Source organism: Nostoc sp. C96 (assembly GCF_059384975.1).
Genome location: NZ_CM182020.1, coordinates 2,883,428 through 2,941,098, shown reverse-complemented (window position 1 = coordinate 2,941,098; position 57,671 = coordinate 2,883,428). Strand labels below are relative to the sequence as shown.

Annotated in this window: 55 protein-coding genes and 1 tRNA gene (2 of these 56 running past the window's edge); 32 read left to right on the top strand and 24 right to left on the bottom strand. The window is 39.0% G+C overall.

The genetic code is table 11. The annotated features are described in order from the left end of the window. Window positions 1-137: the 3' portion of a hypothetical protein gene (locus AC504W_RS12675; RefSeq protein ID WP_494878047.1), read on the top strand. Its footprint begins 19 nt before the window's first position; only the last 137 of its 156 coding nucleotides appear in the window; its start codon lies off the left edge, out of view; it ends in the stop codon at window positions 135-137. A 7-nt stretch (window positions 138-144) separates the two neighbouring features. Here the strand turns inward: AC504W_RS12675 and AC504W_RS12670 are convergent, their stop codons facing one another. After that, window positions 145-5,556, bottom strand: coding sequence for a trifunctional serine/threonine-protein kinase/ATP-binding protein/sensor histidine kinase (locus tag AC504W_RS12670; protein WP_494878045.1), 5,412 nt, complete (start codon window positions 5,554-5,556; stop codon window positions 145-147). A 151-nt stretch (window positions 5,557-5,707) separates the two neighbouring features. On the opposite strand from AC504W_RS12670, the gene AC504W_RS12665 reads away from it, so the two are divergent. Continuing rightward, window positions 5,708-6,367, top strand: a complete 660-nt coding sequence (locus tag AC504W_RS12665) for a DUF938 domain-containing protein (RefSeq protein ID WP_494878044.1) — start codon at window positions 5,708-5,710, stop codon at window positions 6,365-6,367. Between the two features lie 37 nt (window positions 6,368-6,404). On the opposite strand, the gene AC504W_RS12660 is transcribed toward AC504W_RS12665, so the two are convergent. Together AC504W_RS12660 and AC504W_RS12655 are read right to left on the bottom strand one after the other, a co-directional pair. After that, the gene (locus AC504W_RS12660; protein WP_494878043.1) at window positions 6,405-7,592 is read right to left on the bottom strand and encodes an anion transporter; all 1,188 of its coding nucleotides are present in this window, start codon (window positions 7,590-7,592) and stop codon (window positions 6,405-6,407) included. A 340-nt stretch (window positions 7,593-7,932) separates the two neighbouring features. Then, window positions 7,933-8,913: an aldo/keto reductase family protein gene (locus tag AC504W_RS12655; protein ID WP_494878042.1), complete on the bottom strand. Its 981-nt coding sequence runs from the start codon at window positions 8,911-8,913 to the stop codon at window positions 7,933-7,935. Window positions 8,914-9,116: 203 nt separating this feature from the next. On the opposite strand from AC504W_RS12655, the gene AC504W_RS12650 reads away from it, so the two are divergent. Further along, window positions 9,117-9,296, top strand: a complete 180-nt coding sequence (locus tag AC504W_RS12650) for a hypothetical protein (protein WP_494878041.1) — start codon at window positions 9,117-9,119, stop codon at window positions 9,294-9,296. A 52-nt stretch (window positions 9,297-9,348) separates the two neighbouring features. On the opposite strand, the gene AC504W_RS12645 is transcribed toward AC504W_RS12650, so the two are convergent. The 4 genes from AC504W_RS12645 to AC504W_RS12630 form a co-directional block, all read right to left on the bottom strand. Beyond that, complete coding sequence (locus AC504W_RS12645; protein ID WP_494878039.1) at window positions 9,349-9,981, bottom strand: hypothetical protein; 633 nt, start codon at window positions 9,979-9,981, stop codon at window positions 9,349-9,351. Window positions 9,982-10,172: 191 nt separating this feature from the next. Then, entirely contained in the window at window positions 10,173-10,652 is a 480-nt protein-coding gene (gene sugE, locus AC504W_RS12640) for a quaternary ammonium compound efflux SMR transporter SugE (RefSeq protein ID WP_494878037.1), read from the bottom strand. A gap of 44 nt (window positions 10,653-10,696) precedes the next feature. Then, window positions 10,697-10,948 (bottom strand): hypothetical protein, encoded by a 252-nt coding sequence (locus tag AC504W_RS12635; RefSeq protein ID WP_494878035.1) that lies wholly within the window; start codon window positions 10,946-10,948, stop codon window positions 10,697-10,699. A 4-nt stretch (window positions 10,949-10,952) separates the two neighbouring features. Continuing rightward, on the bottom strand, window positions 10,953-11,180 hold the full coding sequence (locus tag AC504W_RS12630; RefSeq protein WP_494879637.1) for a DNA-binding protein: 228 nt from the start codon (window positions 11,178-11,180) through the stop codon (window positions 10,953-10,955). A gap of 461 nt (window positions 11,181-11,641) precedes the next feature. Between AC504W_RS12630 and AC504W_RS12625 the strand changes: the two genes are divergently transcribed. The 9 genes from AC504W_RS12625 (at window position 11,642) to AC504W_RS12585 (ending at window position 21,792) form a co-directional block, all read left to right on the top strand. Continuing rightward, entirely contained in the window at window positions 11,642-12,430 is a 789-nt protein-coding gene (locus tag AC504W_RS12625; RefSeq protein WP_494878031.1) for a carbonic anhydrase, read from the top strand. A gap of 60 nt (window positions 12,431-12,490) precedes the next feature. Next, the gene (locus tag AC504W_RS12620; protein ID WP_494878029.1) at window positions 12,491-12,688 is read left to right on the top strand and encodes a hypothetical protein; all 198 of its coding nucleotides are present in this window, start codon (window positions 12,491-12,493) and stop codon (window positions 12,686-12,688) included. 347 nt (window positions 12,689-13,035) lie between these two features. Then, window positions 13,036-14,307: a glycosyltransferase family 4 protein gene (locus AC504W_RS12615; protein ID WP_494879635.1), complete on the top strand. Its 1,272-nt coding sequence runs from the start codon at window positions 13,036-13,038 to the stop codon at window positions 14,305-14,307. 479 nt (window positions 14,308-14,786) lie between these two features. After that, window positions 14,787-15,248, top strand: a complete 462-nt coding sequence (gene rsfS, locus AC504W_RS12610; protein ID WP_494878025.1) for a ribosome silencing factor — start codon at window positions 14,787-14,789, stop codon at window positions 15,246-15,248. Further along, the gene (locus AC504W_RS12605) at window positions 15,245-15,745 is read left to right on the top strand and encodes a CGLD27 family protein (protein ID WP_494878023.1); all 501 of its coding nucleotides are present in this window, start codon (window positions 15,245-15,247) and stop codon (window positions 15,743-15,745) included. The genes rsfS and AC504W_RS12605 overlap by 4 nt, the downstream gene beginning before the upstream one ends. Window positions 15,746-15,829: 84 nt before the next feature. After that, a complete protein-coding gene (locus tag AC504W_RS12600; protein ID WP_494878021.1) occupies window positions 15,830-16,783 on the top strand; it encodes an asparaginase in 954 nt (317 codons plus the stop codon). Window positions 16,784-16,829: 46 nt separating this feature from the next. Then, window positions 16,830-16,906, top strand: a tRNA-Met gene (locus tag AC504W_RS12595). Window positions 16,907-17,782: 876 nt separating this feature from the next. Continuing rightward, on the top strand, window positions 17,783-19,108 hold the full coding sequence (locus AC504W_RS12590; protein WP_494878019.1) for a P-loop NTPase family protein: 1,326 nt from the start codon (window positions 17,783-17,785) through the stop codon (window positions 19,106-19,108). Next, window positions 19,105-21,792, top strand: a complete 2,688-nt coding sequence (locus AC504W_RS12585) for a tetratricopeptide repeat protein (protein WP_494879633.1) — start codon at window positions 19,105-19,107, stop codon at window positions 21,790-21,792. The genes AC504W_RS12590 and AC504W_RS12585 overlap by 4 nt, the downstream gene beginning before the upstream one ends. Before the next feature lie 164 nt (window positions 21,793-21,956). Here the strand turns inward: AC504W_RS12585 and AC504W_RS12580 are convergent, their stop codons facing one another. The 7 genes from AC504W_RS12580 to AC504W_RS12550 all read right to left on the bottom strand — a co-directional run bounded on the left by AC504W_RS12580 (window position 21,957) and on the right by AC504W_RS12550 (window position 26,860). Next, window positions 21,957-22,151 (bottom strand): hypothetical protein, encoded by a 195-nt coding sequence (locus AC504W_RS12580; protein ID WP_494878015.1) that lies wholly within the window; start codon window positions 22,149-22,151, stop codon window positions 21,957-21,959. Window positions 22,152-22,395: 244 nt separating this feature from the next. Beyond that, entirely contained in the window at window positions 22,396-22,773 is a 378-nt protein-coding gene (locus AC504W_RS12575; protein WP_494878013.1) for a hypothetical protein, read from the bottom strand. A gap of 38 nt (window positions 22,774-22,811) precedes the next feature. Continuing rightward, window positions 22,812-23,141 carry a hypothetical protein gene (locus tag AC504W_RS12570; protein ID WP_494878012.1) on the bottom strand — a complete coding sequence of 110 codons (330 nt, stop codon included), beginning with the start codon at window positions 23,139-23,141 and terminating at the stop codon, window positions 22,812-22,814. Between the two features lie 81 nt (window positions 23,142-23,222). Then, window positions 23,223-25,235: a hypothetical protein gene (locus tag AC504W_RS12565; RefSeq protein WP_494879631.1), complete on the bottom strand. Its 2,013-nt coding sequence runs from the start codon at window positions 25,233-25,235 to the stop codon at window positions 23,223-23,225. A 1-nt stretch (window position 25,236) separates the two neighbouring features. Next, window positions 25,237-25,857: a hypothetical protein gene (locus AC504W_RS12560; RefSeq protein ID WP_494878009.1), complete on the bottom strand. Its 621-nt coding sequence runs from the start codon at window positions 25,855-25,857 to the stop codon at window positions 25,237-25,239. A 1-nt stretch (window position 25,858) separates the two neighbouring features. After that, window positions 25,859-26,509 (bottom strand): hypothetical protein, encoded by a 651-nt coding sequence (locus AC504W_RS12555; protein WP_494878007.1) that lies wholly within the window; start codon window positions 26,507-26,509, stop codon window positions 25,859-25,861. Next, window positions 26,510-26,860 (bottom strand): hypothetical protein, encoded by a 351-nt coding sequence (locus AC504W_RS12550; protein WP_494878005.1) that lies wholly within the window; start codon window positions 26,858-26,860, stop codon window positions 26,510-26,512. Between the two features lie 216 nt (window positions 26,861-27,076). Here AC504W_RS12550 and AC504W_RS12545 point away from each other — a divergent pair, with 216 nt between their 5' ends. After that, window positions 27,077-27,658, top strand: a complete 582-nt coding sequence (locus AC504W_RS12545) for a tyrosine-type recombinase/integrase (RefSeq protein ID WP_494878003.1) — start codon at window positions 27,077-27,079, stop codon at window positions 27,656-27,658. Continuing rightward, window positions 27,655-27,816, top strand: coding sequence for a hypothetical protein (locus AC504W_RS12540; protein WP_494878002.1), 162 nt, complete (start codon window positions 27,655-27,657; stop codon window positions 27,814-27,816). The genes AC504W_RS12545 and AC504W_RS12540 overlap by 4 nt, the downstream gene beginning before the upstream one ends. Window positions 27,817-28,132: 316 nt before the next feature. On the opposite strand, the gene AC504W_RS12535 is transcribed toward AC504W_RS12540, so the two are convergent. The 5 genes from AC504W_RS12535 to AC504W_RS12515 form a co-directional block, all read right to left on the bottom strand. Further along, on the bottom strand, window positions 28,133-28,549 hold the full coding sequence (locus AC504W_RS12535; protein WP_494878000.1) for a hypothetical protein: 417 nt from the start codon (window positions 28,547-28,549) through the stop codon (window positions 28,133-28,135). Further along, window positions 28,546-29,181, bottom strand: a complete 636-nt coding sequence (locus AC504W_RS12530) for a hypothetical protein (RefSeq protein WP_494877998.1) — start codon at window positions 29,179-29,181, stop codon at window positions 28,546-28,548. Before AC504W_RS12530 ends, AC504W_RS12535 begins: the two co-directional genes overlap by 4 nt. A gap of 71 nt (window positions 29,182-29,252) precedes the next feature. After that, window positions 29,253-29,462: a hypothetical protein gene (locus AC504W_RS12525; RefSeq protein ID WP_494877996.1), complete on the bottom strand. Its 210-nt coding sequence runs from the start codon at window positions 29,460-29,462 to the stop codon at window positions 29,253-29,255. Between the two features lie 13 nt (window positions 29,463-29,475). Further along, a complete protein-coding gene (locus tag AC504W_RS12520; RefSeq protein WP_494877994.1) occupies window positions 29,476-30,048 on the bottom strand; it encodes a hypothetical protein in 573 nt (190 codons plus the stop codon). 103 nt (window positions 30,049-30,151) lie between these two features. After that, window positions 30,152-30,571 (bottom strand): hypothetical protein, encoded by a 420-nt coding sequence (locus AC504W_RS12515; protein ID WP_494877992.1) that lies wholly within the window; start codon window positions 30,569-30,571, stop codon window positions 30,152-30,154. 478 nt (window positions 30,572-31,049) lie between these two features. Here AC504W_RS12515 and AC504W_RS12510 point away from each other — a divergent pair, with 478 nt between their 5' ends. From AC504W_RS12510 to AC504W_RS12475, 8 genes are all read left to right on the top strand, one after another. Next, window positions 31,050-31,229 carry a hypothetical protein gene (locus tag AC504W_RS12510; protein WP_494876152.1) on the top strand — a complete coding sequence of 60 codons (180 nt, stop codon included), beginning with the start codon at window positions 31,050-31,052 and terminating at the stop codon, window positions 31,227-31,229. A 117-nt stretch (window positions 31,230-31,346) separates the two neighbouring features. Continuing rightward, entirely contained in the window at window positions 31,347-31,697 is a 351-nt protein-coding gene (locus AC504W_RS12505) for a hypothetical protein (protein WP_494877990.1), read from the top strand. A gap of 78 nt (window positions 31,698-31,775) precedes the next feature. Continuing rightward, window positions 31,776-32,024 carry a hypothetical protein gene (locus AC504W_RS12500; RefSeq protein ID WP_494877989.1) on the top strand — a complete coding sequence of 83 codons (249 nt, stop codon included), beginning with the start codon at window positions 31,776-31,778 and terminating at the stop codon, window positions 32,022-32,024. Further along, window positions 32,021-32,695: a hypothetical protein gene (locus tag AC504W_RS12495; protein ID WP_494877987.1), complete on the top strand. Its 675-nt coding sequence runs from the start codon at window positions 32,021-32,023 to the stop codon at window positions 32,693-32,695. The genes AC504W_RS12500 and AC504W_RS12495 overlap by 4 nt, the downstream gene beginning before the upstream one ends. Further along, entirely contained in the window at window positions 32,688-32,945 is a 258-nt protein-coding gene (locus tag AC504W_RS12490; RefSeq protein WP_494877985.1) for a hypothetical protein, read from the top strand. Before AC504W_RS12495 ends, AC504W_RS12490 begins: the two co-directional genes overlap by 8 nt. An 11-nt stretch (window positions 32,946-32,956) precedes the next feature. Then, window positions 32,957-33,109, top strand: coding sequence for a hypothetical protein (locus AC504W_RS12485; RefSeq protein ID WP_494877983.1), 153 nt, complete (start codon window positions 32,957-32,959; stop codon window positions 33,107-33,109). 154 nt (window positions 33,110-33,263) lie between these two features. Continuing rightward, the gene (locus AC504W_RS12480; RefSeq protein WP_494879629.1) at window positions 33,264-34,646 is read left to right on the top strand and encodes an IS110 family transposase; all 1,383 of its coding nucleotides are present in this window, start codon (window positions 33,264-33,266) and stop codon (window positions 34,644-34,646) included. 86 nt (window positions 34,647-34,732) lie between these two features. Next, the gene (locus AC504W_RS12475; RefSeq protein ID WP_494877980.1) at window positions 34,733-36,196 is read left to right on the top strand and encodes a YcjF family protein; all 1,464 of its coding nucleotides are present in this window, start codon (window positions 34,733-34,735) and stop codon (window positions 36,194-36,196) included. Between the two features lie 117 nt (window positions 36,197-36,313). Here AC504W_RS12475 and AC504W_RS12470 read toward each other — a convergent pair whose 3' ends face one another. Further along, on the bottom strand, window positions 36,314-37,042 hold the full coding sequence (locus tag AC504W_RS12470; RefSeq protein ID WP_494877979.1) for a hypothetical protein: 729 nt from the start codon (window positions 37,040-37,042) through the stop codon (window positions 36,314-36,316). Window positions 37,043-37,683: 641 nt separating this feature from the next. On the opposite strand from AC504W_RS12470, the gene AC504W_RS12465 reads away from it, so the two are divergent. From AC504W_RS12465 to surE, 4 genes are all read left to right on the top strand, one after another. Next, a complete protein-coding gene (locus AC504W_RS12465) occupies window positions 37,684-40,440 on the top strand; it encodes an ATP-binding protein (protein WP_494877978.1) in 2,757 nt (918 codons plus the stop codon). Window positions 40,441-40,473: 33 nt separating this feature from the next. After that, complete coding sequence (locus AC504W_RS12460) at window positions 40,474-41,691, top strand: hybrid sensor histidine kinase/response regulator (protein ID WP_494877976.1); 1,218 nt, start codon at window positions 40,474-40,476, stop codon at window positions 41,689-41,691. A gap of 390 nt (window positions 41,692-42,081) precedes the next feature. Beyond that, on the top strand, window positions 42,082-43,380 hold the full coding sequence (locus AC504W_RS12455) for a hybrid sensor histidine kinase/response regulator (RefSeq protein ID WP_494877975.1): 1,299 nt from the start codon (window positions 42,082-42,084) through the stop codon (window positions 43,378-43,380). 8 nt (window positions 43,381-43,388) lie between these two features. Further along, window positions 43,389-44,069 (top strand): 5'/3'-nucleotidase SurE, encoded by a 681-nt coding sequence (gene surE / locus AC504W_RS12450; RefSeq protein ID WP_494877974.1) that lies wholly within the window; start codon window positions 43,389-43,391, stop codon window positions 44,067-44,069. 80 nt (window positions 44,070-44,149) lie between these two features. Here surE and AC504W_RS12445 read toward each other — a convergent pair whose 3' ends face one another. After that, window positions 44,150-44,467: a hypothetical protein gene (locus AC504W_RS12445; protein WP_494877973.1), complete on the bottom strand. Its 318-nt coding sequence runs from the start codon at window positions 44,465-44,467 to the stop codon at window positions 44,150-44,152. A 456-nt stretch (window positions 44,468-44,923) separates the two neighbouring features. Here AC504W_RS12445 and AC504W_RS12440 point away from each other — a divergent pair, with 456 nt between their 5' ends. Continuing rightward, a complete protein-coding gene (locus tag AC504W_RS12440) occupies window positions 44,924-45,598 on the top strand; it encodes a sugar transferase (protein ID WP_494877971.1) in 675 nt (224 codons plus the stop codon). A gap of 5 nt (window positions 45,599-45,603) precedes the next feature. Here the strand turns inward: AC504W_RS12440 and AC504W_RS12435 are convergent, their stop codons facing one another. Together AC504W_RS12435 and AC504W_RS12430 are read right to left on the bottom strand one after the other, a co-directional pair. Then, entirely contained in the window at window positions 45,604-46,236 is a 633-nt protein-coding gene (locus AC504W_RS12435; RefSeq protein ID WP_494877969.1) for a HupE/UreJ family protein, read from the bottom strand. 172 nt (window positions 46,237-46,408) lie between these two features. Then, on the bottom strand, window positions 46,409-47,560 hold the full coding sequence (locus tag AC504W_RS12430) for a Card1-like endonuclease domain-containing protein (protein ID WP_494877967.1): 1,152 nt from the start codon (window positions 47,558-47,560) through the stop codon (window positions 46,409-46,411). Window positions 47,561-47,894: 334 nt separating this feature from the next. Here AC504W_RS12430 and AC504W_RS12425 point away from each other — a divergent pair, with 334 nt between their 5' ends. After that, entirely contained in the window at window positions 47,895-49,841 is a 1,947-nt protein-coding gene (locus AC504W_RS12425; protein WP_494877966.1) for a M48 family metallopeptidase, read from the top strand. A 63-nt stretch (window positions 49,842-49,904) separates the two neighbouring features. On the opposite strand, the gene AC504W_RS12420 is transcribed toward AC504W_RS12425, so the two are convergent. Next, window positions 49,905-51,293 carry a hypothetical protein gene (locus AC504W_RS12420; protein ID WP_494879627.1) on the bottom strand — a complete coding sequence of 463 codons (1,389 nt, stop codon included), beginning with the start codon at window positions 51,291-51,293 and terminating at the stop codon, window positions 49,905-49,907. 240 nt (window positions 51,294-51,533) lie between these two features. Between AC504W_RS12420 and AC504W_RS12415 the strand changes: the two genes are divergently transcribed. From AC504W_RS12415 to AC504W_RS12400, 4 genes are all read left to right on the top strand, one after another. Further along, window positions 51,534-52,619, top strand: a complete 1,086-nt coding sequence (locus tag AC504W_RS12415) for a sigma-70 family RNA polymerase sigma factor (protein ID WP_494877963.1) — start codon at window positions 51,534-51,536, stop codon at window positions 52,617-52,619. 91 nt (window positions 52,620-52,710) lie between these two features. After that, window positions 52,711-52,875, top strand: a complete 165-nt coding sequence (locus tag AC504W_RS12410; protein WP_222838805.1) for a hypothetical protein — start codon at window positions 52,711-52,713, stop codon at window positions 52,873-52,875. A gap of 3 nt (window positions 52,876-52,878) precedes the next feature. Next, entirely contained in the window at window positions 52,879-54,048 is a 1,170-nt protein-coding gene (locus AC504W_RS12405) for a DUF1822 family protein (RefSeq protein ID WP_494877962.1), read from the top strand. Between the two features lie 81 nt (window positions 54,049-54,129). Next, window positions 54,130-57,671: the 5' portion of an nSTAND1 domain-containing NTPase gene (locus tag AC504W_RS12400; RefSeq protein WP_494877961.1), read on the top strand. The gene runs 139 nt beyond the window's last position; 3,542 of the gene's 3,681 nt are visible here — the first part of the coding sequence; it begins with the start codon at window positions 54,130-54,132; its stop codon lies off the right edge, out of view.

The window sequence follows — 57,671 nt, the reverse complement described above, 5'->3', positions numbered from 1 at the left end:
TTGTTTGGATTAGTTATAGTCCTGCATTACAGCGTTTCGATAAACCCTTACTACAATACATCTGGCAATATGCAAATGTGGCTGAGTGGAAATATCGCTTTGGTAAGGATGAAGGTAGTTCGATTGATGAGGATTGACAAGATATTAAACAGGTATTTCGATAATAAACTCTGTACCTTCACCCAAAATAGAATTACAACTCAATTTGCCACCGTGGGTTTTTTCGACTATTTGTCTGGCTATAGCTAACCCTAAACCCGTACCTTTTCCCACAGGTTTAGTAGTATATAAATGGTCAAATATTTTTTGTTTAACTTCTTCATTCATCCCCTTACCATTATCAGTAATTGATATTTTCACTTGGTTATCATTAACTGATGTAGTAATGTTAATGAGGTTAGGATTAGCTCGAATTTCCTCAAAACTGTATCCTTGATTTGATTCATCTAAAGCATCAATAGCATTTGCTAAGATATTCATAAATACCTGATTTAACTGACCAGGAAAACATTTTATTGAAGGTAACTCACTGTAGTTAGTGATAACTTCAACAGCGGGACGTTGCTCATTAGCTTTGAGACGATGTTTCAAAATTAAAATTGTGCTATCAATGCCTTCATGGATATTAAATGGTACTTTGTAATCTTTATCAGCACGGGAGAAGGTGCGGAGACTAGTGCTGATATTTTTCAGCCTGTCACAGGCTATATTCATAGAATCAATCATTTTTGGTAAATCTTCCAAGGTATATTCCAAATCAATATTTTCGGCGTGGGTGAGAATTTTATTGCTCTTGTCTGGGAAAGTTTCTTGATAGATTTTTAAATGTTCAACAATATCAGCAATAGTAGGTTGAGCTTGTTGCAAACTGGCAGCAATAAATCCTAAAGGATTATTCATTTCATGGGCTACTCCAGCAACTAAATTACCTAATGCAGACATCTTTTCACTTTGCACGATTTGTAATTGGGCGTTTTGCAAATTGTGCAATGCTTGTTCTAACTCTTGGGCATATTGCTGCGATCGCTCATATAATCGCGCATTTTCCAGAGAAATTGCAGCTTGAGCGCAGAGTAAATTGAGTAGTTCTATGCGATCGCTCGTAAACGCCCCTGTAACTAATCTATTTTCTAGATATAAAATGCCCAGCAACTTCCCTTGATGCAAAATCGGATTACATAAAATACTCTTGGGCTGCTCACGGATGATATAAGGGTCACTAGCTAAGATCGGATTAAGCGCCGCATCTATTAGCACCGCAGTTCGCTTCTCATTTTTGACTTTGTAAATCAGCTTCAGGGGAATGTCTTGGCTGTCCTCAATAGGAAGACACTGCAACACAACTGGCTCAGAACCTACGACAATTAATCCTTTGATCAGTAGGTGATTGTCTTGGGTGTCTTGTAGAGAATCATCTTGCAACAGCATCAACACACATTTATCAGCCCCCGCATTTTCAATAACAATATGCAACAAAGATGCAAGTAGTTTTTTGAGTTCGATTTCCCTAGAAAGGCTTTGAGAGGCTTTAAGAATGGTAGCTAAATCTAGAGAATCGGAGATGCTAGTAGAAGAATTTGTGGAAGTATGAGTTCCCAAGGGAAAAACAGTTTCTTGAATTGAGAGGCAAGTACGAGTTTGTTGGAAGATAGAAGTCAGTAGTTGCGGGTAGCGTTGTTCTAAATCAACAACCTTGGCTTTTGCACCCCAACGGGCATAGCCGTAATAAGCTTCAATCATATAGCCTTGGGCGATGCGCTCTCTGCCCCCATCAAGGTAAAATTTAGCAGCTAGTTCGTTAGCTAAAGCTTCTTCTTGAATATATGCGTTAGCTTTAGCCCCAGCAATGGCGCGATCGTACCAATCTGCTGCTTCATAATTTTTGCCTAATACTCGACATTTTTCCGCTTCCACCAAATCAACTTTATGTTGATAATTCATCGGAGCATAATGCGCCCAGTGTTGTTTTAGCTGAGTTTGGTTCTGTTCTATCCGTTGAAGGACTTCGGCTGTTTCTTCCGATTCACCACTCAAAACTGCTAAAGCAGTCAAAGAATCATAAAAATAAAACGTAGGTTCATATACTAGTCCTTGAGCAGCGATTAAGTAGCGACTGCACTCAACCACATGATTTTGAGCTTGTTCAATTTCTCCAAACAAAAAGCAGAGCATGAGTTTGTATGAATAGAAGACAAACAACTCACTTACGTCATTATCAGATATGATTTGCGGCAGAAGTTCCGTCTCTTGTACAGCTTCCCCAGACAAAATACAAGGATTTTCCCCAAAACCCAGCAAATTTAATGCAGATTGCCAAGAAAGCCGACAATGATTAGCTAGTCCCACTTGATTCAGCTGCATCAACCCATTGTAGTAAGCACGAGCATTCTCCTCCAAGGTAGCCAGCGGTTGATTACACCAAAAAGCAGCATTACAAAAGGTACGTGCATGATATCCCGCAAACTTTGTACTACCAACTTCTAAACCAGTCACGTAACCTTCTTGCAACAGTGGGAGGATATCTTTGATGTGAGATTTGCGGTGCAGGATAAAACCTCCTAACACTAAAAGCACCTCTGGCTTAATAGCTTTAGCGTCAAATTTTGAGATGATTTGTAGGGATAATTGAGCAAATTCTGTGGCTGCCTCTACATCTTTTAAAAGATTGCAGAGAATGAAGCCATAGTTAGCATAAGCAAATGCAGAAATGATTGTATTTCCATGTTGAATGGATAATTTGACTGACAATGCAATCAGTAATGGACACAAAATAGAACCGGAGTTGTAAGCTGGTGGGATGAGAGCATAGGCAATCTGGATAATTGCCAAGATTTGCCGATCTGTCATGACAGGCAAATCAAATAAATCGGCAATTTTTCTATCTTTTATTAGTTCACTAATCTCTTGAATTGAGTGTTGAATATCTACCGGTGTTGGTGATTCGGCAAATATTACCCCAAGCTGTTGCAGGAGTTTTTGTCCAATATCTAGGGATTCAATTGGCTTATTTTGAAAAACATAAGATTGGATTTTAATACAGTAGACATTGACTTTTTCTAGCAAAGATTTTGCCTGGATAATCACGCTATCAATCAACTGTTCCATTACCTCAAATTCGCCGCATAAAGAAGCAATCTCTGCTGCTAAGTCATGGAAGGCAAGTGTTATTTCATATTGTTGCTGCCAGGCTTTTTCCCCTAACAGAGATAATCCAACTGCGGCATATTCACCCGCAGCTTGATAGGCGGTGGAACTTTTAGCTTTGCGACAAGCAATTAAATTAAGTTCTGCTAATTCATCCCGTTGGATTTGTTGGGTAATTAAAGCAATTCCATGATTTAATTGATAGACTATTTCAAAAATTCGTTCTTCTCTTGCTGCTAGGTCAATTTTTTGCAACAGCAGTCGTCCAATTTGATAGTGTGTTGTCTGTTTTTGCTCATGGGGAATCAGTAAATAGGCAGCTTGTTGGACGCGATCGTGTAAAAATTTATATTTAGCTAATTGTTTGTTGATATTTGACAACCCTAATGGCTGATTATCTTCTCCTTGATAAAATTTATAAACATCACTAATTGGTAAAATCAATCCTTCTTGCAACGCTCCCCATAAATTCGTCGCTGTTTCAACTTCTGATTGTTCTAGAACAATTGCCAAAGTTGCTAAATCAAACTGATTGCCAATACAAGCTGCTAACTGCAATATATATTGAGTCGCTGGCAGTAGTTTTCGCAATTGAAAAACCATAAAAGTTACAATATCATCTGTAACTGCTTGAGTTTTTACTTGTGCAATATCACATTGCCAACAGCCTAAATCCAAATTAAATTTAATGATATTTTCTTGATGTAATGCCTTAAGAAACTGGGTGGCAAAAAATGGATTACCTTGAGTCTTTTGATAAATTAATGCAGAAATATCCCAGGCTAAATTTTTTGGGCATTTAATTGTATCCGCAACTAAATAGTTTATTTGTAATTGGCTTAAGGGTGTTAAATTAATGGTTTGGATTGTTGCTGATGTTTTTTGAATTTCACTCAAAGTTAATAGTAGTATATGACCAGAACGAACTTCGTTATCACGATAAGCACCAATGATCAACAGACGACCTGTATCAGCCATTAATATCTGAATTAATTTCAGCGATGCGGAATCTACCCATTGCAAATCATCTAAGAATATTACTAAGGGCTGTTCAGCGCTGGTAAAGACTTGAGTGAATTTTTGGAACAATAAATTAAAGCGATTTTGGGCGGCTATTCCTGATAAATCTATGGCTGGTGGTTGTTGACCAATAATGATTTCTAGTTCAGGAATAACATCTATAATTACTTGCCCATTTTCGCCAACAGCTTCTAATATTTTGTGTTTCCATTGCTGAATTTTTATGTCACTTTCTGTTAACAATTGCCCAATTAAATCGCGGAATGCTTGGACAAAAGCACTGAAGGGAATATTGCGATTAAATTGGTCATATTTACCTTTAATAAAATAACCCTGTTGGCGCACAATTGGTTTATGCACTTCGTTGACAATTGCAGTTTTCCCAATCCCTGAAAAACCAGCTACCAGTATCATTTCTGTTGCGCCAGTGCTAACTCGCTCAAATGCTTGAAGTAAAGTTTCTACCTCAGCTTCTCTACCATATAGTTTATCAGGGATGATAAAGCGATCGCACACATCCCTACTAGCAATCTCAAAACTTTGAATTTCACCAGTTTCTCTTAATTGAATTAAACATTTTTCTAAATCAAATTTCAATCCTAATGCACTCTGATACCTATCTTCAGCATTCTTCGCCATCAATTTCATCACAATCTCAGAAATAACCTGGGGAATCTCTTCTCTGTTCCCCAATAGCGCAGGCATTTTTGCAATGTGACAATGTACTAACTCCATTGCATCATTAGATGAAAATGGTAACTCATCTGTGAGTAACTCAAAAAAAGTTACACCCAGGGAATAAAAATCAGTACGATAGTCAATTCCCCGATTCATTCTCCCGGTTTGTTCAGGAGAAATATAAGCCAGTGTTCCTTCTAATACATTGGGATTAACTAAGATTTGAGTTTCTCGTGGTAGAAGTGATGCAATACTAAAATCAATTAATTTAATTTCTTTGGTTACGGGATTAATTAAAATATTGCTAGGTTTAATATCTTTATGAATAATGCGATTTTGATAGAGAATATCTAAGGTATTGCAGAGTGCGATCGCAATTTCTAAAAATTCCTTGAGAAATAGTGAGTTTTTCTCTACTCCCCACTTTTTGAGAGAAATTCCCCCAAAGTCTTCCATGACCAATATATAACCATTTTGGCAAGATTCTAGACTATAAGTTTGAATAATTCCAGGATAATTGAGATTTTTGGCAATAGTATACTGATTGCGGAATTGGACAAGTTCGCTAAAGCTGGGATAAGAATTTTTCAGGAGTTTGATAACAACAGGTAGGTTATCAATTTTTCTAACTGCTCGGTAAACTACAGTTCTCAACCCATCATAAATTTGCTCATTAACTATATATCCGGGAATATTTACTTGAGTGTTAATCATAACTATTTTCAGACTGAAAGCGGTTTTGTTTAGTATTCCCAGATATCAGCAAAAAAATAGTTTAAAATTAAAAATGTTTACATAGGGATTTTAAGAAAATTATTAAACATGATGTAATTAACTTAAGCAATAAACTAGTAAAATTACCCCAATGACAACACAAGACGCACGACAATATGCCCCAGCCACAGAGCGCAATCGTGAACCAATTCTCGAAGTACTTTTAAAAGTATTGCCTAGGAGTGGTACAGTCTTGGAAATTGCCAGCGGGACAGGCGAACACGCAGTCTATTTTGCATCCAAATTCAAAAATTGTATGTGGCTGCCAACAGATGTTAGCCCCCAAGCCAGAGCCAGTATAGCTGCCTGGACTGAACATTATCAATGTCAAAATGTTTATCCACCCCTAGAGCTTGATGTCAAAGAACCAGTTTGGGTAGTAGAGAAAGAAACAGCAAGCAACTGGCTAAATACTTCACCAATTACGGCGATCGTCAATATTAATATGATTCACATTTCACCGTGGTCAGCTTGTTTAGGACTAGTGGCAGGTGCAGGTCGCATCTTACCTGTAGGTGGTATTTTCTACTTGTATGGGCCTTTTAAACAAGGCGGAGAACATACAGCCCCAAGTAATGCAGCTTTTGATGAATATTTACGCGCCCAAAATCCAGAATGGGGTGTGCGTAACTTAGAGGATGTCATAGCCACCGCTAGAACAGAAAATCTCGTCGTGAAGCAAATTGACAAAATGCCAGCAAATAATCTCTCGGTAGTTTTTGAACGAACTGAGAATGTAACTGTTGGGTGATGTCTGCAAACCGCCTTGAGTAGTAACGTCACTCAGTTTAAAAAAGCCAAAAATAGGTAAGCACCAGAGTCACCACAGTTAACGGTAGTCCAAATCGCAAATGCTCACCAAATGTCAGCTGATATCCTTTCTTCGCAACTGCCTCCGCTACAATCAAATTGGCTACAGAACCCAACAGCGTCAAATTGCCTGCCAATGTGGAAGCCGCCGCCAGTAGTAGCCAAGTTTGGGTGTTGGGATGGGGAATGAGGTGATGTAGCAGCAGTACCGCCGGCACATTAGATACCAAATTTGACAACAATACTGTTACTCCCAGAATACTCAAGGGATCGTTAACAAAACGGGTAAACGATTCTAGAAAACCCAGTTTCTGTACACCCTCGGTAAGGATAAATAGCCCACAAAACATCAGTAGCAAATCCCAGTCTACTTTTTGCAAAGTTCGCTCTGGCTTGATACGGCGTGTTACTAGTAATAGTCCGGCAGCAATTAGAGTAGCCTCCGCAGTGGGAATTCCCAACAAAAACGCTACTAACAATCCAGTAGTAATTAGCAGACTCTTGGCTAACAAAGGTTTAAAGATGCGGTAGCGTGGTGGTTCTACTTTCAAATAAGGACGTAGCGATCGCACCTCTGGATACAACCACCATAACCAACCTACTTGGATTACCAAACTTATGAAAGCTAGTGGTGTCAAAGCTTTGGCAAATTCTAAATAACTAATCCCAGAAAAGGAACCAATTAAAATATTCTGCGGATTGCCGCTGAGGGTAGCGACAGAACCAAGATTTGTTGCGCCAGCCAATGCTAACAGGTAGGGAATAGGGTTGAGATTGAGTAATTGAGTGATGCCGACTACCAGGGGTGTGAGGATCAGGGCGATCGTATCATTGAGAAACAGCGCTGAAAGCAAGCCGCTACCAAAAGTTAGGCCGATTAATAACCCGAATGGACTGTGGATATAACGGATAGTGTAATCAACAGCTAACTGGAAAAAACCCGAAGCTGCGAGATTAGCGCTAATGATCATCATGCCGAACAAGAAGACGAGGGTTTTATAGTCAATAGCACTCCACGCCGCAGATAGATCAAGTAATCCCAATGCCATCAACAACGCTGCACCCACAAGGGCGATGGTGGCACGATTCATCCGCAGTCCGGGTAAATAGCCCATTCCTAAACCAATGTAAGTCAGCAAAATTACCAAGTACCGCAGAACTACCATCGCCTACTCTCCAACTTTAGCTAACTTAAGATATAGATTAAGTTTCTGGCATAAAGAACCAGAATAAAGCTAAAGCAGGGGTGGCGATCGCCATCATATTCAAAAAGTCAGCCAATTTCATTTGATTGTGCTGTCTACCAATAAAATTAAAACTGCCCTGGCGGATAACCAGAGCAGAATTGAGAGAAGGAAAGATAGATTTAAGAAGGGGAATTTTAGAGCTTTATTCCCTGTTTACACATAGTAAATTTGCTATGTAATTAGATACATCTTCAGTTCTATGCTTTCCGGTAAGACAGCAAAAAATTTTTGGGTTCGTTCTAAGCAGCAGCTATTTGTCTCACTTTTGTGCAACTGGTGCAAGTATTTGGTCGATCGCAGCCAGTATATCTGCATCTAACTTCACTCCTGATGCAGCAGCGTTATCAACAACTTGTTCTGGACGACTAGCACCAATAATTGCTGAAGACACACGCTCATCTCGCAATATCCAAGCCAGTGCCAATTGTGGCATACTCAAACCCAAGTCTTGAGCAATTGATTTGAGTTTTTGTACTGCGGTGAGAGTGCGATCGTTAAATAACTCCTCCCGCAAAAACGAATTCATCTTGTCGTTTGCAGCGCGAGAATCTTGCGGTGGCGCTTGTTCTGGCTGATATTTACCTGTAAGTACACCTTGAGCTAACGGCGACCAAACAATCTGACTAATACCATTAGCAGCACACAAGGAAAATACTTGTGCTTCCGGTTTGCGCCACAGCATAGAATATTGCGGCTGGCTGGAAACAAAGCGTTCAACATCAGTTAAATTGAGTGCTGCTTGGATTTGTTCTGGACTCCACTCGCTAAAGCCAATGTAACGCGCTTTTCCCTGACGCACTACCTCAGTCAGGGCTGTCATTGTTTCTTCTAACGGTGTATTTGTATCGTAACGATGGCATTGGTACAGGTCAACGTAATCGGTACGCAGTCGCTGTAAGGAAGCATCAATTTGTTTGCGGATTTGGGCTGCTGAAAGTCCTCTATCAGTAGCTGACATTGGAAAAAAGACTTTGGTTGCTAAGATATATGATGAACGCTCAATTCCTTGCAATACTTCTCCCAAAAAGGATTCCGCTCCACCATTTGCGTAAACATTGGCAGTATCAATAAAGTTAATTCCAACGTCAAAAGCTTTGTGAATACAAGCCTCGGCATTTTGCTGTTCTACACCACCCCCATAAGTTAACCAGGAACCGAGACTAATTTCGGAAACGCGCAACTCACTGTTTCCTAATTGTCTGTATTTCATTTGGATGTCTTGTTTTACGGAAGTTTGCATCTTGTTTAATCCCCGAAAAGGGATTTTTAGCGTATTTACAAACTTTGTCTTAAGCCGCCAGAGCTTTCCTCATTCAAATTGCAGATATTTTGTCTATCTAAATATGCCTATGAGCAGTGAGAATATTACAAGGTTTGTTGATGAGGTCTAAACTACACCTTACTTCTTGGCTATATCGGCTATGATGGCGAAAAAATCCAGCTATGCAGCACCGCAATTTACAGTTCCTATTTGTGTTAATAGCTCCATTTGTAGCGATCGCAGTTATTAACACACCCTTCATCCCCAGTTGGCAAACTGCTCAAGGGTCGATTTTTTTGAGAATTTGGTTACTAGCTATGGGAATAGGTATTATATTTTTAAAAAAGCATCTTCAATTATGATTAATCTCAATAATGCTGGGGTCATTCAAAATCACACTATATACAGAAATGATTAATGTATTTGAGTAATTTTTGCCGAATAAATATGCCAGATCCTTTGCATGAGAGTTGAACCGGGAATATCATTAATACGCCGCAAGGTATAACTACCTTTAAAATGCTTCACTTTTCCATTCACAGTTTTAGAGGTAATAGTAACAGGAATTTCTATATAAGATGAACCTGCTGCTCCATCTAACCTCCCAGGTTCTCCAATATTCACTTTGACAGAAAGTGTATCCTTAAACCCTTGGCTAAATTGCTCAAAAGATTGTTGACTAGCGGCACCATTATTTGACCAGTCTAAATAAGCACTTTTATAGTCTTGATGATTAATAGCGTTGTAATAGTGACGAATCACTTGAACAGCTTGTTTTTGGCTGTCTTGAGTTGTCATAGAAGCAGACACTTGCAGCGGAAATACTTGAGTGTTTTTATAACTTTGAGTCTCCTCTGCAATATCCTGTTGATTATTGTTAGTAAAGCTTACAGCCTTGCTAACATCAAAAGAGGGTTTTTTTTCAGTTTGTTGACTAATCGATGCACTACAAGCTGTCATCGTTATAGATACTAAACCTATAAGCAATAATGATTGATATTGCTTGGTGTGGTTGATATTTCTCTCAACTATGGAAGATATGCTCATGGTTAATAAACCTAATTACTGAGTTAGAGGTCTTTATTTATTGAGACGCATACAATTTAATTGTTGTTCTTTCATCAGGTTGAATAATATATAAAATGCGCTCAGGCAAAGATACAGCTTTTAAGAACAAAGCCATATTATCAAGGCTTTTCCAGCTTTTCAACCTTCATCCTCATGTTTATCCAGTAATATTAATGACTGGATACCAACCTGAGTCCTAGTACACCAGCCAAAATTAAGCCAATGCAAATAAAACGCTTTACAGAAGCAGGTTCACCAAATAAAATTACCCCTAACAAAGCCGTACCCATTGCCCCTATTCCAGTCCAAACAGCATAAGCAGTACCTACTGGTAGTGTGCGTAGCGCTATCAATAAAAAGAAAAAGCTCAACATCATACAAACAACTGTGGGAATACTGAAAACCAGCTTCGTAAAGCCTTGGGAATATTTCAGCCCAATAGCCCAGACAATTTCTAATAAACCTGCAACCACCAGATACACCCATGCCATTGTTGATTCTCCTGTACCTTCAGCAATTACAAATGTCACTTTACTTAATGATGTTTTCTTATAAAAAATATTAATAAATATTACAGCGGCTGAATATACATTGCTTTGATAGCGATCGCAGAGTCGTAGTAAACTAATAGTAAATATTTGGATAAACACCAGTTTTGCTAATTCTGTAACATCGTTATTTGCAGCAAATAAGTTTATCTATAAATATTCATAAATAAAGAATAACCGCTAACTGCAAAAATAAAAAAGATAATTGCCGAGAAAATTACTACATCTCTAACTATAAACAATATCCAGCTTTTTTTAAGCTCTTGTTTAAACTGAAGTTCTCGTAGCTGGCGATTAAGTTCGGCATCGGCTGGAGACTGTTTGTTTATTACTGATATTACTAAGGGATTTTGTCCTTTACTAGCAATGATTTGGGATAAATCTTTCACATCTGTCATGCTATTAGATGCCCACAATTTGAGTTTCTAGGTTATCCTGATCATCTACAATCCAAAGATGTTTGCCTTTTTGCTTGGCTTCTAAACCTACTTCTAAGAGTGCGATCGCTTTTAGTAGTACCTCCACATGATCTCCATGTAGCTGCTGTGCAAGATTATTGATGGTTTCGTACAATTCTGGTGATAATTCTAACTCTATTTGAATTCGTTGCGGTTGATTTTGTGCAGCCATTCCTGTAAATACTCTGCAAAAGGAGGTTTTTTTGGTACTTGCAGTCATAGCGATCGCTATGCCTATTGATGAGTCAAGATAATTATCAGCGACAACCAAATGTCAATCTCTATAGATTATGCCGACTTAACACTCAGTGTTAAATACAGCAGCCTTGTCTCAACAACAATTATTTATCTCTAACTACTTATTATACTGACAATTAAAGCACCAACTTACCCTATGATATAGAAGTCATTTTTCATTGGTTCTTACTTCTCAAAGCGTCAACAATAATTTCTGAAGACAAGTTGCTACTGTTTTGCTATAGAGACACTAACCTCAACACAAAGGCTGACGCTCTTAATGTTGCCACAAATTTGCTAATTCTCTCGCTAATCGGTCTGCACTTGATATTATCTCACCCTCAATCAATCTTGTCTGATTGGTAATTCACCTACGAGCATTTCTGGAAGTTAGTAATGAAGAAATTAATTAAAGGTCTGCGTGAATTTAAATCTAGCTATTTTTCGACGCACCAAGAACTGTTTGAGCAACTCTCTCATGGTCAAAAACCTAGGGTATTATTTATCACTTGTTCCGATTCACGTCTTGACCCAAATTTAATTACACAAGCTCAGGTAGGTGAATTATTCGTGATTCGCAATGCAGGCAATATTATTCCACCCTATGGGGCAACTAATGGCGGTGAAGGTGCCACTATTGAATATGCAGTAGAAGCTTTAGGAATTCAGCAAATTATTGTCTGTGGCCACTCTCATTGCGGCGCGATGAAAGGACTAATGAAATTACAAGGTCTGAGGGAGGATTTGCCACTTGTTTATGATTGGCTCAAATATGCAGAAGCGACTCGTAGGCTAGTTTTAGACCACTACAGTCACTACCAGTCTGAAGAACTGTTAGAGATTATGATTGCCGAAAATGTTCTAACTCAAATTGAAAATTTACGGACTTATCCTGTAATTCACTCCAAGCTTTACCAAGGTCAACTTAAAATTTATGCTTGGATTTATCAAATTGAGTCAGGAGAAGTTTTAGCATACGATCCCGATAAACACGCCTATGTCTTACCTCAAAGTCAGCTGACCGAATCAGACACAGAAGATCCCATCCTCAATCAATTTCCAAATTGCGATATGGCAATTCGTTCTCCTCAAAACCAAGGAGTAGCATCTGAAAACTTCCCGATACCCCGTCTTTCTCCAGAGCAAAGAGAGCGAATTTACCGCGGTTCAAATCATTCAAATTAATCAAGGCTGGCAGATATAGCGGAATTCAGAATCCAAAAGTAAAACAGCCAATTCTGGATTGTGGCTTCTATCAGTATATTTTTTGGCAGCAGCGCAGCCAGCAGAAGATGTTGCAGCGATCGCGATCTTAACCCACAGCTAATCTCTAAAGAAATGGCGATCGCTCATGCAACAGCACAATTGAACCAATTACCAGAAATTTCACAAGCAAATTATTCAATGGGTGAATTACTACGGTTGTTCCAGCAGAAAGTTTGACACCGGAATTATCTGTAGCAATAGTAATTAAATTATACCCTCTCCCAACACAGCATTCACTACCATCTCAATAACTCACTCACATCATTGATTTTTTATATTGCAGTTATCTGGTAATAGAAAAATTATGGCATTTTTTCAGTGTGTACATACTTTTTATGTTCAAGGGAATAGTAGTAATTTTAACAAACCTTACTTAAGTAATGAATAACAAATTTTACTCAATCTTCAACGATAAACCACTGACATCAAAAGAGACTAAAGAGAAAATTAAATATAGATGCAACAAAATGCAGAACACCATTATTTTCGTTATCCAAAAAGCCAGGGACTCTGACTGATTTTTTATGCGGATATTAATTTACTCATACAACTACTATCCAGAACCAATTGGTATTGCCCCGTTGATGACGGAATTAGCAGAAGGACTGGTCAAGCGTGGGCATGAAGTGCGGGTCATCACTGCTATGCCAAACTACCCTGAACGCCAAATTTACGAGGATTATCGGGGCAAATTTTACCTTAATGAGTACAAAAATGGTGTTCAAATCCAACGTAGCTATGTTTGGATTCGGCCACAACCGAATCTGTTAGATCGGATAATGCTAGATGCTAGTTTTGTTGTGACAAGTTTTTTGCCTGCTTTACTTGGCTGGCGACCAGATGTAATTCTCTCAACGTCACCATCTTTACCTGTATGCGTACCTGCGGCTTTGCTGGGATGGTTACGCGCTTGTCCGGTAGTACTCAATCTTCAAGACATCTTACCAGAAGCAGCCGTTCATGTAGGCTTACTGAAAAATAAATTTCTCATCAAAGTATTTGCCGCATTAGAAAAATTTGCTTACCATTCCGCCTCAAAAATTAGCGTTATCGCTGATGGATTTGTCGAAAATTTGCTGTCCAAGGGTGTAGAGGCAGATAAAATAGAGCAAATTCCTAACTGGGTTGATGTCAATTTCATTCGCCCTTTACCTAAAGAAAACAATCCGTTCCGTAATACACACAATCTTAATGGTAAGTTTGTAGTCCAATATTCTGGAAACATTGCGTTAACTCAAGGTTTAGAAACAGTAATTCAAGCTGCCGCTGCATTACGTGATATTACAGACATAGCGTTTGTGATTGTTGGTGAAGCAAAAGGTTTACAACGATTGCAGCAATATTGTTTAGAATGTGGTGCAGATAATGTGTTGCTACTGCCATTTCAACCGCGTGCAGAATTACCACAGATGTTAGCTGCGGCTGACGTTGGTTTAGTCGTACAGAAAAAGAATGTGATATCTTTCAATATGCCGTCCAAAATCCAAGTTTTGCTGGCCAGTGGTCGGGCATTAATCGCCTCTGTACCTGAAACTGGCACCGCAGCAAGAGCCATCAGACAAAGTGGTGGCGGAGTTATCGTTCCACCAGAAGATGCCCAAGCTTTAGCAGCAGCTGTTTTAGAACTTTATAAACACCCAGAAAAAGTGAAAACTCTGGGCTATAACAGCCGTCAATATGCTATGGAGCAATATGCTTTTGAGCAAGCCTTAAATCACTATGAGGCTTTGTTTGAATCAGTAACCTCTGATAACCAAGTAATGGCAGCGAAAGTAGTTTCAAAACAAGAAGTGTAGTTAAAAATACGCTGACTACGGTCAAAAGTCAATTATGGCTCATCAGAAAAGTCTGCGTTGAAAAACTTACTATCTTTCATACGCTTGAATGAAGACTGGCAAATATCATGGGTGCTTTAGTTTAATCGATGATTTCAAGCGCACAACAGCCAAATATGCTATGTGAACAAGCTGAGTTTGATGATGATTAAGTAGGGGCAGAATCGTTCCGACTCATACTTTAGGCAGAATATTTGAGATCTGCCGATTTTAATGGAGAAATTATTCGCTACAATTCTTGGTAAAAATTTACTGCTTGATTAATGAGGCCACTTTAGCTACTAGCTATTTGGGCTGATTTTTAGTTGCAATCCACACAGTCAATTGTGAACTAACTACATTAACAGGCGTTTTTTTGTTAGTATTCAAAAAAACAGTTGTTGTTCAATTGTTGTTGGTGAGTAATTATAAAATAAAAGGGATCAAGCACCTGAGGTTTAATGTCTGATTATATCCAAGGAAATCTCCCATTACAATCTGTGTCGGAGAAAAATAGTCCACTCAAAAGCCTAGATACAGGTATGAAAGATTTGAGTGGGCAATTAGCTATGACTGTTGCTGAAGCAGCATCAGACCGCAAAGCAGGAGATATTTTGGTACTAAGGGTAGCCGATGTATCTTACCTAGCAGATTATTTTGTGATGATGACGGGCTACTCTAGGGTGCAAGTCAGGGCGATCGCCCAAGCCATAGAAGATAAAGTAGAGACTGAATGGCAACGTCCTCCCTTACGCACAGAAGGCAAAGCTGAAGGAAGTTGGGTGTTGCAAGATTACGGCGATGTGATCGTTCACATCATGATGCCTAAAGAACGGGAGTTTTATAATTTAGAAGCGTTCTGGGTGAATGCAGAACGTATTGCCGTTCCAGAAGCTGATGAGGGTGGGGGTAAGCCAATATGATGAGGTCTTCGGTTTCCAATTGCCCGGTTCCCACAGACCAACAACCACTTAATGAGTACGAAGAATTAAAAACTGCCTGGCTATTTCGTGATTGCACTTTAAATTGGCGGGAATACATCACGAATATTGCTTGGATTTGGGGTTATTCCTGGTTAGTCTCCGGGCCAGTAGCCGCAGCCAGCTTTCCACCACAAAAATATATTGCTCATTTTTTCCTCTGTGGAACTGCGGGGGCAAGTCTGGGTGTAGTTTTTGTATTAGTGCGTATGTACTTAGGCTGGCGTTATATCCGCGATCGCCTCTACAGCAAGACTGTATTTTATGAAGAGTCAGGCTGGTATGATGGTCAAACCTGGGTAAAACCTCAAGAAGTTTTAACTCGCGATCGCTTGATTGTGACCTATGAAATCAAGCCGATTCTGCAACGGTTACAATTTACCTTTGCTGGCTTGGCGGGAATGTACCTAATTGGTACTATAGTTTGGCATTTGTTTTAAATAGTCATTGGTCATTAGTCCTTGGTCAAGAGTAAAAAACAAATGGCATAGTGACAAATAATAAAAAGAGATAAATTTTAACCCATGACAATGGGAAAACGAACTCAAGCCACAGTACTGGAAGTCCGGCTACTACGGGAAGGCATCATAGAATCGCGGCATATAGTCCAAGCTGTTGTATGCGATGATAGGGGACGAGTTTTGTCCGTTGCTGGTAACGCTGAAACGGCCACATTTGTCCGTTCAGCGCTCAAGCCCTTTCAAGCACTAGCTGTCACTACCACCGGCACACTAGAACGCTATGATCTGAGCGATCGCGATTTAGCAATTATTGCCAGTTCTCATAAAGGCACAATAGAGCAAGTCAGACAGGTATTTAACATCCTTTGGCGTGCCGATGTTGATCCAACGGCTTTGCAATGCCCGATTCCTCAAGGTAAAAGCAGTCCGCTGCAATATAATTGCTCTGGTAAACATGCTGGAATGTTAGCAGTTTGCCAGCAACGCCATTGGCCTTTAAATAACTACTTAGACCGTAAGCACCCCATACAGCAGTTAATTTTAGGCAAAGTCGCAGAGTTGTTGCGAATGCCAGCTGAAGAATTTATCAGCGCTCATGATGACTGCGGTGTACCTACCTATCTCATGCAACTAGGTCAAATGGCATCTTTGTATGCTCTACTAGCAGCTAGTAGCAATTTGGATATGGAGCGCATTATTCGTGCTATGACTCATCATCCTGTCTTGGTTGCAGGAGATGGAGAATTTGATACTGAATTGATGCGTTTAGCTCCTGGAGAAGTAGTCAGTAAAGCTGGTGCAGAAGGCGTGCAGTGCATCGGTAGACTAGGTGAAGGTATGGGATTAGCAATCAAAGTTATGGATGGAGCAAAACGCGCTAAATATGCCGTAGCTATTCACCTACTGCAACAAATGGGTTGGATTAGCCCCAGTGCCGCAGAAACCCTCGCAGAAAAGTTTATGACCTTCGGGAAATACACGCGTTTAGAGGTTGTTGGAGAATTATCGCTGTTATAGTTGTCAAACTCTAGACTTTGGGTTATACTAGAAAAGTCAAGAGCGACGCGGGATAGAGCAGCCTGGTAGCTCGTCGGGCTCATAACCCGAAGGTCAGTGGTTCAAATCCACTTCCCGCCACCAAATAAAAAAACCCTGTAGAATTAAAAAACTACAGGGTTTTTTTGTTTCAATATTTGTCAATGGAGATAAAGCTGGTGATATACCAGAGTCAGCAATCGTTATTTATGCTCTCAAGTGTAGTTAGGAAGTTTTAAGAGCAGTTGGCGATCGCCAACCTGACGATTTAGTATTTGACGTAGGGGAAACTTAACTAAAATCTATGTTAAATATGCTGGGTTAGATGAGTCTTCTCTTCTGGTAAGCTAATCGTCATTTAAATTGCATCATTTTCATGGCAATAAAAGCTGCAAACCCTCTCCCTTGCTCCCTACCCCCTTGCGGCCTCAATGTGCAAACTAAATGCTTAACAGCTTAATGGCGTTATAGATAACTGTCATACGAAAACGGCTAATGGTTCGAGAAGCATACAAGCAAACCGACTTTGATTTTGCTGTAGTTTATGTAGAGCATCTTCCCGGTAGATATGTTCATAGGATATGGTAACGAAATCCACCTTGTTGAAGCTGAAAAACGACAGTGTAAACCTCGTTCTGCACACGTGATGCTTGAAATCCAATCTTACAAGCAACCGTAAGTAAAGAAAATTGTGTACCTTCGCTTGTCTGATTCGGAAAGCAAGGTTTTGATCTATTCTGAATCCCCACGCGATAATACATTTGTATTATAAGGAGTGACAGAAATTCTCGTTACCCTGAATCCCCAATCACCAGCAATAACAGATAACTGAAGCAGACTAATTGATTAGTGTGTAGATGTGTGACAAAAATTTGAGAAAAAGGCAATCCTCGTCTTGTAGTGTTTTTTGTAACGACACAGAGAGCGCAGTCCCTAAATCTAATACACTATATACGTAATTTGCCTATATTTTTTTTACCTATGGTTCATAGTCCTGACTTACTCGCCGACCTCTACAACGCTTTTAACCCCTTTGAACCGTTACAAGCAAACGATACAAGATATGTAGATTGTCAAGATGTGCGAGGAGATGCGGATATTTTGAATGAGTTGGGAAATCGAATCAAGCTGGCGAGTACAAATACTTATCAATTGTATACAGGTCATCGAGGTGCAGGAAAATCGACTGAACTACTCAGGTTAAAGAAATATTTAGAAAATCGGCAAGTTTATGTAGTGTATTTTGCAGCTGATGAAGAGGATATTGATTCAGAAGATGCCCAATATACAGACATACTCCTCGCCTGTACTCGGCGATTGCTCAAAGATTTAAACAAAATTGCTAATCCTAGTCCTATTCTCGATTGGCTAAAAAACTGCTGGGAAGATTTAAAAGATTTAGTGCAGACTCCCGTAGAGTTTGAAAATATGTCAGTAGAGATGCAACTTTCCCAGTTTGCCAAACTGACGGCAAATTTAAGAGCAGTTCCCCAGTTACGCCAGCAAATTCGCCAAAAAATTAATCCCCGCACTGTCACGTTAACTCAGGCGTTGAATGTGTTTTTGGCAGATGCGAAACGAAATTTACCCAACGGCTACACTAAACTGGCGGTAATGGTCGATAACTTAGACCGGATGGTGTTAGTTAAAGATGGCGACAACACCAACTATGAGGAAGTCTTTTTAGACCGCAGTGAACAACTCAAAGCGTTGGATTGCCATTTAATTTATACTCTCCCCATTTCAATGGTTTATTCTAAAAGAGCCACAGACTTGAGAGATATCTATGGTGATTGCTTGCTTTTACCGATGATTATGGTGAAGACACCTGATGAGGAAGTTTATCAGCCGGGACTGAATAAGGTGAAAGAAGTAATTAGCAAGAGAATCCGACAAATAGCACCAGAATTATCACTAGAAAAAGACATTTTTGATAATTCCCTGATATTAGAAAAACTCTGTTTAATGAGTGGAGGTCACGTCAGGAATTTGCTATTGTTAACTCAAGATGCCATTGGACGGACTGAAGAGTTACCGATTACTGAAAATGCGGTTAAGCGAGCAATTACTCAAGCTAGAGATACCTATCGCCGCGCCGTGGAAAATCATCAATGGTGTCTGTTAGCAGAAGTTTCCCGTTCTAAGCGCATTATTAATGATGACCAATATCGCAGCTTGATGTATAACCGTTGTCTATTAGAATATCGCTATCTAGATGATGAAGGAGAGATACAGCGTTGGTATGATATTCATCCATTGATTCAAGGCATACCAGAATTTAAAGAAGCTGTAGCAAAACTTCTATGAACTCAAATTTAGATGCTTGGGATGACGATTTACCCCCTGAACCGGAAGCAGCCTATCAAGATTTGGTTCGCGCATTGAAGCGAAAATCAGGTTTTGGTTTATATTTTGTACAATGCACACCCGTAGAAGCAGACCGTTTAATTACCAAACTTCCCCAGGATATTCCCCAGAAACATATAGAGGCTTTGCACTTAGTTGAATCGATTGATAATTTATATCAGCGAGTGACTGAGTTTGTCAAAGATAAGCAAGTTGATATTTTATTGATTAAAGGTCTGGAATATTCTTTATATAAGTATGAGAAAAGAACTTTTGGCGCAATTACAGAAAGTAAATTTAGTGATTTAGTGAGTGTTCCCCATATTTTAAATCATCTAAATCAACAACGGGAACGCTTTAGAGACGATTTACCATTTTGTTTTGTATTTCTTTTGCGGTCATTTTCTATCAACTATTTAATTCACCGCGCCCCAGATTTTTTTGATTGGCGTTCGGGAGTATTTGAATTACCAACTACTCCAGAATTGCTGGAACAAGAATCAACTCGTCTACTAGATAAAACAGATGATGCGGAATATTTGAAACTCAGCCCCGAAGAAAAGATAGAGAAAATCTTGGAAATTCAAGACTTGCTGGCAGAAATACACCAGACAGAAAGTCATAGGGCTAGTTTACTACGTGAACTGGGTAGGTTATTAGATTCTGCTGATGAATATGAAGCAGCACTAGCTGCCTATGACAAAGCCTTGTCCATCCAACCTGATTACCACTTCGCTTGGAACAACCGGGGGAATGCGCTACGGAATTTAGGACGCTATGAAGATGCAATCGCCTCATATAACAAAGCCTTGGAAATTCAACCTGATTTCCACTTCGCTTGGAACAACCGGGGGAATGCGCTACGGAATTTAGGACGCTATGAAGATGCAATCGCCTCATATAACAAAGCCTTGGAAATTCAACCTGATTTCCACCAAGCTTGGAACGGTTGGGGGAATGCGCTAGGGAATTTAGGACGCTATGAAGATGCAATCGCCTCATATAACAAAGCCTTGGAAATTCAACCTGATTACCACCAAGCTTGGTACAACCGGGGGATGACGCTCAAGGATTTAGGACGCTATGAAGATGCGCTCGCCTCACATAACAAAGCCTTGGAAATTCAACCTGATTACCACTTCGCTTGGAACAACCGGGGGATGGCGCTCCAGGATTTAGGACGCTATGAAGATGCGCTCGCTTCCCATAACAAAGCCTTAGAAATTCAACCTGATTACCACTTCGCTTGGAACAACCGGGGGATTGCGCTAGGGAATTTAGGACGCTATGAAGATGCGCTCGCTTCCTATAACAAAGCCTTAGAAATTCAACCTGATTACCACCAAGCTTGGTACAACCGGGGGAATGCGCTAGGGAATTTAGGACGCTATGAAGATGCGCTCGCTTCCTTTGACAAAGCCTTAGAAATTCAACCTGATTTACACCAAGCTTGGAACGGTCGGGGGAATGCGCTAGGGAATTTAGGACGCTATGAAGATGCGCTCGCTTCCTTTGACAAAGCCTTAGAAATTCAACCTGATTACCACTTCGCTTGGAACAACCGGGGGATTGCGCTAGGGAATTTAGGACGCTATGAAGATGCAATCGCTTCCTATGACAAAGCCTTGGAATTTCAACCTGATTACCACCAAGCTTGGAACAACCGGGGGATTGCGCTCCAGGATTTAGGACGCTATGAAGATGCAATCGCTTCCTATGACAAAGCCTTGGAATTTCAACCTGATTACCACCAAGCTTGGAACAACCGGGGGATTGCGCTCCAGGATTTAGGACGCTATGAAGATGCGCTCGCTTCCTTTGACAAAGCCTTAGAAATTCGACCTGATTTACACCAAGCTTGGAACAATCGGGGGAATGCGCTCAAGGATTTAGGACGCTATGAAGATGCGCTCGCTTCCTATGACAAAGCCTTGGAATTTCAACCTGATTTCCACTCCGCTTGGTACAATCGGGGGAATGCGCTCAAGGATTTAGGACGCTATGAAGATGCGCTCGCTTCCTATGACAAAGCCTTGGAATTTCAACCTGATTACCACTACGCTTGGAACGGTCGGGGGATTGCCCTACGGAATTTAGGACGTTATGAAGATGCAATCGCTTCCTTTGACAAAGCCTTGGAATTTCAATCTGATTTCTACTACGCTTGGAACGGTCGGGGGAATGCGCTCAAGGATTTAGGACGCTATGAAGATGCGCTCGCTTCCTTTGACAAAGCCTTGGAATTTCAACCTGATTACCACTACGCTTGGAACGGTCGGGGGATTGCGCTAGGGAATTTAGGACGCTATGAAGATGCAATCGCCTCATATAACAAAGCCTTGGAATTTCACCCTGATTACCACTACGCTTGGAACGGTCGGGGGATTGCGCTAGGGAATTTAGGACGCTATGAAGATGCGCTCGCTTCCTTTGACAAAGCCTTGGAATTTCACCCTGATTTCCACTCCGCTTGGTACAACAAAGCTTGCTGTTATGCACTTCAAGGTAATATTGAGCAGACATTAGAAAAGCTACAACACGCAATCCATCTAAGTCCTGACAAATATCGAGAAATGGCAAAAACTGACTCAGATTTTGATAGCATTCGTGAAGATGAGCGGTTTCAAATGTTGATTCAAGGATAGTGATGTACAGATACCGGACATAACCGCCCACAGCTAAGGTGCAAGCTCCCTTAGTCAAATTAATCAGGATGAAATTTGCCACGCAAGCAACAAGGTTGCTGTTTAGATAATTACTGAAGAGTTAGACTGATTCTGAGGACGCAAGTAAACAAGATCACAGAGAGTTATCTGGTTTTTGTGCTACCAGATTCTTCAAGCTTATTAATGCGGTAATCTTGCATCTGATTGGCGGCCTTAAGTTCTTGCCGGATCATTCTCATCTCAGATTCGATTTTGGTGAGCTTTCCCCCGGCACTAAAGCCACCACTGAGTAAATAAAGTCCTGCTTGAGTAACTATAGTTACAAGTGTAACAAGCATTCCAATTCGTTCAGTTGTCATTACAAAATTATTTATAAAGCATCAATTTTTGATTCAATTCTTGCTAAATCAGATTGAATATTAAAAGTCAAATTTTCGGTAGAGTCGCCCTCAGTTAAAACTGGAACTGTAATAAGTAGAATGGGTGCAAAAGCAGTGCCAGCACCCAAAGTTACAGCATTATTTGAAATTGAGTAACCCAGTTGGCAGAATTACCCAGTTGCAAAACTGGGTTACTCATAAATTAAGCAAATGTAGCTTTTCTGCGTCCAGCGACTTGCTCAATTGTTCCCTTAACAGTACCAGCAAGTTTGTACTGTTTATCTTCTAATTTACCTTCGGTAGTCTCACCAAAAATGCCTTGAAGCTTACCGCGAACAACAAGTAAATGAGAAGATTTACGCTTACCCCCAGAATCCTTATATCGAATACCAATGCGCCAGACAATGCCAGTACGCATTAGTTCCTTCACAGGAATAATTTCTTCATCACCTTTAGGGTCTGCTACTTTTTCAATTCCGGTCTGAGCTTTCAAACCTTCATAAGCATCAGAAGTCTTGATGTAGTAAAAATCGTTTGTACCTGCGCCAAACGTAACTTTATGTAAAACAGGAAGTGCCATATTTTTAATTTATCCTTATGCGATGGTTGATAAATGAATTAACCTAATCTCATCCGGCGCTGAATGTTCGTTGTCCGAACATCGACACCACCAACTTTTTTAGACAATAATCCACCCATCGCACTAGCAAATTTAGCAGCGACACAAAGAACGCTCTTAACCTTTTTATTTTCCAATCGGCAGCGAATACGAACTAAGTCGCCAGACTGAATAAATTGATTGACGTTGACTTTACCAGCGTAGTCAGTATTGTCTGGAGAAGGTGCTTTTTCTATGCCAACAACTGTTTTGATATCGTTGTATATATCAGGCAACATTGCCGCATACTTTTTACCTTCAATTGTGATGATATGAGGTACTCTCGCCATAATCTTTTTAAATGTCGATTTCCCCAAATCTAGCTGCTTTTATGAATGTTTTTAGACCGGAAGGGTTAAGGCTCCGGGAAATTAATCATTATTTGATGATGTGCCACGGAAATATTTAACCCATTGAGGTTTAGCGTTTTTAGTGCCTGTGGGGTAATAGTCACATCTGAATAACTTTACGTTAATTTCTTTAAGTGGTTGTCCTTTGCGTTGACCAATTTTCTCAAAAGAACCTTCTAAGAAGTTTTGATGAATTTTTGATTTTATTTCGGTTAACATTCGCTCGGCTTCTTCTTTACTTTCAGCATTTACAAAAGCCTTACTGTTATCTTTGAGAGTTAATATGCCTTCCCAACTGCCTTTTTTATAGGTTGGTAAAGGTGGATTGTTTACATTAGGTGGCTGGTCACTGGCTGGATGTGGCATTGTGATTGGGTAGTAATCATCACCTAATGAGCCATCTTGTTTAACTTCTCTAAATAAACAAATTAATTGGGGAATGTGACCATCAACCGGAATTTGATATCTCTCAGGTAATGAAGCGATTGCATTACATTCTTGTTCTTGCTGATTTCGAGCTAAACATAATTCAGCCGCTTGTTTAGCATTTTCTATATGTAATTGAGCCGATTGTCTAGCTTGATTAATATTAGTCGCAAATACTTCAATGATAGTATAAGAAGTCTTTGGCTCCCATTTATTTGTCTCTTCATTAAACTTACAGGATGTAATGGGAATATCTAAAGCAAATGTCTGCTCTTTAATGGTTTGAACCATTAATTTCTTAATAGTTCTGTAATCAATACTAGGGCTTTTTGGACAGCAACTCATTCTGCAACATTCCTTGTCTGGTGGTGGTGCTGGTGGTGGTGCTTCTGGTGGCGGTGATTTATCTGGGTATGGTTCAGGAATATAACAGCCTATCTTTTCACTTTCTGCTGTTCGGAAATCAAAAGCCTCTCCTTTTATTGATAATCCTAAATTTGCATCTAAGCTATTAAGTATTGACCCAGGTTTAACACCTTCATTGAATAAAGCAGTTTGTGTATAAACCTGATAGTAAGGAAATTGCAACTCACCGCTAGAACCATCAATATTAAGCTTTACATCTCCCCCAACAATAAGAGCGTAAGAAATGCCGTTATCTTCAACTAGTTGGGGAAAATTACCACCACCAAAACTAATCAATATTTCTTCATTGCTTCTAGCTTCATCAGGGAATCTAACTTTCCATGCACTAAAAAATTCATCAATTGATGATTGCTCAAACCCCAATGAACCATCATCATTAGATTTTGATTTACCAACAAATGCAACACTTACAGTTCCACCACCACATTTAGATAAATCCATATCTCGGATTTTATCTGATAGTGTTTTTGGCTTAGATGTGGGTTTTGATGTTGGCTTGGGTTGGGGTTTGGGTGGTGGTATTGGATCTGGTTTTGGAAATGGGGGAATCTCAGGGAATTCAATATCCCACTCAGGAATTTTAAATTCTGGTATCTCGAATTTAGGGCGATTCTTCCAAAGTTCTTCTCTAGTTCGCTTTAGTCCGTCTGTTGCGTCTTTTGTAATGTTCCTAAGTTCGTCGCCTACTTTCTGCCCTAAACCATAAGATAAATCTTCCGTTCCTGAGCGTTTAAACCTTAACTGCTCATTAGCTACATTTTTTCCTTGGAAGCCATCAAGTAAGCCATCAATTAAAAATCCGCCATTATATGCAAGTTCAGCAAAAGCTTGATCACGCGAGTAACTTTGTCCGGCGATCAGTCCAGCCGTACCATTATTTTTAATACTCCAAACTTGGGAATCATAACGTCTACCACGTTCTGCATAAACAGTATCAACGCCTCGGTTTTTGGGAGTTAAATCAATGGTGTTCCAGTTGCCATCATTACGAAGGTTTGTCTGTCTGGGTGGTAGGTTATGCGGTTGAGCGTAAATATTACTACTCTTAGTAGATATAGTTAGAGTAGAAGTTGTATTGGCAGAATTTTGCTGTAATTCTGGTGGCGCTTTTGGAATATTTAAAAATGGATTCGGCTTAAAATCATTTAGTCGCGTAGGTTCGGCGTAGGTTGCATCAGCCATGCTAAATTAATTCCAAATAGCCACTTTCAATAAAAATTGATTCATTCGCCACAGATGCTGAGGCTCTGATTAATATTGTTTGTTCTTGGGAGAAATCAGCGAAGCTATTAATAGAACTACCGCTATTAGAAGAAAATCCACCAAGTCCAAGAGCATTAGTTCTAGGCTGACTTAATGAGCCATTAAACGATATGGCTTTACGGAAGGGATACCATGTATTTTGGGCTGGGTTAATAGTAGTTAGCATGATGCCATTACAGCTAACATAAAAAGTTCTTGTATTAGTAGTATTCGAGCCTTGAAAATCTACATAGAGTTTAAGAATACTATCAATAGAACAAGTACCCGCTGGAATAGTAATTGTATATAGTGTTGTCGTTGAAGTCCCAATAGTAAAATTTTGTGCCTGAGTTGTTTTCCAAAGAGTACGCGGTCTGGAAATACTATTGATGCTATCAATAGAAGCTTTTAACTGTTCTAGGTTTTTGGTTGGGTAATCTGTCCATGCAGTTTTACCAGTTATTTTTTTGACAAGATGAGCAAGACTTTTTGTAATTTGTACTAAATTCAGCGTAGTGTCGTAACTAGCAGGAAAATCATTATCGTCAACAGTAATCGGCATACTACGCACCTAATAAATCGTTAATACTATTAATGCTTGTTTGTAATGTAGAGATAGCACTATTAATTGATGAAAGGTCAATTACACTACTAGAACTAGTGCCGTTATTAATAATCGTTGTACTTTCTAATTGTGTTTCTGGTGCTTCTTCAACGACTGTACCCAGAAGAATAAGCCTATCTTCACCTGACAATAAACCATATCCAGCATCACGCATTTGATAACTCAATATCGTATCTGGAGCAATATCAAATGTGCCGTTACTGGTTAGGTAAGGCAACAAATCAACGTAATAGTAAGGGCGTTGATTAAATAAATAAATATCTGCAATCTTAATTAGTGGTGTGTTATTTGTCCTGGCATAAAAGCACAAGCATTTTTTAGCATTACCTGTAAATGTTTCTTCTGTAGCTGTAGCTATTTCAGTATCACTCGCCAAACTATCAACTGGAAGAGAAACGAGTGAACTAATACTAGTAATGTCAATTGTTAAACGCAGGGAGGTAATAAAACCACTGTATCTAAAATTATTTTGAACATCTTCAGGTGATAACCATCCAGGCTGGTAAAAATCAACTACTCCTGTGGTGTTCTCTGCGTTAATTTCTCGCAATACGTTGACATTGCGAAATATGCTTTTTTTATCAGCCATTTAGTTAGAAACCCCACTAATACCACTTGTGGCTAGTGGGGTTTTTACAACTATTTGGGCTGATTGTTGTACATACCCGTTTACCGCTGTACCACTAACTAGTTGAGGGAATGCAGACAATCTTTCGCCAATTGTTTGACCTACGTTGACGGTTGTTTGTGCAGCATTGGCAATTTTTAGTAATTCAAATAATGTTTCAACTACACCACTGGCAGATTTAGCCGTCACAGGATTTGCTAGTAGTGCGGAAACTTTAATCATTACGCCGTGTGTTGGGTCGATTTGTATCAGGTCGCTTAGAGTCGAGGCTGTTTCTATCTGCTGCCAAGTTAAATCTGTAATTTGCGCCATGAAGCAAAATTTATTTTGTTGTGATAAATCTATTTTGTTCGGCTTTTAATTAACCGTAAATCTTCCAGTTTTATGTAGAAGTGGTATATACGCTGATGGCGTGTAATGCTTGTGAATAATAGGATTGAGCAAATATTTACTATTAGTGAATATCTACAAAATTCTGCTTTTACCTCTTATTTAGGTAAAAGCAGAATATCTAAAGTTCGGTTTACTATGGCTAAAAATAACAGATTTGGAAAAGCAGCTGTTATCAGTGACAGTGATTTTGTAAAACTTCGCAAGCAAATTAAAACTGATAAGTATAAATTGCTTTTAGACCTTGGTTGGTATACGGGTGAGCGATGGGGTGCGCTGATTAAGTTGAAAGTCAGCGATGTTTATGACAAAAACGGGAAGCCTAAAGATGTGCTGGTTTTTCCGGCCATCATTCGCAAGCATCGACCTGACGGCACTGCTGACACGGTAGAAATTGCAGTACATGAAAATTTAGGCGAATCTCTCTCTAGGTTCCAGCCTGGGGACAGTGTGTGGTTGTTCCCTTCTCGGTGTGGCACAAAACCTATAACTTGGCGCAATGCCTACGATATCCTCAAACGAGCAGCAGAGAAAGCGGGAATGGGGACTAAGGGAATCTCAACTCACACTACCCGCCGGAGCCTAGTGAACCGACTACGGAAAAACGGAGTTGACAAGGCCGTGATTCGCAAAATCACCGGACACCGTGACAACAAAGGCTTAGACCCCTATTTAGAAGTTGATATTGATGAAGTGAGGGCGGCGATCGCTACTTTATGAATAACCCCAAAACATTGTTGAAAATTCAAATTTTCTACATCAAACTACAAGCGGGTCAAATTAACAATCCTCATGATTTAGCTATCGCACTTGAAACACTCGCTAACTTGGCTTGGGATGATGTCGATGAACTTTACCCACAGTCGATGCTGCCGTGACACAATAGCAACTAAATAACTCTACTGAGTAACATCTAACTGTGCGATCGCACAACTTCAACGTGATCGCATTTTTCATCCTCTACAATCAAGCTGAAATATTCATTTTTTGCGATCGCTCTCCTGACGCTGTGCGATCGCATTTTTCATTGAGACTTAATGCTATCTACTAGCAATAAAATTTTTGCTTTTAAACACTTTTCATGTATGAAGCAACGAAAAATCAATACTTTCAGTATGGACAGCAGCTTCCTAAAAAATGGCGATCGCCCAAACTACCTTATTGAGAATGCTTGACACTAGGAGTATAGGAGACTTAGCGCCAGGAGCGAATTAGTTTTTCAATGTCGGCGGGTGATTGACCATCGGCTATGGCCTCCTCGATGTGCTGTTTTCTGCCAATGGCGATCGCACTTTTGATATTGCCGCCGGGAATATGAATATGGTGCAGTTTCCGTCCCTCCATCCACAGGTAACGGTAATAGTAATGTTCTGTGCCGTATCTAGTTACGGTGTACTTTTCTACCCAGTGTGACTGTTCTGGAGCAGATTTATTTGTGTCAGTTGTTGCTTGCTCCAGAACATTAGAATCAGGTTTTTCAGTATTAGATGTTTGCTCCAGAACAGTGTTTGTTACGGTTTCGGCTGCATCCCAACTGTCATCTTTTGCACTCTTAATTACTGGTGGTGCTGTGAACTGTTCTAAGTCAAATAGTGACAATTGTCGTTTCATAACTCACCCCAAACTTCCCAGTAACGCCACTCCAAGCAGTTGATTAACCAGCCGGGAGGATTAATTATTTGCTCCGCGGCGCTGCGGATTTTGTAAACGCCAATGGCGGCCAGTACATCATCAAGGGAGTAATTAAAGATTTTGGCGGGTTTCTCTGGGTGATAAAAAATACCTGCCTCAGAACAAACTGCGAGTATCTCCCCTTTCGCGGCTGCACTAGTAGAAGAATTGCTGCTGCTGTTAACCTCGTCTTCGACTGATTGCGGGTTTGAGGGTTGTGAAGTGAAATTTTCTTGACGGTTTTGATAATTTTTTTTCGGCTTGAGCCATTCCAGAGGTCTTGTAACTATTCGGACAATTCGCCACGTAAATTGTTTGACTAGCTGCACTACTCTCAAGTCAACGAGTTGGGCTAGGGCATTTTTGAGTGTTGGTCTGGTGTAGCCTTTGCCCCGGTGTTTAGTTACCCATTCGTTGAATTCGGCTAAGTCTGGTTCTGTTTCTTCAGCAGTTCCCTGGCGTACTAGCCACTGCCACAGAAGTTTGGCGGCGGGGACAATTTTGTTTTCTAGGCAGAATGCGTCGTGTTGCTCCGTCCATTGGAGCTTTTGTAATGTTTGATTTCCTGGCATAATTCGGTTAGGTAGAAATCCAAGCCACTCCGCGCGGGGTGGTTTTTAGTTTTTAAAAATTGATGGGTGTTTTACCAAGTCCACCAAATTGGTTCAGCTTCGTAGTCGTTCGGTGAGGTGCGGTCAAGGTAGCACAGTCCATCTTCTTCGTCGTAGTCTACGTTTGTCCCAAATTCCCGGTGAGGATTGTAAGGGCAGGTTGAACACCTTAGCTCGAAAACGGGTGGATTATCACAGAGTTTGGCGTTGCCACGTCTGCGTAAGTGTTTACATTTGGTCATTGGTCATTAGTCGTTAGTCATTAGTCAACTGCGATCGCTCAACTTTTGTGCTGAGTGCTGAGTGCGATCGCAGTTGCTTGGTTATTGGCGATCGCGTTTCAAGTCGTGTATTACTTTCTCTAAATACCAGTCGGCTGAATACCCTGGATTGAGATTCTGTTGTTGTTGTAGTAACCGAGAGGCAATTTCCATGTTGCCGTGTAGCAAAGTCAGTAACTCTTGTTGGAGTTTCTTGTTTGCAGGTTTGTAACTTACTGAATTTATTTGTGTTTCTCTCTTTGGCTGTTCCTTGTTTATTTGTTGTTGCAGCGATAGCTCCATCTGCCGTGTCTGCTGCATCAACCTGTCCAGATTGGATTGTTTCTGAGATACATCTCGCATCTGTTTTTCCAGTGCTGATTGTGTTTCTATGAGAGCAGCTTTTTTCTTGGCAATTTGCAGCTGCATCTCGTGTACCTCTAGTAATTTTTTCTTCAAATCGGTTAAATTTGGCATGAACTTGGATTGAATAGGTTATCAATCCAGCATCTACGGGTAGACTCGGTGCAAGCATCAGAAGATACCCGTATTTGTTGTGTTTAGACATAAGCAAACCTAAGATTGATTGAATTGGCAATCGCACAACACAGCAGCACCAACAAACGCGATCGCATTAAAAAACCGTCCTCACCTCATAGGCAAAAGACGGTTTAATCTTCGGTTTCTGATACTGTTTCCGTTTTATCCATAAAACCCTGGATTTTCTGCTCTAGCAGGTCACAGGATTTTGTAAAATCAGCTTCATTCTCTTCAGCCTCATCCAGTCTGGTTTTAAGCCGCCGCTTGTGTGCGCGTACATAGGATAGATGCGTTTCCCTAATTAGGCGAACGGCTTCTAGCACTTTTCCAGGATTAAAATCTGCTCCTGTGATAAGGGTTTCGATTCTACTAAATAGATTTTCTCCTGAGCTATCGCCCTGAATAAATCTGTCCTGGTCATGCCCATCTCCTTCGCTTTCTGGTTTATTTTTTCCCAGTCCTCGGTCGGAATGCGGACTGTTGCATTCACCAGTTCCTCTGACTGATCTACCTTTCTGGCTCTTCCCATCGTTTATTACTTTACTTTTCATGCCAATTATACGTGATTTATTTTTCTATACGTGATTTATTCCCGTTACCTCTTGACAAGAATATATCATACGTGAAAAATAAAGCTATGCGTTTTTCACGTATGAAAATAAATCGCTCCCCCCTCACATTGCTTTTATGCCCGTGAGGGCAACATCAGGAGCCACCACCGCAGCACATAGGCGAATTGCCACCGCAGCGGAAACAACCTAAAACTCACAATTCACACAGAAATTCTTTGGTGCTTCACTTCACACTTCACAGTTGCACCTATACAGTCATGTCATTTAGCTGGAGGTATAAATTTAGACGAAAAACTCAAATACAAGTAACCGAAAATTATAAGGTTTTCCACTGTTCGCCAGTGCTACACCTCACTGGCGATTCCCTTGAGCTTCTTTGATACGTAATGTCCCACACCAGCACAAGCACTTGTGTTTAGTTTGTGCTGGCTTTCTTCAAAAATTTGGATTTTACATTATGAGTTATCGCACCGACCTTAGACCGTGGGCAGTTTTCAACTGTCGTACCACAGGTAATATCTGCGTTGCTAGATTTCGCACTCGTCCAGATGCCGATGCTTACATGAGCATCTTATCCCGGCTGTCTTCCGGCAATTTTGTAGTGGCTTTTGATCAGGCCGCGGAGGTTAAAGGATAGCCGGCATTGCAAAAGGCGATTGCACTCAGGAAATGCGTTCGCCCCTGGCGTTGGCAAAGCCATCGCCTTTAAAAATCGATTCACTACTTCTGGACTAGTAAAAAATATCACAAACTTATGCAAATCAAAACTATTAGTTACGAGCGAGTTCTCAACCTAGGGAACTACGAAAATAAAAAAATGGCCTTGTTTGCCGAAGTGACCGAGGGTGAAGACCCAGAAGAGGCCATCTCACAACTGGCCGATACAGTCGAGCGCAAAATCCGAGAATCGGTCAACAGTGAGTATCAACGGCAAATGTTGAAGTTGGAAGCCGACAAAGAACGTTTAGCCGAACAAGTTACCAACCTTAAATACGAACTCAAGCAACTTGGCAAACTCAAGGATGAGCCGGAGAACCCACACATCCCTTTTGATGCTGGGGCAACTGCAACGCCCCCAAATACTGATACTCCTGACAGTTTCTAACGCTCATTTTTGATGCGATCGCAGTGAGTAGAAGTAAGCCGCTGCGATCGCGGAATTTGTACCAGATGTAAGTCTACCATGCACACCATAATCAGCACCCCATCTGTGTTTACCTGCAAAACACCCTCAGCCGGCTGGTTAAATCTCGCCCAAGTCCGGCAAGTTATGGATGACGATGACGGCCAAACAATTGTTGTCGTTTGGCACAACGGCGACACTCAAGTTTTTCATGGTGAAAATGCTCAAGCCATTCTCTCAGCATTACAAGAAGCAGCCCAACGCTGCGAGTGTAACTACCGCACCAAAAACCGGAGGTTAACATCATGACCAAACATGACACCTGGGTAAAACTCAAAAGAGGAAACCCTTACGAACCAATCATGCAACTCTTCCCCGATGGCATGATTCCCATGCGTGACCCGTTCCCCCTGGAGCGAGTCACCGGTTTTAATAACGAACAAATTGCCATGTGGATTGTCGATTTGGAGCGGTTGAGCAGTGTTCAAGCTCAAGCAATTGCACAATTAACAGCCGCAGTCAGGAATGCTGATGCTAATGATGTCGCCGCCGAAGCTGTAGCCTGTGGTGGCTTTAGCCTAACTCATAGCTGGATTGAGTCAATGGAATGTGGCCCCGAAGGCTTCCAGCGACAAACAGAACTCGCTGATTTTTTTGAAACTGCACCACAACCACCATCAGCTAAAGCTTGGCGCGATTTTTACAACAGCCAGCACGAACGATGGATTGAGGGTGATGAAGTCCCCCCGCCAATCAACAGCATTGAGGACATTGACCCCAGGTTAAGAACACCTGAACTAGAAGAACGCATGAAAATGCACCGAGTCAATCAATTTTTGGCTGATGGTAATTACTCAGTGTTTGATGTCTTAACGGGACGAGCAATGGTTGATGCTCTTAACGCCATTGACCCTAATAATACCTACTCACTTGTTGGATTTGATGACGAAGAATTTGAGGATGATGAAGTTTATGAGTAGTGAAAATCCACCAACAACTAATAATATTCCCCAACCAGATCCAACTTGGGATTACTACATAATTTGGCACAAACTATTCAAAGCCAAAAATCATTTAGATAAATTAGTTGCTGAAATTGCTCCACTTGAATATTCATCCACCGCAATAGACCAAGGAATCAACAATGATTTAGATGCAATTATTGGGATTTTAAGCGATACATATATCGATATTCCTGATGAGGATGAAGATATTAATGATAACGAATAAATAACCGCCTGATGAGGCTGTTCCTAACAGTCAATGGCTACCCTGACTCAGTAGCCGAAACGCTGGCAGTAATGCCAGCGTCGCGGGTTGAGTCGCGCAATTCACCCGCCTCTGCGGTAGCAGAGGGAAATAACACAGCAGCACGGATTTTTATTCTGAAGTGACCCCAAAGGTTTCTTTACTTCATGAATCCACTGCTGTTAATTATTTCCACCGTGCTTGAGTTTAAGAGTGAATTGTTACACTAATTTGGGTGATTCGTGACTCATTTTAGCACGGTTTTTGCTGCAAATAAATACCCAATTACTGTACCTTGAAATGAGAATATTAGGCTTAGACGTGTGTAAAAACAGCGTCGTTGCTTGGCTGCTTGATACTAACAGTGTTCCTAAAAATTTTCGGGAATACTTCAGAAAAAACAAGCGACCAAGGGATAATGACCCGCTAACTTTTAAAGCGGAAATGTCCGGTATTAACGGGCTTTTAGAACTCAAACCAGATGCAATTATTCTTGAACCAACTGGCATTCATTACAGTTGGATTTGGGCGCACATTTGCAATATTGAAGGTATAGAAGTACGTTGGGTTGGTCACGCGGAAGTAAAGCATTTCAGGATAGAAAATAAACTACCTGATAAAAATGACCAAGCTGATGCTGCGGCTCTTGCTTTATACAGTTTTACCCACTGGCAGAATGAAGAATTTTTTCTTCATTTCAATGCTGGAAATGTGGCGCGGTTAAGAGAAGCTTGGTTGCAATTGCAGTCAATTAACCGTATACAATCAGCACCGATTAATCGTGTGCGTCAGCAACTAGCTAAAGAGTTTCCTGAAGCAGCACTATCAAATAGCAGACCTGCTGATGATGGCATGGTTCCCTTGTGGGCTTGGCTTGCTGGACGAGAAAGGGAAATGAAACGTAAGACTGGTTATTATGACCGTCTCTATGCTAAATCCATTGCTCCAAAGTACGGGGTAGATATCTCTGATTTTTCCCGTACCCTGGCAAATCTGATTTGTGATTTACGTGATTGGGAAAATAAGATAACGGCTGAAATCCTGGAAATGCTTAATGAGCCTGAGTTTATGCCTTACCGAAAGGTAATGACTAGGTTTGGAATTGGCGATCGCCAACAGGCACTATTTATTTCCCAAATCTACCCGATTACAAAGTTTGAATCTCTTGGGAGGTTCAAGCGGCGGCTGGGTATGGCCAAGGATGAAGAAAGCAGCGGGGATAAGGAAGCTTACAAAACTGGTGGATCAAAACTATGCAGGGTGCAGCTGTACTTGTGGATACTAAATCGCATTGCCCCAGAACACGCCAGGCCAAAAAATGACATCGGTCAAAAATTGGGCGAGTTTTACGATGATCGTAAAAATCAATTTCAAAATAACCCAGAACTTTGGAAGCAGAAAGCTTTGGCCAAAGCACAGAAAAAAGCAATGGATGAACTCAAGCGATCGCTAAAAGAGAGTTTATTGCCTATGCTTCCCAAAGAACAGCAACCACAAATTGAAGCTGTGTTGAATTTGACATTACAAAATATGCAATTGTCACTTGATCAGTCCCTTGCTGGTAAAGCTTCATCTGTCAAAGAAAGGGAAATCAAACGGGGTTTTGGAAACTTAATCATTGCTCAAACTTCTGCTTACGGTCTAAGGCTGTTGTTCAAAGAACTAAAACAGGCTATAAAGTAGGCTTACTGCTCCCCTTATTGGGGAGTTTTAAATCATTAGTTATTAAGCTAGAGTGAAGTAAAACCTTCCAAAAAGCGCGGAGAATAATGGTTGTGAAATTAGAACGACCTATTTTAGTGGGAGGATTAGGACTTTCCTTTTCCCTTTGGATGCTACAAAGTTGGCATGATTCCATCGTACAGCTAGGTGAATTTGGTTTATTGAGTACCCTGGCTGTTGGTGGTGGCTTGTGGTTATGGCAGCAAAATCGCCCAAAAGTCAGTTTAGAACAACTAGATTGTACACCTGTAGATCGGGCAACAGCAGAAAGTGCGATCGCCAAAGCTGAAACAGTCATTAACCAACTCGCACAAGAAGCAGAAAACCATATATCCTTAAATACACTGCGAGAACAATTAGCTTACTTATCCTCGGAGTTAGACAGACAAGAAATTAAAATTGCTGTTACTGGTGGTAAAGCTGTTGGTAAAAGCACTTTAATTCAAGTGTTGAAGTCTAGTGGTTGGCAAGAAAAACAGCCCCAATTCCACTTTCAAGAGACAGCACCTTTGTTTAGAGAAACAACTGACAAGTCAGATACAGCAGTTTTGGCAGAAGTATCAAAATCTGATGTTGTCCTGTTTTTAACCAATGGTGACTTAACTGAAACAGAATTCCAAACCTTACAACAGTTAAAAGCTGCTAATCAGTCTATAATTCTGGTTTTTAACAAACAAGACCAGTATTTAGCTGATGAACGCGCTAGTGTTTTGCTGTCGTTACAACAAAGAATACCAGGCTATGTAGTAGCTACGGCGGTATCCCCTATTCCCATAAAAGTGCGGAAACATGAAAATGATGGTTCTGTACAAGAATGGATGGAACAGCCAGCACCAGATACGGCACAACTAACCCAGCAATTAAATGCTGTTTTAGCACAGCAAGGGCAAAAGTTAGTTTGGACAACCACAATGAGAACAGCTTTAGCGCTGAAAGCTGAAGCTAAAAACTGGTTAAATAAAACCAGATGCGATCGCGCTACTCCAGTTATTGAACAATATCAATGGATAGCTGCGGCTACAGCCTTTGCTAACCCAGTACCAGCATTAGATATACTGGCGACTGCGGCAATTAATGCCCAGATGGTAATCGACTTAGGTAATATTTATCAGCAGAAATTATCTCTAGAACAGGCACAAACCGTAGCTGGCACAATGGGAAGTTTGATGCTGAAACTAGGTTTAGTAGAACTTTCAACAAAAGCCGTGAGTACTGTTCTTAAGAGTAACGCCATTACCTTTGTTGCTGGTGGTTTAGTGCAAGGTGTTAGTGCTGCTTATCTCACCAGAGTAGCAGGATTGAGTCTAGTTGAGTATTTTGAGCAGCAAGAAATAGCATTAGATTCGGGAACTGCTTTAAATCTCGAAAAATTGCGCCAAACCTTAAAAAAAGTGTTTCAGCAAAATCAGCAGATGGTTTTTCTACAAGGTTTTGTTAACCACGGCGTGAAACGTTTATTGCCACAAACACCGCAGATGGAACTCGTTAGTGTTGAGAAGCCTATTGGTTAAGTGGAAGATTACGAAAAAGGAAATAGTTATTATTTAACTATTTCCTTTTTCCTGAAAAATTTAATTTCTGACTACACCACAAGTTCTTAACGCTAATTGCAGAATAAAATCATTCTGCTAATTAACGGACTCTGCAAAAATCTTAGTATTCCATGTTGAATTTTGCTTATAGACAAAATCCATACATGAATTCATGGCTTCTGTATAAGCTTCAAATGTTAACTCTACTATTGTTATAGCTTGCTGTCTTTGCTCATCGCTCAGTTCTAATTGTTGAAAGAAACTCACAATAGTTGGCGTATTCATGTGGTGATGTTCTTCTTCATGCAAATGACGCATACCAAAATAACGATAGTCTTGACCTGTAATTTCTTGAAGTTCTAAAGCTACTGGCTGTGAGATGTTAAAAAAAACATTTGCTGTAACTTCAGCTACCTGCATTGCTACAAACTTAAAGATAGGGTCTGCCTGAAAAGTATGATGATATATTTGATAACAAACCATGCGTGATTTTAAAGTTGCCTCACCAAAACTAAATAACATTGCATCCGTTAGTTTGGAACAATGATGAAGCTCCAGCTTTTCTATATCTTCTAACAGCCATTGCCAATGAAAATGTTCTTCATAGGTATGTTGATTTAGTAAAGCTTGAATTTTGTTAGTTGTTGGTTCTTCTCGAAAAACATAATTGCATAATTCCCCAAAACCCATAGCTAAGGGAATAATGATTGGAGCAAAACTGAGTCTGTCTCTAGGATGTATGCTTTTATTTTGCATAAAAGAAAATAAAGGCAACTTAGCAAAATCTTGCTTTTTGGTTTCAATTAATGCCAAAACCTGCTGCATATTTTCAGTCCTAATGTTAATTACGAGCAATATTAACGTTCCATTGCTATTGCAATAGAATTAAAAAATAGAGCAATACAACCCATTTGCATCTATACCCTTCATCGCAGAGATATATGCAAAAGGTTATTTTGGTAAGGTTAGCTTGACACCAAGGATATTTGTTGTAGTGAAATTTCGTCAGTCACGCGAAAAATTTTTGGTCAATTGATATCAGTCATCTATCCAACTTTTTAAACTTGAGACTCAACTTTTATTTTCCCAATTTGTCTAAATAAGGAAAATTAACTTTAATTTATTTTTTTGAGATCCATAGGTTTGAAGATACTTCAGTTTGTTTATTTTAACATTCTAAGCTTTTTACTAAAAAAAATATATGTGATTATATTCAATCAAAATAAAATCCTTCTCCAGATATATATTTGATATTAATTTAGTGAATTACCTGAGAAATACGCTTGCTATTTGCTGTACTTCAAGATATCTAGACATAAAAAATTTCTTCATGAATTTATTATGTTTCTATTGAAAATTTACGTAGTATTCGCTATTAGCTATTCATGACTGATGATATTAAGACTAAGATAATGGGCAAACTAATTATAGGTATGTAGTTTAAAGTTATCTCCATTGGGAAAACGATGAAGCATTTTAGGATTTTGCATTCTTCAAAGTTGTCTTTGCGGCTGATTCTGATTGTCCCCTTTGTTTTGCAAACTTTTGCCGCAGTTAGTCTAGTAGGTTATTTATCGTTTAGAAACGGTCAAAAAGCCGTTAATGACCTTGCAGATCAGTTGACAAGTAAAGTGAATGGACTTGTAGAACAGCACCTTAATACATACTTAGCTACTCCTCATCAGGTTAATCAAGTGAATTTAGCGGCCATAAAGCTAGGAATGTTGAATTTACAAGACTATGATCTTGCAAGTCGCTATTTCTGGAAACAAATGAGAGTGTTTAACATTGGCTATATTAGCTTTGCTAACCCTAAAGGCGAATTTATTGGTGTTGAACGTTTAGATAATGGTCAGCTGTTAATTAATGAAGTTTCTGAGACAAGCAGCATTGGTAAACTTTATATTTATACAACAGACAATCAAGGAAATCGTAATCAGTTAACAGAAATCAAGGACTATGATCCGCGTGTAGAAGCTTGGTACGCAGATGCTGTCAGAATAGGTAGACCAGTATGGAGCAAAATTTATCAATGGGAAGATAAACCAGAAATATTTTCCATATCTTCTAGTTATCCACTATATGATGGCTCTAACAATATTGTTGGTGTAATTAGCGTAGATTTATTACTCACTCAAATTAGTGATTTTTTAAAAAATTTAAAATTCGGTAAACAAGGAAAAGTATTTCTTTTAGAAAGGTCTGGATTAATAGTAGCTTCTTCAACTAATGAAGAACCATATAATGTGATTTATGGTAAAGCACATAGGCTATCAGTCTTTAATAGTAAAAGTCATTTAATTAAAGGTATAGCTGATTATTTACAACAAAATTTTGGCAGTTTTCAAAAAATTCAGGATACGCACCAATTTACCTTACAACTTCATGGTGAACGACAGTTTGTGAAAGTCACACCTTGGCAAGACAAACTAGGATTAGATTGGCTAGTGATTGTGATTGTTCCTGAAACTGACTTTATGGCAGAAATCAATGCTAATAGTCATACAACAATTTTGCTGTGCGTGAGCGCATTGATTGGGACAACAATATTGGGAATTTATACTTCGCGTTGGATTACTCAACCTATTTTAGATTTGACTCAGGCTAGTAGTGCGATCGCCTCTGGCAATCTTGACCAAAAAGTCGAAATTTCTGGTGTCAAAGAACTCAGTATTTTGTCTCAATCATTTAATCAGATGGCAGGACAATTAAATGATTTTTTTACAGCTTTAGACAAAACCAATCAAGAACTAGAAAAACGTGTTGAATTAAGAACTAAAGAACTAAAAACTGCGAAAGAAGCAGCTGATACAGCTAATCAAGCAAAAAGCGAATTCCTTGCCAATATGAGTCATGAACTTCGCACACCACTGAATGGTATTCTTGGCTATGCACAGATTCTCCAACGTGATATTAAAGCCAGTACTGAACAACAAAAAGCTATCAAAGTTATTTATCATTGTGGTTCTCATCTATTAATGTTAATTAATGATATTTTAGACATTGCGAAAATTGAATCTAAAAAAGTAGAACTATATCCTAATATATTTAACTTTCATGATTTTTTACTAGGTGTATATGATATGTGTCGGATTAAAGCCGAGCATAAAAATATTAGCTTTATTTATAAACTCAGTGAATTAATACCTACTGTCATTCATGCAGATGAAAAACGTTTACGCCAAGTCTTATTAAATCTTTTAGGAAATGCTATTAAGTTTACAGAGCATGGTGAAGTTAAGTTGAGTATAGAAGTAATTAATTGTGATGTGCGAAACATAGAGCATCAATTCAACACAATCAGATTCCAAATAGAAGATACAGGAGTTGGCATATCCTCAGAGCAATTACAGAAAATTTTTCTGCCTTTTGAACAGGTAGGAGATAGTTATCATAAAGCAGAAGGAACAGGCTTAGGTTTGGCTATCAGCTGCCAAATTGTGGAACTGATGGGTAGCAAAATTCAAGTAGAAAGCAACTATGGTCAAGGTAGTAAATTTTGGTTTGATATAGATTTCCCAAGAGTTAAAGATTATCTATCATCTGCGATTCCACATCTTGACAAAGGTAGCAATCACATCATTAGATACAAAGGAAATCAAAAAACAATTTTGATTGTAGATGATGTTGCGGATAATCGTGCTGTGATTGTAAATTTACTCAAACCAGTTGGATTTTGCGTCATTGAAGCTCTCAATGGAAAAGAAGGCATTAGTAAAGCACAAGAGTACAAACCAGATTTAATTATTACTGACTTAGGAATGCCCATAATGAATGGATTGCAAATGACACAAGATTTACGTGGACGCACAGAATTTGCAGCAACAGTAATTATTGCTTCTTCTGCTAGTGTATTTAATTTAAATCGCCAACAAAGTTTAGCAGCAGGCTGTAATGATTTTCTCCCAAAGCCTGTACAAGCTGAGGAATTATTTACTCAAATAAAGTCTTATTTAAAGTTAGATTGGATTTATGAAGATATCAATTCAAATCAGCATATTCCTTCAGATGATAATGATCATATCATCTTTCCTCCTGCAACGGAACTAGTGAATTTATATCAAGCAGCTAAATCTGGTTATGTTATGGGCATCCGAGAAGAAGTAGATCGCATTCAAAAATTAGATCATAAATATTTAAATTTTAATAATAAAATTTTAAAATTAATAGAAGAGTTTGAAGATGAAGCTATTGTAGAACTGCTAAAACCATATTTCTCATAGAAAATCAAATTTGTTTAATCAATATTTCAAAAAATGAATAACTCAATTTTAGTGGTTGATGATGTACCAATTAATATCAAAATTTTATTGGAAATATTAACGCAAGCAGGTTATAGAGTTTCTGTTGCCAAAAATGGCAAAAGTGCCTTAGAAAAAGTTGAAGAGGCGATACCTAATTTAATTTTATTAGATGTGATGATGCCTGGTATGGATGGGTTTGAAACTTGTCGCCTTCTGAAAGCCAACCCAAAAACGAAAGATATTCCAATTATATTTATGACGGCACTTTCCGAGCCGATAAATAAAGTTAAGGGGTTGCAATTGGGAGCAGTAGACTATATTACGAAACCAATTGAGCATGAAGAAGTATTAGCGAGAATTAATGTCCATTTAGAACTGCGGCGAACTCAATTAAAATTAGCGCAAGAAGAAAAAATGTCGTCTTTAGGACAACTAGTTGCAGGTATTGCTCATGAAATTAATAATCCAGTAAACTTTATCTCTGGTAATTTAGTTTATGCTGAGAAGTATATTGCAGATTTATTAAAATTGCTAGAATTGTATGAAAATCATATAAATATTTCGATTACAGAAATTAAAGATTTCTCTAAAAAAATAGAACTAGATTTTCTCAAGCAAGACTTACCTCAACTTTTATCTTCAATGAAGAAAGGGTCTGATCGTGTTGAACAAATTGTGCGATCGCTCCGTCTATTTTCCCGATTAGATGACGCAGAATATCAGCTAGTTGACTTACATGAAGGTATTGATAGCACTTTGGTGATTTTAAGCAGTCGGATTAAAGCTACAACAACACGACCTGCTATTGAGATTGTTAAAAAATACGGCGACTTACCTTTAATAGAGTGCTATGCAGGAAAAATCAACCAAGTCTTAATGAATCTTTTAGCTAATGCAATTGACGCTATTGATGAAGCTATAGAAAAGCCAGAATCGAATGGGAGTGAGCCAACTCCAACTATTTGGATTAACACAACAGTGATAAGTGAGCAAAAATCTGTGTTGATTGAGATTGCAGATAATGGTATTGGTATGTCTGTTGATGTGCAGCAGAGAATGTTTGAGCAGTTTTTTACAACTAAACCCCTAGGTAAAGGTACTGGTTTAGGGTTAGCGATCGCGCGGGAAATCATTGTGGAAAAACACGGAGGCTCTTTAGAAGTCAATGCTTCACCGGGACAAGGCGCTAAATTTGCGATCGCTATTCCTATTCGCCAAGGTAATGACTGATTTCTACTGAGTTTAAATAGAAAAAACAATATTTTTAGGTTCTAGCTGAAAAAGTTCATAATACTCAACCAAAAATTCTGGATTCTCATCCTTTTTTAATTTCTGAAATTAGACTACTCAATTCGTAGTCAGTCCTGATTCTTCTATTGCTGTTGGAAATTTTCAGCCAAGACATAGCTTGTGAAGAAAATTTTTACAGTAATAGTAAAAGATGCTGCTGGTTTGGGAAAAATAATTAACAGGGAATAGTAGGTACAAGCTTTATCGCTATATTAATTTTTTCACCGTATATTTACTTAATTATGATGCAAACTCTTCTAGAGTTTTTGTACGTGCAACTACTATCAACTTATCAAGTCCTGTTTTAATATCTCAACCCAAAACATTCAAATGCTGAACTTACCAGAAAATAGTTTAATTTTAATAGTAGATGATACTATCACCAATCTAGAAATTATATCTGACGCATTGACCACTGCTGGATTTGTCGTCACTACAGCGAGAAATGGTGAAAAGGCACTTCAGCAAATCCAGGACACATTACCTGATTTAATTTTACTGGATGTGATGATGCCTGGTATCGATGGATTTGAAACTTGCCAAAAATTAAAGACAAATCCCCTCACTCAAGATATCCCAGTAATTTTTATGACTGGAATTTCCGATATAGAAACTAAGGTAAAAGGGCTAAATTTAGGGGCGGTTGATTATATTACTAAACCATTTCAAAAAGAAGAAGTATTAGCCAGAATTAAAACACATTTACAACTGCGTTATTTAACAAAAACTTTAGAGCAAAGAGTTACCGAAAGAACGTCTGAACTTTCCCAAGCTTTAAAAGACTTACAAGCGTATCAAATCCAAATCATTCAGAAAGAAAAAATGTCTGCTTTAGGTCAGTTAGTTACAGGTATTGCTCACGAAATTAATAATCCAGTTAGTTGTATTCATGGAAATCTTGATCATACTGCTAATTATTTTAATAACTTAATTAAAATAATTGACCTTTATCAACAAAACTATCCTGAACCTGTACCTGCTATTCAAGCAGAAATTGCTGAAACAGACTTAGAATATATGCGTTCTGACCTACCTAACTTAATTACTTCGATGAAAGAAGGCGTTCAACGCATTCGCAATATTAGTACTAGTCTACGAAATTTTTCTCGTCCTGATAAAGATCGGAAAGTATTCTGCAATATTCATAATGGTATCGACAGTACAATTATGATCCTCAAGCACCGCTTAAAAGCCTCAAAAGTTCGTCCAGAAATTGAAGTTATCAGAAATTATGGTAATTTACCTTCTATAACTTGCTTTAGCGGTCAATTGAATCAAGTGTTTATGAATATTTTAACTAATGCCATTGATGCTTTAGAAGAATCTAATATAGGGCGGGGCTATAGTGAAATTGAAAAGCATCCTAATCAAATTTGGATTACAACTTCCTTAAGTGAAGACAAATACAATGCTGTAATTCAGATTAAAGATAATGGAGTTGGTATGTCTGCTGATATCCAGCAGAAAATATTTGAGCATTTGTTTACGACCAAATTATTCGGTCGAGGTACCGGGTTAGGGTTATCAATTGCCCATCAAATTATTGTGGAAAAACATAAAGGTAAATTGGATGTATATTCTGTACCAGGGAAAGGTTCAGAATTTACGATTACTATTCCAATTCACTAGGCTGACAAATGACGATAATCTTGACTAACGATGATGGTATTGATGCTCCTGGAATCAAAGCGTTGCTGAGGGCTGTTAACAGTGAAAATGTGATTGTTGCTGCGCCCAAAGATCATCAATCAGGTTGTGGACATCAAGTTACTACAACTCGCTCTATTAATATTCAACAGCGTTCTGAGAAGGAATATGCGATTGCTGGTACTCCTGCTGATTGTGTGAGAATTGCAATATCGCAAATTTGTCAAGATGCCCAGTTTGTCTTATCTGGCATCAATGCTGGTGGTAATCTTGGCGTTGATGTTTATATTTCTGGGACTGTAGCAGCTGTGCGAGAAGCTGCTATGAATGGTATTCCGGGGATTGCTATTTCTCACTATCGTAAAGCCAAGCAAAATTTTGATTGGGAACTAGCGGCAAAATTGACGGCTGAGATATTAGCGGATTTAATTCAGCATCCTCTAGAAGCAGGATGCTTTTGGAATGTGAATTTGCCACATGTGCAGCCAGGAGAGCCATATCCCAAAGTGGTATTTTGTCAACCTTGCACCAAAGCCTTGCCTATTGATTACCGCGTGAATGGCAATGATTTTTATTATGTAGGGGAATATGGTAAACGCGATCGCACTCCTGGTAGTGATGTGGATGTTTGTTTTTCAGGAAATATTGCCATTACACAATTAAGAGTGTGAAATTGTCGATCAGCCAGAGAACAGGAAAACAAGAAAAAATAGGCTTATCTGACACTCTAAATATTTTCAGTAACTCATAACTATTTAATTTTGGCTCCTTCTGCGTCTAACCTTTGCATCAAAGATGTTAATTTGTCTAGGGTATGTGTAAGTTGGGCTAGTTTCTGCACCGTATAGTCTTGAGATTGAGCTAAGTTTTGCAAGGTATCACACAAAGCAAAAATTTGATTGCCTTGTTGCTGTAGCTGCTTTCCTTGTGCCTCAACCTGCATACTGAGATGATCTAATCTGTCGGCGAGACTTTCAATTGTCTCAGTAGTAGTTAGTACGGCTTCGCCAATTTGTTCAACAATAGATTCTAAACGACTAACTTTAATTTCGACTCCACCTGAAATCATATTCCCACCATCCCATCATAAAAATATTAATCCTTGTTTCTAGCCTGGGTGTCATTTTTTACTCATACTGATGTACATAATTTATGACATCTGCTCAAATCTACAAGAGGTGCTATCTGAAGTTAGTCTGAACAAATCATTTCTAGGGATGTGCAGCCTTTACTACTTAGAGATTTTTCTGAGATACTTCAGTTTAGCGAGAAAGTTAAACGAATCAATTAGTAGCTAGTTTTAACATTCGGTCATCTTTTTATACAAAATTTTTATACTTAAGTACTCTTCAAAAAAGATATAAAAAAAATTTACATAAATTTTACAAATTGTCATTTATTTAGTAATCTTGATGAAGATTAAGTAAATATACCGTAAAAAAGCCCTTGAGAGCAGAATACTAAGTTTATATTCGGAAATAAATTTGGGTAAAATTACCCTGGTTAATCTACCTTTGGCTAGACAATGTACCAAACACCATTACAAAGCGTTTGTCAACTTGCTATTGACAGAGGTTGGGAATTAGATACACCCCACTATTCCGTAGATTCTAAATTCAAACGTTGTTTAGATATTTTAGGGAGTTTAGTGGGTTTAATCATTTTGGGCGTTGTGTTTATACCGATAGCGATCGCCATTAAACTCGATAGTAGAGGCCCAATTTTCTTTACTCAAGAACGTTATGGACTTCAAGGACGACCTTTTAAGCTCCGTAAATTTCGTTCAATGGTTAGCGATGCGGAAAAACTCAAATCTCTCGTCAAAAATGAAGCTGACGGATTAATCTTTAAAAATAAAAATGACTTCCGAGTTACAAAAGTAGGGCGTTTTTTACGTAGCACCAGTTTAGACGAATTGCCACAATTTTGGAACGTGCTTGTAGGTGAAATGAGTTTGGTGGGAACACGTCCACCTACTGCTGATGAAGTAGCCAAGTACAATCAACGCCATTGGCAACGTCTCAATGTCAAACCTGGTTTGACAGGGGAATGGCAAGTTCATGGACGTTCTCATGTCAAAGATTTTGAACAAATAGTTGACTTAGACTTGCGTTACCAAGAAAAGTGGCATCCATTGTACGATTTATTGTTAATTACCAAAACCTTCTACGTCATCTTTGGTAAAGTTGGGGCGTTTTAAATTAATTAGTTGATCCAGGTTTTTAGAGAGACAAGGCCAAGAGCGCAAATAGCAAAGCCCACTAAACTGATTTTTTTTGGCAAAATATTGAGTAATTCTGCTTGACTAACCTGAGCAGCAATTTGGCTGACACTCATTAACACTGCATACTGTGTCAAAGCTGCACCAAAAATATACATAACTGAGGGCATTATTCCTGCCCCAATAATTGATTCACTATTAAAATAACCTTGAAATAAACCAGCGATCGCTGTTAGTATCAGCAGTGTCAATAAATTAGGCTGCTTGGATATAATTAGCACCAAACCAAAAGCAATACTAACAATCGCGATCGCTATTTCTGTGAATGGTAAGTTGATCTGCAATAAATGAATGAGTGTGCCGAAAATGTTGGCGGATATCAGCACAGTAGCTATCCATCTCCCACGCGTTTTCCCAACAGCCAGCCAACCAATTGCCAATATACTGACTAACTTATCAAAGGCCAATACCGGATCTGCCATTCCCCACAAAAAGCCATCCCAGGAGTTAGAGATTTCATGGAGAGATGATAGTCCAGTCCATGAACTCAACAAACTAATGATAACTAAAGCAGCGATCGCACCAACATAACGTTGGAGTAATTTATCTTGGAACATAAAATATAACCCATTAGTTTTTCGGTATCTTATACTGCCCAAGTACCCAAAAAAACTAACGCGATCTTTACCTGATTTTACGTAAGTTTGACAAATATTTTTTGACCTAACCCTCTCCTAACCAGGATGTTAAGAGAGGGATGTTTGCTCTATGTCAGATCACACTGATTTTTTATGAATCCGTTGAGCATCCGACAGCACTTCGGATGCGCTTGAGAAAATCATTACTATTTGTTACAGTAATCTCCCAAAGTTCTGTCCAGCTTGCTGTTTGAACATCAGACAACTTCAAGCCGACCAAAAATGCCTTTTCTTTCGGAACAGCTAGTGTTCTTCGACGTTCGCAGTAACTTTTTAAAGCACTACTTGACTGTTGACCTGATTTGCACTCTATCCAAATGAGTTCATTATTCACAAGGAACAGCAAATCTAATTCAAACTTATCTCCATTTTGGAAAACAATCTGAGGATTTCTCAAATATTGATATTGTAAACCTTGCGCTGCCAGTAAATTGGCTACTTTTTTGTAAACAAATCGCTCAAACCATCCTCCATTTAAAAACTGTGTGATCTCCGCTTTGCCTATTTGTGGTGCAGCATGGATAACTTTTTGCTTTTTGTCGTAGTAATAAGAGTCTAATAATGATTGATTATGTAAATTTTGGCAAAACTGAGTGCATAGACTAACTGATTTTTGACTACTGTTAGCTAAGTTGAAACTGAATTTCCTCCCAGTTTGTAAACTTTTAATTATTTGATAATGCAAAGGCTCTAAAATCGTATAGTTTTCGCCTAAAATCACTGCTAAATTATCAAATATGTCATCTATTGGTAAAAATTCATGAGCAGATTCTACTTTCACATTGCGAGTATTCAACCAAGCAATCAAATCTGCTACATTTGTTGATTGTGTATTATCTGCATGACTAGACTGAGAACTAGATTGAGAGCTAATTTTTGCCTTAATTACAGGTTGAGGCTTAATTTTAGGTTGACTAATTTGAATTTTAGCAGGAGCTTTGACTTGACCTTGCAGTTGCTGAAATTGATTTTTTAATGTGATAACTTCCCCATTAATTACTCCTAAATACGACTCCAAGTGAGTTTCAACTATCTGCTTAACATCCTGCTCCTGTCGCTTTCTCAGAATTGTTACTCCTGCTGCTCCTACAGTGCTACCGACTAAAGCTGCTCTAATTCCACTAGCAGGTAATAACAGTGATGCTGTGACACCACAGCACAGTGTAATTGCTCCCGCTAATAATCCAGGTGTGAACGATAATTTAGTGATGCTATTTCTAAAGTTTAAAGATTGTAATGCCATGATATCTCTCTCTAGACTTGTAGATAGTACTGTCAATTTTTGAGTTGGCAAAACTGGTGAATGCCATCTTCATTTCCTGATATAACTAGCTACTGTCAGTACTCCATTTTTATTCATGGCAAAGTGCCAACAAGTTATAAAATTTAGGTATGGCAGCCTCACAGCTACTACTCTGCAACAAGTCCTACCCTAGCCTGCAATCTGCCAAACTACTGCATACATAAGTTTCGGCTAGGTTGCAAAATTAGTGCCGACAGAAATTCATAAAGTAATGTAACGAATAAACAGTAAAATCACGCAGTAATTTTATTCAGATGAATTAAAGGCAAATTCTATGAGTAGAGTATTTGAACTTGCTCAAGCTGTAAAATTGAGCTTGATTGTAGGTATGACAACTGGCACCTTATTATTAGGAAGCCATCTCAAGGTTGATGCTGAGTCAAGAACAACTGCACATCGCCAACTGCAAAATACAAAAGTCAAGCTGGCGCAAAATTCTCCAGCTATTAGCCGTTTTCAAACCTTAGCAGAAGCTGATGAACTCTACCAAAAAGGACAATTACAAGCAGCAGAAAATCTCTACCGCAAAGTGAAGCCTGAGTTTGCAGCCACTGAGAGGAGACGCACAGCTATTTATGAAGTTGAGCAACTACCGGGTGATGGTCAAGTATACTGGCGTAATGCTAACGAAGGTTTACAACAAAATTTAGATAGCAAGATTTTTCTGCCTCTGCAACTGTTACTGAGTAATTATCCTGAGTTTATCAAGGGTCATTTACTGTTAGCTGAAGCTTGTGATAAAAAACCTGAAGCTTGTAAAAGTAATGCTAAAGATGGACAGCCAAAAAATGCTTTGGAAGTTTTAGAAAGAGCAGTAGAATTATATCCTGATGACCCGGAATTGCTCAAAGCGAAAATTACAGCTTTGGCAAAAGAACAACGGTTTTTAGAAGCTTCCATTGCAGCACGACAATTTGCCACAATTTATGTCGATTATCCCGAAGCTCCAGAGTTTGAAAAACTAGCTGAGAAAAATCTTCAACGTCATCACTCCAAGCTGAATGATGATTTACGATTCCAAGGTATTTTTAGTGCAGTAGTAAGTGGTGTAAAAGCATTTAGTACAAAAGATTGGCAATCGGGAGTTTCCGGTTTTGAAACGATATCTATGCTTTTGCAAGGAGAATCTGCTTTTGGTAAAGAAGTTGCTGATAAATTAGTTAAGCAATATCAACAAGAAGGTAAGTTATTAGAAGACCCTCAAGTTCTTAATTATGTGCGAGGAATTGGTGGTAGACTAGAGCCTTTAATGGGGCGCAAGTTTGACTATGAGTACTATGTGATTCAAGATAGTGCGATTAATGCTTTTGCCTTACCTGGAGGGAAAGTATTTGTAAATGTGGGGGCAATTTTAGGAACTAATTCGGAAGCAGAGTTAGCAGGCTTGTTGAGTCATGAAATTTCTCATGCAGTGCTTTCTCATGGCTTTCAACGTGTTGCCCAAAGTCAGTTTATTAGCGGTTTAAGCAATGTAATTCCCATTTCTAATATGTTCCAAGAAATGGTGGGTAAAGAATATAGCCGCGAGAACGAACGCCAAGCTGATATTTTAGGGACGCGAGTATTAAATAAGGCTGGTTATGCTGCGGACGGCTTGCGTAATTTAATGGCAACACTTAATGTCAAATCTGGTGGTAAAGAGCAAACTTCTTGGCAATCAACTCACCCGGCTCCAGCGGAACGGGTGGCATATTTAGAAGGTTTAATCAAGAGTAATAATTATAATCGTTATGCCTTTGAAGGAGTGAAGAAACACCAAGAAATTCAGAATTTAATCCAAGGGATAGCTCCGAGTCAAGATAGTAAACCAGCCGCATCTCAGCCAGCGAAAAAACCGCCAAAAGGTAAGCCAAATAGTATAACTAAACCAACACGCGGAACTGTGGCGATCGCCGCCGGACTAACCAGAGATAATATAGAGATTCGGATAGATGGCGGTAAGGTGGAAAGTGATCGAAACTTCACTATCAATTTTATTGTCGAAAATCGTAGCGATCGCGCCTTTGCATTTATACCTTTATATGCTGAAGTGATAACTGAAAGTGGCAAAAAATTAAAAACGCGCTTTTCATCAGCCCAGGCGCAAGTTCCAGCCGGGGGAAATATCAAAGGTGAGGTACAAGTATTAGGGCAATCTTGGAATAGTCAAGGTTCACAAAATCTCACTTTAGTAATTAAAGAAAGTACTGGTGGTGGGCGAATTTTCCGTATCCCTTTCTAGAATGAATCCACTTTTGAAAAAACAACTAAACCCGCATACGCGGGTTTTTATATAGTGACTATTTTATTGGGGACAATAAAGCGTATATTTCCACTGAGTACTTGATATATCCTTATTTCCGATTACTTCTACCTTAACTCGCCCAGAATTACCTTTAAACTTGGCAGATATTTTATTACTACCTGAAACAAAATCTGTATCTATGAGCGTTTGCCCTTCATAGGTGACTTTTAATCTATCGGGAACTTGATACATTTCATAACTGATATTAATTTGACCTTCATTAGCTGTGAGTTGAATTTCTCGACTATCACCTTGTTGACCACCACTTACTTGTTCTTGGTCGCAAAGTTTTAAACCCTTTGATGTGGCTTGATAAACTTGTAATTCAATTGATTCAATTTGATTATCGAATTTTTCAGTTTTATCTTCTTGATTTTCTCCATTATAGTTATATCTTTGTCCAGGATTGAGATTGACTCCTTGAGGATTTTTAGCTGAAAGAACACTTGCGATTCCCGCTATTACATCTACTTGAATACCGTTAGGAGTATTGCGAGTTTGGAATAAGTTTTTATCTTTACTTTCAGGGGCAATAACTACTTCTTCTATATCAGAATTGAGAACATGAAGCGCACAAAATTTAGCTTTTTGGGTTTGAGATTGTTCCCAAAGTTTAGCTATCACATCTTTGATTGTGGAACCACTACCTTTATCAGTGAATGATTGATTGTTTGTACACTTGATAATGGCGGTTAAATTTTCATTTCTTACACTCCATTCATCTCTTGTAATCGCTGCACATTCCTTACCACCACTCGTCTGGCATTGTTGCATTGGTTCTTCACAAGGCTCATTGGCTGAAACCCCACTCCAACCACGACCATTAGCAGCAAGCACACTACAATATTGCAATTTAGTTCCAGAACTTTGGGCTATGAATAGTTGTTTAGCTGGCTCAAAATTGGATAAATTTTTATCTATAGATTTTGTTTGATTACGCACACCTCGCTGTATACGAATACCATATTCACAGGCGCGTTTCCCAGTACCTTGATTTGCCCATTCAATTAGTAATGAATCTCCAGATTTAGCTGTACAAGGTAAGTAATAAAGTGTTAATTGTTTATTTTTAGTACTAGCTTGTAATTGTAGTCCCATATCCTTGCCAGTCACATCTTGAAAGCGTAATTGGGCGAAGGATTTACCATTACCAGGAAGGAATAAAGTATCATATACCTTTTGTAGAAAAGTACCAACCACTGCCGGGCCATAATTAGAACCGCGTCGAATTGACAGTTCATGATTGCCTAAAATTTGGTAAATTTCTCCCTTTTCTGGGACATTAGCATAACTATCTGTTGTTGCTGCCACAGTATACAGAGGAATCATCAAAGTAGCGATCGCATACATTAATCTTCTGTGTTGCTGTTTTAACTTTCGGCTGATCATCACTGACTCCAGAAAACTTTAACTATGTACATATACTGGGAGAATTCTGAAAATATTCGTAGGTATTGCACCACCATTCTTGAATATTATGTAAAGATAATTTGTAAATCATAAAAATAGAGTTAAACACGTCACTTCATGCACCCTCGTCAAGAAATTGTTGAGATTTTTTCCAGCTTTCTGCAATTTTCGTCAGGCGGTTCCATAAAATGGGTCACGGATAGCACGCTCTATCGCAATATGAGTAATTACTTAAATCAGTCCCCTTCAGCAGAACGTTCCCGATCTGATTGGGCGTTATACTGGCACAAAGTTTGGCAAAATCAACCAACAAGTATGGCGAGGGGTCATTTGTTTGCATACTTGCAAGAAGTTGGTTACAAAGCCGCAGCTAAAGTCAAACCGAAATTTACGTTGCCACAGTATACTTTAGCGGACTATTTTCAGATAGCGATCGCTTATATTGATAAAGTTTTCACAGGATTTGACCCCCTGCGACAAACCAATTTAGAAGCTTTTGCTTACACAGCATTTTGCAATCTCATCAAAGATGGGTTACTCAAAGAAGGGCTAGAGGAAGCAAGTATTAGAAGCGATTGGTCTTTGTTGCTGCACAGTAGTCAAAAACTAATTCATCAAGCTTTAGCAAAGCGTGGGTTATCCACCACAGAAATTGCACCTTACATTTTTGCTTGGGAATGCTTCAAGGTGATTTATGCGCCCAAAAAACCCAAAGGGAACCGCCAGCTTACCGCCCCTGATGCAAGTGTATGGGAAGCGATCGCCCAACTTTACAATCAAGAACGAATTGCACAGTTACCACCATCAGATGCTAAAACTATCAAAAAGTGGCTAGAAGCTTGTATTAAAGCCATTCGAGCTTATATGGCTCCACCGACTGCTTCTTTAGATGCGACTCTATTCAACGAAGACAATACATTACAAGATATCTTACCCAGTAGCGATGCCACCCCCTTCACAAAGCTACTAGATGAGGAAGAAGCGCAAATCCGCAAATCCTTATGGAAACAGATAAATTCGCTGTTAAGCAATACCATCACCAATCTTGACGCACAGCAACAAGCCCTACTGAAAATGTATTACGGTGAAGGACTTACCCAAAAAGAAATATCTGTAAAGTTAGGGATATCTCAACCGACTATTGTCCGCCGACTCCAGAAATTCAAATCCGAATCCCTCATCACATTAGCTCAATGGTCGCAAACCACCCAGAATATTTCTCTGACACCAAACGTAATTAATAACATGAATGGATTAATTGATGAATGGCTGGAACAATACTACAAAAATACCAATGAAGTATAGCAGCGCCATCATTGATAAAAATCCTGTTCTCTGCGTTCACCGTTCGCACAAATTCTTCCTGTGGTTTGTAACTTTCACCAGATATTGTTTTATGAGTGACCAACAAAAAGTGATTGAACTAATCAAACGTCTGCCGCCAGATGTCTCAATTCACCACATAATTCAAGAGATTGAATTCCTCGCAGCTATTCATGAAGGAGTAAATGAAATTAGCAAATACAAGGAATATCAATTGACACAGTTGAACAGATATTAAATCATGAACTATCTTAATTCTCTACCTATATCAACTGCCCTCGATCCATGTGTAGAGATTTCTGAAACCACACAAGATGCAGTTTGGCAGCAAAGTCAAAATTTTTCCACACCCAGCACTCAATTACAAGCTTATTTAAATAGACTTTGCTTGTTAACTATTTTACCTTGGCTAGAAGAAATATGGGGAATCATAGCCAAGCCTGCACCAAATATTGCCACCCTTAATAGCTTTTGGGAAGTGGTAAATGGTACAGCCATTACTATTAATCAAACTCGGCTAGTATTAATCCCCAGTTTAGCAATTGATGTTAATGAAATTCGCGTTCCGCAAGAATGGGTTGATATTCCTAGCTGGGCTGGTGATTATTATTTAGCAGTGCAAGTGAATACAGAAGATGGATGGATAAAAGTGTGGGGATACACAACCCATCTGCAACTCAAACAACAAGGTAATTATAACCCAGGCGATCGCACTTATTCTTTAGACAACGAAGACCTCATCCACGACTTAAATATGCTGTGGATAACGCGTCAACTTTGTCCTGATACTGCAACTAAAAATGAACTTCAACTTCTCCCTAACATACCACTAGCCCAAGCAAATAATTTACTAGAAAGATTAGGTAATCCTACATTAGCCTTTCCTAGATTGGCAGTTCCTTTTAGCTTATGGGGAGCCTTACTAGAACATGGTGGTTGGAGACATAAGTTATATGAACTACGCTTGGGAATTCCCGAACAGTGGTCAATTATCCAATGGGTCAAAACTGGAATTTCTGATTTAGCACAGCAAATTGGCTGGGGTTATTTAGATTTTGAAACCAATTTTAATAGTAGAGGATTCTCACCAAATAATGAGCCTATTATTTTGTCGCGTCATCTGATAATTGCTGGTAAAAATTATGAGTTACAAGTCAAATCTCTAGGAGATACCACAGCCACAATTTGGTGTATAGAATTACATAATTTATCTTTACAAGGTTTAATTCCCAGCGGATTTAAATTGCGCTTGTTAACTGAAGATTTACAACCATTTCCAGATAATGAGTGCGTTGCTGATGCACCGACAGAAAAGTTAGCAATTGAATTAGAACTGGAAACAGGTGAAGGTTTAGTCTGGGAAATTGAACCAACACCAGAAAATTATGAGCGAGAAATATTGAGATTTTAAAACTCCATCAACTCTCAGCGTACCTCTGTGTTTAAAAAAATAGTCACTACAATTTGACAATCTATACTTAACTTTTAAAATATGCCCCGTGCCATTATCCAAACAGATGTAAAAAAACTTTGGTGTCTACTTATTGGTATTAATGAATATCAAGATAAAAATCTTCGTTCACTGCGTTACGCAGTTGCAGACTGTCAAGGATTCGCTCAGGCGTTAAAACAAGCAAATCACAAATTTATCCAAACAGAAATTATTGAGTATCATTCTCACTCTGCCGAAACACCATCACTAGCAAAAATTCGCACTAGTTTCCAGCAAATCGTTAAATCTGCTAACCCCCAAGATACAATTTTATTCTACTTTTGTGGACACGGAATGCTGGAGTCGGAAAGTCAGCAGGCGGTGTTGTGTTTAACCCATACTCAAATAGACGATTTACTCAACACTGGGTTGACAATGCAAGAACTTTTAACAGTGTTAGGTAATTGTCAAGCTGCTCAACAAATAGTTGTGTTAGATGCTTGTCATAGTGGCAGTTTTACCCTAAGAAATTCACCAACTCCGCAGATGTTAGAACAGTTGCAAAAAGTGGCAGTTCAGAAAAAACAGACAGGCTATAATCAAGGATTTTATGCCTTACTTTCCTGTGATAAAGAGCAGTTATCTTGGGAATTTCCTGATTTGGGTCATGGAGTATTTACCTATTTTTTGATTCGTGGATTATTAGGTGAAGCGGCTGATTCTAGAGGAGAAATTGAAGTTAAGTTACTTTATAAATATATTTATCACAATACCCTTCAGTATATTGATAAACTCAACCAAGGACTGCGGTTAATTAATCAACAAAAACGTAGCCGTGGTGAAACTGATGGTTTAAAAAAAGAACAACCACAGCAAACTCCCAAATTGATTGTAGAAGCAGTGGGGGAATTAGTTCTTGGGTATAAAGCTACAGAACTTGAGATGCGATCGCTCCGGCAAGCTTTAATAGTAGATGGACTATTAGATGGGGAAATAATTCCTGAGATTAGTAAAATGTTGGCTGGTGCGGGTGGCTTTGACTTGAAATATTGGCATCCCCAGGTGAGAGATTTACCAGATGTCCGCCAAGCGATTCAAAATTGCTTACTAAATCAGGAATCTGAGGAACGTTTAGAAGATACCACATCTCTACTTTACCTGCGGGGACGAATTACAGAAACAAACACAGGTGAAGCTCTTTTAGTAATAAGTGATGAAATAAAAATCAGTCGTGATTGGTTGCGCCAAAATCTGCGTCAGTCAAATATTGCTCAACAAATTGTGGTTTTAGATTGTCTTGTAGACACACCAAATAGTGCTTCTCTCCAAAATTGGCTAGAAGATTTGCAACAAGAATCAGAATTTAGTCAATGTCTAGTTATTGGTGCGGCGACTGCTGAAAATGACGAAGAATTTGCCACAGCTTTGTTCACAACTTTGCAAACAGCCAACGTGCAAACAGGTTTATCGGTTGCTGGCTGGATTATGGGTGTACAGCGCGAACTTGCAGAAAGCCAAATTTGGCGAAATTATTGGTTAGGCGGAATGCAAGGAGTAATTGAAGTTTTACCTGCTACTTTACAAAAAAAATCCCAACGCGTTGATTTAGGGATTTGTCCCTATATGGGATTAAGAGCTTTTAGTGAAAAAGATGCACGATATTTTTACGGTCAAGAAGCGCTCACACAAAGGATAATTAATGAAGTTAATCATAAGTCTTTTTTGGCAGTAGTTGGTGCTTCTGGGAGTGGTAAATCTTCGGTAGTTCAAGCTGGATTAATGGCGCAAATGCGACTAGGAAAACAACTTCCTGGCAGTGAAACTTGGTTAATTAAATATTTACGTCCTGGGGAAAAACCTCTGGAAGAATTAGCCAGAATTATGGCAGATGGGGAGGAAAACCCATTACAAACCGAAGGATTATTACATTTAGGTGGTGAAGGTTTTGTCCATTGGTTACGCACCAGAACTGAGCCAATGATGGTTTTAGTGATTGACCAATTTGAAGAAATTTTTACGCTGGCGGCTACAGGCGATCGCCAACTTTTTTTAGATATCCTTTTAGAAGCTTTAGAATACGCAGCCGACCGCTTTAAGTTAATCATTACTCTCCGCGCTGACTTCATCTCACCTTGTCTAGAATTACCTCGATTATCGCAAAAATTACAAGCATCTCATGTTTTAGTTCCACCCCGACTGAGCGAAGAAAATTATCGGCAGATTATCGAAAAACCAGCACAGCAAGTAGAATTAAAAGTCGAGTCAGGTTTAGTGGAATTACTGTTAAGTGATTTACAACAATCGGCTGGAGATTTACCATTACTGCAATTTGTTTTAGAGCAGTTATGGGAACAACGTAACCAAAGTACTGGGGAATTAACAGTCTCTGCATATCGGGATAAAATAGGCGGGATTAAGATAGCGCTAGAACTCAAAGCTCAAGCAATTTATGATAGTTTATTGCCAGAAGAACAGAAAATAGCGCAATGGATTTTTCTCTCTTTAACTCGTCTCGGACAGGGAACAGAAGACACTAAGAAACAAATCAAAAAATCGCAGTTATTACAAAGTAAATATCCTCCAGTATTAGTAGAAAAAACTTTGCAAAAGTTTATTGATGCTAAACTAATTGTCGTGAACTTACCAGAAGATGAAACAAATATTGGGCAAAGTCGCACGGCCGATCAGATTTCTCAAGAATTAGAACTGATCAAAAGTGAAGTCACTATAGAAGTAGCTCACGAAATTTTGATTCGCCACTGGTCAAGCTTGCGTTGGTGGCTGGATGAAAACCGCGATCGCTTGTATCAACAAGAGCGTCTAGAAAAGAAACGCAAAGAATGGGAGCAAAAGAAAAAGCACCCGGATTTTTTACTGCAAAAAACTCAACTCACTGAAGCAGAAGCATACTATCAAAAATACAAAGATTATCTCACACCCCAAGAGAAAGAATATATTCAAGTTAGTAAACAAGCGCGGCGAAAAAATCGTTTCTTGCTAGGTAGTACCAGTACTATTACATTATTATTAATTGTTGCTTCTGGTATAGTTGCTTGGCAACAACAACAGCAGAATCAGTTGGCTCAACTTATCCGCTATAGCTCATTTAATATTATTACCCCAGATATTGCTAAAACTACAATTAATAGTCTATCGTCACTGCTAAATAATGCAGACCAACATCAAAAAGCTGGTGATATCAATCAAGCATTAGATGACTATCGGCAAATTTGGCGCATCACTCTTAACTTACAAGAAAAAATTAGCCAAGACCCACAAAAATTTGCTGATATTTTAAGTCAAAAAAATCAACTGCAACAAGCATCAAAAAAAACTGAAAAATTCTTAGCAGAAATCATTAAAAAAACTAGACTTTCTACTTTAGAATCTGAACTCCAACAAGGTAAATTTGGTGATTTAGTTGAAACTAATTTTGCCAAGTTTGAAAATCAATATACAGGCGCACTCAAAACATCTTATGCAATTTTGATGCGCGAACAAGGTGCGAAAGCTGATGTAAATAATGATGGTTATCTGACAGAAGGGGAAGAAAAACTTTTGCCTTGTGCAACGCTTAAAGATATAGAAGAATTATGGCGCAA

Bases quoted from the DNA above. Each gene is read 5' to 3' on its own strand.
- AC504W_RS12670 (WP_494878045.1), bottom strand. From the start codon at position 5,556: ATGATTAACACTCAAGTAAATATTCCCGGATATATAGTTAATGAGCAA.
- AC504W_RS12665 (WP_494878044.1), top strand. From the start codon at position 5,708: ATGACAACACAAGACGCACGACAATATGCCCCAGCCACAGAGCGCAAT.
- AC504W_RS12660 (WP_494878043.1), bottom strand. From the start codon at position 7,592: ATGGTAGTTCTGCGGTACTTGGTAATTTTGCTGACTTACATTGGTTTA.
- AC504W_RS12655 (WP_494878042.1), bottom strand. From the start codon at position 8,913: ATGCAAACTTCCGTAAAACAAGACATCCAAATGAAATACAGACAATTA.
- AC504W_RS12650 (WP_494878041.1), top strand. From the start codon at position 9,117: ATGCAGCACCGCAATTTACAGTTCCTATTTGTGTTAATAGCTCCATTT.
- AC504W_RS12645 (WP_494878039.1), bottom strand. From the start codon at position 9,981: ATGAGCATATCTTCCATAGTTGAGAGAAATATCAACCACACCAAGCAA.
- AC504W_RS12635 (WP_494878035.1), bottom strand. From the start codon at position 10,948: ATGACAGATGTGAAAGATTTATCCCAAATCATTGCTAGTAAAGGACAA.
- AC504W_RS12630 (WP_494879637.1), bottom strand. From the start codon at position 11,180: ATGGCTGCACAAAATCAACCGCAACGAATTCAAATAGAGTTAGAATTA.
- AC504W_RS12625 (WP_494878031.1), top strand. From the start codon at position 11,642: ATGAAGAAATTAATTAAAGGTCTGCGTGAATTTAAATCTAGCTATTTT.
- AC504W_RS12615 (WP_494879635.1), top strand. From the start codon at position 13,036: ATGCGGATATTAATTTACTCATACAACTACTATCCAGAACCAATTGGT.
- rsfS (WP_494878025.1), top strand. From the start codon at position 14,787: ATGTCTGATTATATCCAAGGAAATCTCCCATTACAATCTGTGTCGGAG.
- AC504W_RS12605 (WP_494878023.1), top strand. From the start codon at position 15,245: ATGATGAGGTCTTCGGTTTCCAATTGCCCGGTTCCCACAGACCAACAA.
- AC504W_RS12600 (WP_494878021.1), top strand. From the start codon at position 15,830: ATGACAATGGGAAAACGAACTCAAGCCACAGTACTGGAAGTCCGGCTA.
- AC504W_RS12590 (WP_494878019.1), top strand. From the start codon at position 17,783: ATGGTTCATAGTCCTGACTTACTCGCCGACCTCTACAACGCTTTTAAC.
- AC504W_RS12585 (WP_494879633.1), top strand. From the start codon at position 19,105: ATGAACTCAAATTTAGATGCTTGGGATGACGATTTACCCCCTGAACCG.
- AC504W_RS12580 (WP_494878015.1), bottom strand. From the start codon at position 22,151: ATGCTTGTTACACTTGTAACTATAGTTACTCAAGCAGGACTTTATTTA.
- AC504W_RS12575 (WP_494878013.1), bottom strand. From the start codon at position 22,773: ATGGCACTTCCTGTTTTACATAAAGTTACGTTTGGCGCAGGTACAAAC.
- AC504W_RS12570 (WP_494878012.1), bottom strand. From the start codon at position 23,141: ATGGCGAGAGTACCTCATATCATCACAATTGAAGGTAAAAAGTATGCG.
- AC504W_RS12565 (WP_494879631.1), bottom strand. From the start codon at position 25,235: ATGGCTGATGCAACCTACGCCGAACCTACGCGACTAAATGATTTTAAG.
- AC504W_RS12560 (WP_494878009.1), bottom strand. From the start codon at position 25,857: ATGCCGATTACTGTTGACGATAATGATTTTCCTGCTAGTTACGACACT.
- AC504W_RS12555 (WP_494878007.1), bottom strand. From the start codon at position 26,509: ATGGCTGATAAAAAAAGCATATTTCGCAATGTCAACGTATTGCGAGAA.
- AC504W_RS12550 (WP_494878005.1), bottom strand. From the start codon at position 26,860: ATGGCGCAAATTACAGATTTAACTTGGCAGCAGATAGAAACAGCCTCG.
- AC504W_RS12545 (WP_494878003.1), top strand. From the start codon at position 27,077: ATGGCTAAAAATAACAGATTTGGAAAAGCAGCTGTTATCAGTGACAGT.
- AC504W_RS12540 (WP_494878002.1), top strand. From the start codon at position 27,655: ATGAATAACCCCAAAACATTGTTGAAAATTCAAATTTTCTACATCAAA.
- AC504W_RS12535 (WP_494878000.1), bottom strand. From the start codon at position 28,549: ATGAAACGACAATTGTCACTATTTGACTTAGAACAGTTCACAGCACCA.
- AC504W_RS12530 (WP_494877998.1), bottom strand. From the start codon at position 29,181: ATGCCAGGAAATCAAACATTACAAAAGCTCCAATGGACGGAGCAACAC.
- AC504W_RS12525 (WP_494877996.1), bottom strand. From the start codon at position 29,462: ATGACCAAATGTAAACACTTACGCAGACGTGGCAACGCCAAACTCTGT.
- AC504W_RS12520 (WP_494877994.1), bottom strand. From the start codon at position 30,048: ATGTCTAAACACAACAAATACGGGTATCTTCTGATGCTTGCACCGAGT.
- AC504W_RS12515 (WP_494877992.1), bottom strand. From the start codon at position 30,571: ATGAAAAGTAAAGTAATAAACGATGGGAAGAGCCAGAAAGGTAGATCA.
- AC504W_RS12510 (WP_494876152.1), top strand. From the start codon at position 31,050: ATGAGTTATCGCACCGACCTTAGACCGTGGGCAGTTTTCAACTGTCGT.
- AC504W_RS12505 (WP_494877990.1), top strand. From the start codon at position 31,347: ATGCAAATCAAAACTATTAGTTACGAGCGAGTTCTCAACCTAGGGAAC.
- AC504W_RS12500 (WP_494877989.1), top strand. From the start codon at position 31,776: ATGCACACCATAATCAGCACCCCATCTGTGTTTACCTGCAAAACACCC.
- AC504W_RS12495 (WP_494877987.1), top strand. From the start codon at position 32,021: ATGACCAAACATGACACCTGGGTAAAACTCAAAAGAGGAAACCCTTAC.
- AC504W_RS12490 (WP_494877985.1), top strand. From the start codon at position 32,688: ATGAGTAGTGAAAATCCACCAACAACTAATAATATTCCCCAACCAGAT.
- AC504W_RS12485 (WP_494877983.1), top strand. From the start codon at position 32,957: ATGAGGCTGTTCCTAACAGTCAATGGCTACCCTGACTCAGTAGCCGAA.
- AC504W_RS12480 (WP_494879629.1), top strand. From the start codon at position 33,264: ATGAGAATATTAGGCTTAGACGTGTGTAAAAACAGCGTCGTTGCTTGG.
- AC504W_RS12475 (WP_494877980.1), top strand. From the start codon at position 34,733: ATGGTTGTGAAATTAGAACGACCTATTTTAGTGGGAGGATTAGGACTT.
- AC504W_RS12470 (WP_494877979.1), bottom strand. From the start codon at position 37,042: ATGCAGCAGGTTTTGGCATTAATTGAAACCAAAAAGCAAGATTTTGCT.
- AC504W_RS12465 (WP_494877978.1), top strand. From the start codon at position 37,684: ATGAAGCATTTTAGGATTTTGCATTCTTCAAAGTTGTCTTTGCGGCTG.
- AC504W_RS12460 (WP_494877976.1), top strand. From the start codon at position 40,474: ATGAATAACTCAATTTTAGTGGTTGATGATGTACCAATTAATATCAAA.
- AC504W_RS12455 (WP_494877975.1), top strand. From the start codon at position 42,082: ATGCTGAACTTACCAGAAAATAGTTTAATTTTAATAGTAGATGATACT.
- surE (WP_494877974.1), top strand. From the start codon at position 43,389: ATGACGATAATCTTGACTAACGATGATGGTATTGATGCTCCTGGAATC.
- AC504W_RS12445 (WP_494877973.1), bottom strand. From the start codon at position 44,467: ATGATTTCAGGTGGAGTCGAAATTAAAGTTAGTCGTTTAGAATCTATT.
- AC504W_RS12440 (WP_494877971.1), top strand. From the start codon at position 44,924: ATGTACCAAACACCATTACAAAGCGTTTGTCAACTTGCTATTGACAGA.
- AC504W_RS12435 (WP_494877969.1), bottom strand. From the start codon at position 46,236: ATGTTCCAAGATAAATTACTCCAACGTTATGTTGGTGCGATCGCTGCT.
- AC504W_RS12430 (WP_494877967.1), bottom strand. From the start codon at position 47,560: ATGGCATTACAATCTTTAAACTTTAGAAATAGCATCACTAAATTATCG.
- AC504W_RS12425 (WP_494877966.1), top strand. From the start codon at position 47,895: ATGAGTAGAGTATTTGAACTTGCTCAAGCTGTAAAATTGAGCTTGATT.
- AC504W_RS12420 (WP_494879627.1), bottom strand. From the start codon at position 51,293: ATGATCAGCCGAAAGTTAAAACAGCAACACAGAAGATTAATGTATGCG.
- AC504W_RS12415 (WP_494877963.1), top strand. From the start codon at position 51,534: ATGAGTAATTACTTAAATCAGTCCCCTTCAGCAGAACGTTCCCGATCT.
- AC504W_RS12410 (WP_222838805.1), top strand. From the start codon at position 52,711: ATGAGTGACCAACAAAAAGTGATTGAACTAATCAAACGTCTGCCGCCA.
- AC504W_RS12405 (WP_494877962.1), top strand. From the start codon at position 52,879: ATGAACTATCTTAATTCTCTACCTATATCAACTGCCCTCGATCCATGT.